This window comes from Rhodococcus koreensis, assembly GCF_017068375.1.
GTDB lineage: Bacteria > Actinomycetota > Actinomycetes > Mycobacteriales > Mycobacteriaceae > Rhodococcus_F > Rhodococcus_F koreensis.
Genome location: NZ_CP070612.1, coordinates 57,672 through 115,342, shown reverse-complemented (window position 1 = coordinate 115,342; position 57,671 = coordinate 57,672). Strand labels below are relative to the sequence as shown.

Annotated in this window: 48 protein-coding genes and 1 pseudogene (2 of these 49 cut by a window edge); 13 read left to right on the top strand and 36 right to left on the bottom strand. The window is 64.9% G+C overall.

Features of this window, described 5'->3' with window-relative positions; all coding sequences use genetic code 11:
* From mobF to JWS14_RS49505, 3 genes are all read left to right on the top strand, one after another.
* Positions 1–563, top strand: partial view of a MobF family relaxase gene (gene mobF, locus JWS14_RS49510; protein WP_206017425.1) — the end only. Its footprint begins 5,092 nt before the window's first position; only the last 563 of its 5,655 coding nucleotides appear in the window; its start codon lies beyond the left edge, outside the window; the stop codon is at positions 561–563.
* Between the two features lie 181 nt (positions 564–744).
* On the top strand, positions 745–1,377 hold the full coding sequence (locus JWS14_RS51655; protein WP_338051860.1) for a hypothetical protein: 633 nt from the start codon (positions 745–747) through the stop codon (positions 1,375–1,377).
* Positions 1,378–1,751: 374 nt separating this feature from the next.
* A complete protein-coding gene (locus JWS14_RS49505; protein WP_338051867.1) occupies positions 1,752–10,499 on the top strand; it encodes a DEAD/DEAH box helicase family protein in 8,748 nt (2,915 codons plus the stop codon).
* A 105-nt stretch (positions 10,500–10,604) separates the two neighbouring features.
* Here the strand turns inward: JWS14_RS49505 and JWS14_RS51090 are convergent, their stop codons facing one another.
* Positions 10,605–10,991, bottom strand: coding sequence for a hypothetical protein (locus tag JWS14_RS51090; protein ID WP_241031952.1), 387 nt, complete (start codon positions 10,989–10,991; stop codon positions 10,605–10,607).
* 245 nt (positions 10,992–11,236) lie between these two features.
* A pseudogene (gene nrdH / locus JWS14_RS49495) lies at positions 11,237–11,440 on the bottom strand (glutaredoxin-like protein NrdH); the annotation flags it as partial.
* A 503-nt stretch (positions 11,441–11,943) separates the two neighbouring features.
* Between nrdH and JWS14_RS49490 the strand changes: the two are divergent.
* Entirely contained in the window at positions 11,944–12,204 is a 261-nt protein-coding gene (locus tag JWS14_RS49490; protein WP_241031951.1) for a ribbon-helix-helix protein, CopG family, read from the top strand.
* A gap of 498 nt (positions 12,205–12,702) precedes the next feature.
* Here JWS14_RS49490 and JWS14_RS49485 read toward each other — a convergent pair whose 3' ends face one another.
* The 20 genes from JWS14_RS49485 to JWS14_RS49390 all read right to left on the bottom strand — a co-directional run bounded on the left by JWS14_RS49485 (position 12,703) and on the right by JWS14_RS49390 (position 33,013).
* A complete protein-coding gene (locus JWS14_RS49485) occupies positions 12,703–13,200 on the bottom strand; it encodes a hypothetical protein (protein ID WP_206017413.1) in 498 nt (165 codons plus the stop codon).
* A 103-nt stretch (positions 13,201–13,303) separates the two neighbouring features.
* On the bottom strand, positions 13,304–14,152 hold the full coding sequence (locus tag JWS14_RS49480; protein WP_206017411.1) for a DUF4913 domain-containing protein: 849 nt from the start codon (positions 14,150–14,152) through the stop codon (positions 13,304–13,306).
* A complete protein-coding gene (locus tag JWS14_RS49475; protein ID WP_206017409.1) occupies positions 14,149–16,095 on the bottom strand; it encodes a type IV secretory system conjugative DNA transfer family protein in 1,947 nt (648 codons plus the stop codon). Before JWS14_RS49475 ends, JWS14_RS49480 begins: the two co-directional genes overlap by 4 nt.
* A complete protein-coding gene (locus JWS14_RS49470) occupies positions 16,095–16,748 on the bottom strand; it encodes a hypothetical protein (protein ID WP_206017407.1) in 654 nt (217 codons plus the stop codon). Before JWS14_RS49470 ends, JWS14_RS49475 begins: the two co-directional genes overlap by 1 nt.
* Positions 16,749–16,846: 98 nt before the next feature.
* On the bottom strand, positions 16,847–17,401 hold the full coding sequence (locus JWS14_RS49465; protein ID WP_206017405.1) for a hypothetical protein: 555 nt from the start codon (positions 17,399–17,401) through the stop codon (positions 16,847–16,849).
* Complete coding sequence (locus JWS14_RS49460; protein ID WP_206017403.1) at positions 17,398–18,072, bottom strand: hypothetical protein; 675 nt, start codon at positions 18,070–18,072, stop codon at positions 17,398–17,400. The genes JWS14_RS49465 and JWS14_RS49460 overlap by 4 nt, the downstream gene beginning before the upstream one ends.
* A 32-nt stretch (positions 18,073–18,104) precedes the next feature.
* Entirely contained in the window at positions 18,105–19,715 is a 1,611-nt protein-coding gene (locus JWS14_RS49455; RefSeq protein WP_206017402.1) for a M23 family metallopeptidase, read from the bottom strand.
* Between the two features lie 2 nt (positions 19,716–19,717).
* A complete protein-coding gene (locus tag JWS14_RS49450) occupies positions 19,718–19,996 on the bottom strand; it encodes a hypothetical protein (protein WP_206017401.1) in 279 nt (92 codons plus the stop codon).
* A gap of 1 nt (position 19,997) precedes the next feature.
* Entirely contained in the window at positions 19,998–21,779 is a 1,782-nt protein-coding gene (locus JWS14_RS49445; RefSeq protein WP_206017399.1) for a helicase HerA domain-containing protein, read from the bottom strand.
* Between the two features lie 4 nt (positions 21,780–21,783).
* Entirely contained in the window at positions 21,784–23,319 is a 1,536-nt protein-coding gene (locus JWS14_RS49440) for an SCO6880 family protein (protein ID WP_206017397.1), read from the bottom strand.
* On the bottom strand, positions 23,316–25,109 hold the full coding sequence (locus JWS14_RS49435; RefSeq protein WP_206017395.1) for a TrbL/VirB6 family protein: 1,794 nt from the start codon (positions 25,107–25,109) through the stop codon (positions 23,316–23,318). The genes JWS14_RS49440 and JWS14_RS49435 overlap by 4 nt, the downstream gene beginning before the upstream one ends.
* A complete protein-coding gene (locus JWS14_RS49430; protein ID WP_206017393.1) occupies positions 25,103–26,008 on the bottom strand; it encodes a DUF8175 domain-containg protein in 906 nt (301 codons plus the stop codon). The genes JWS14_RS49435 and JWS14_RS49430 overlap by 7 nt, the downstream gene beginning before the upstream one ends.
* The gene (locus JWS14_RS49425) at positions 26,005–26,628 is read right to left on the bottom strand and encodes a DUF8175 domain-containg protein (protein ID WP_206017391.1); all 624 of its coding nucleotides are present in this window, start codon (positions 26,626–26,628) and stop codon (positions 26,005–26,007) included. Before JWS14_RS49425 ends, JWS14_RS49430 begins: the two co-directional genes overlap by 4 nt.
* A 49-nt stretch (positions 26,629–26,677) precedes the next feature.
* Positions 26,678–26,941, bottom strand: coding sequence for a hypothetical protein (locus JWS14_RS49420; protein WP_206017389.1), 264 nt, complete (start codon positions 26,939–26,941; stop codon positions 26,678–26,680).
* Positions 26,938–27,231 (bottom strand): hypothetical protein, encoded by a 294-nt coding sequence (locus tag JWS14_RS49415; RefSeq protein WP_206017388.1) that lies wholly within the window; start codon positions 27,229–27,231, stop codon positions 26,938–26,940. The genes JWS14_RS49420 and JWS14_RS49415 overlap by 4 nt, the downstream gene beginning before the upstream one ends.
* Positions 27,228–27,890, bottom strand: a complete 663-nt coding sequence (locus JWS14_RS49410; protein ID WP_206017386.1) for a hypothetical protein — start codon at positions 27,888–27,890, stop codon at positions 27,228–27,230. Before JWS14_RS49410 ends, JWS14_RS49415 begins: the two co-directional genes overlap by 4 nt.
* Positions 27,887–29,161 carry a MinD/ParA family ATP-binding protein gene (locus JWS14_RS49405; protein ID WP_206017385.1) on the bottom strand — a complete coding sequence of 425 codons (1,275 nt, stop codon included), beginning with the start codon at positions 29,159–29,161 and terminating at the stop codon, positions 27,887–27,889. The genes JWS14_RS49410 and JWS14_RS49405 overlap by 4 nt, the downstream gene beginning before the upstream one ends.
* A gap of 10 nt (positions 29,162–29,171) precedes the next feature.
* On the bottom strand, positions 29,172–30,794 hold the full coding sequence (locus JWS14_RS49400) for a cutinase family protein (protein ID WP_206017383.1): 1,623 nt from the start codon (positions 30,792–30,794) through the stop codon (positions 29,172–29,174).
* 200 nt (positions 30,795–30,994) lie between these two features.
* A complete protein-coding gene (locus tag JWS14_RS49395) occupies positions 30,995–31,693 on the bottom strand; it encodes a DUF8176 domain-containing protein (protein ID WP_206017381.1) in 699 nt (232 codons plus the stop codon).
* A gap of 207 nt (positions 31,694–31,900) precedes the next feature.
* Positions 31,901–33,013 carry a hypothetical protein gene (locus tag JWS14_RS49390; RefSeq protein ID WP_241031950.1) on the bottom strand — a complete coding sequence of 371 codons (1,113 nt, stop codon included), beginning with the start codon at positions 33,011–33,013 and terminating at the stop codon, positions 31,901–31,903.
* A 1,315-nt stretch (positions 33,014–34,328) separates the two neighbouring features.
* On the opposite strand from JWS14_RS49390, the gene JWS14_RS49385 reads away from it, so the two are divergent.
* Positions 34,329–34,781, top strand: a complete 453-nt coding sequence (locus JWS14_RS49385) for a helix-turn-helix transcriptional regulator (protein ID WP_206017377.1) — start codon at positions 34,329–34,331, stop codon at positions 34,779–34,781.
* 636 nt (positions 34,782–35,417) lie between these two features.
* Here the strand turns inward: JWS14_RS49385 and JWS14_RS49380 are convergent.
* The 5 genes from JWS14_RS49380 to JWS14_RS49360 all read right to left on the bottom strand — a co-directional run bounded on the left by JWS14_RS49380 (position 35,418) and on the right by JWS14_RS49360 (position 39,364).
* Positions 35,418–35,975, bottom strand: a complete 558-nt coding sequence (locus JWS14_RS49380; RefSeq protein ID WP_206017375.1) for a hypothetical protein — start codon at positions 35,973–35,975, stop codon at positions 35,418–35,420.
* A 474-nt stretch (positions 35,976–36,449) separates the two neighbouring features.
* Entirely contained in the window at positions 36,450–36,683 is a 234-nt protein-coding gene (locus tag JWS14_RS49375) for a hypothetical protein (protein WP_206017373.1), read from the bottom strand.
* Between the two features lie 81 nt (positions 36,684–36,764).
* Entirely contained in the window at positions 36,765–37,217 is a 453-nt protein-coding gene (locus JWS14_RS49370) for a hypothetical protein (RefSeq protein ID WP_206017371.1), read from the bottom strand.
* Between the two features lie 143 nt (positions 37,218–37,360).
* Positions 37,361–38,500 (bottom strand): GAF domain-containing protein, encoded by a 1,140-nt coding sequence (locus JWS14_RS49365; protein WP_241031949.1) that lies wholly within the window; start codon positions 38,498–38,500, stop codon positions 37,361–37,363.
* Positions 38,501–38,530: 30 nt separating this feature from the next.
* A complete protein-coding gene (locus JWS14_RS49360; RefSeq protein ID WP_206017369.1) occupies positions 38,531–39,364 on the bottom strand; it encodes an MBL fold metallo-hydrolase in 834 nt (277 codons plus the stop codon).
* A gap of 237 nt (positions 39,365–39,601) precedes the next feature.
* Between JWS14_RS49360 and JWS14_RS49355 the strand changes: the two genes are divergently transcribed.
* A complete protein-coding gene (locus JWS14_RS49355; protein ID WP_206017367.1) occupies positions 39,602–40,270 on the top strand; it encodes a ScbR family autoregulator-binding transcription factor in 669 nt (222 codons plus the stop codon).
* Between the two features lie 414 nt (positions 40,271–40,684).
* On the opposite strand, the gene JWS14_RS49350 is transcribed toward JWS14_RS49355, so the two are convergent.
* Positions 40,685–41,281 carry a hypothetical protein gene (locus tag JWS14_RS49350; RefSeq protein ID WP_206017553.1) on the bottom strand — a complete coding sequence of 199 codons (597 nt, stop codon included), beginning with the start codon at positions 41,279–41,281 and terminating at the stop codon, positions 40,685–40,687.
* On the opposite strand from JWS14_RS49350, the gene JWS14_RS49345 reads away from it, so the two are divergent.
* From JWS14_RS49345 to JWS14_RS49330, 4 genes are all read left to right on the top strand, one after another.
* A complete protein-coding gene (locus tag JWS14_RS49345) occupies positions 41,228–42,178 on the top strand; it encodes a ParA family protein (RefSeq protein WP_206017365.1) in 951 nt (316 codons plus the stop codon). The genes JWS14_RS49350 and JWS14_RS49345 overlap by 54 nt on opposite strands.
* Positions 42,175–42,567 carry a hypothetical protein gene (locus JWS14_RS49340; protein WP_241031948.1) on the top strand — a complete coding sequence of 131 codons (393 nt, stop codon included), beginning with the start codon at positions 42,175–42,177 and terminating at the stop codon, positions 42,565–42,567. Before JWS14_RS49345 ends, JWS14_RS49340 begins: the two co-directional genes overlap by 4 nt.
* Positions 42,568–42,644: 77 nt before the next feature.
* A complete protein-coding gene (locus JWS14_RS49335; RefSeq protein WP_206017364.1) occupies positions 42,645–43,811 on the top strand; it encodes a DUF2637 domain-containing protein in 1,167 nt (388 codons plus the stop codon).
* A gap of 442 nt (positions 43,812–44,253) precedes the next feature.
* Positions 44,254–44,697 (top strand): hypothetical protein, encoded by a 444-nt coding sequence (locus JWS14_RS49330; RefSeq protein WP_206017363.1) that lies wholly within the window; start codon positions 44,254–44,256, stop codon positions 44,695–44,697.
* A 66-nt stretch (positions 44,698–44,763) separates the two neighbouring features.
* Here the strand turns inward: JWS14_RS49330 and JWS14_RS49325 are convergent, their stop codons facing one another.
* The 3 genes from JWS14_RS49325 to JWS14_RS49315 all read right to left on the bottom strand — a co-directional run bounded on the left by JWS14_RS49325 (position 44,764) and on the right by JWS14_RS49315 (position 47,396).
* Positions 44,764–45,384 (bottom strand): recombinase family protein, encoded by a 621-nt coding sequence (locus JWS14_RS49325; protein ID WP_206017360.1) that lies wholly within the window; start codon positions 45,382–45,384, stop codon positions 44,764–44,766.
* Between the two features lie 432 nt (positions 45,385–45,816).
* A complete protein-coding gene (locus JWS14_RS49320) occupies positions 45,817–46,683 on the bottom strand; it encodes a ParB/RepB/Spo0J family partition protein (protein WP_206017358.1) in 867 nt (288 codons plus the stop codon).
* Complete coding sequence (locus JWS14_RS49315; protein ID WP_206017356.1) at positions 46,683–47,396, bottom strand: ParA family protein; 714 nt, start codon at positions 47,394–47,396, stop codon at positions 46,683–46,685. Before JWS14_RS49315 ends, JWS14_RS49320 begins: the two co-directional genes overlap by 1 nt.
* Before the next feature lie 984 nt (positions 47,397–48,380).
* Here JWS14_RS49315 and JWS14_RS49310 point away from each other — a divergent pair.
* From JWS14_RS49310 to JWS14_RS49300, 3 genes are all read left to right on the top strand, one after another.
* A complete protein-coding gene (locus JWS14_RS49310) occupies positions 48,381–48,599 on the top strand; it encodes a LuxR C-terminal-related transcriptional regulator (protein ID WP_206017354.1) in 219 nt (72 codons plus the stop codon).
* 869 nt (positions 48,600–49,468) lie between these two features.
* Positions 49,469–50,521: an acyltransferase family protein gene (locus JWS14_RS49305; RefSeq protein ID WP_206017351.1), complete on the top strand. Its 1,053-nt coding sequence runs from the start codon at positions 49,469–49,471 to the stop codon at positions 50,519–50,521.
* 402 nt (positions 50,522–50,923) lie between these two features.
* Positions 50,924–52,420 carry an O-antigen ligase family protein gene (locus tag JWS14_RS49300; RefSeq protein ID WP_206017537.1) on the top strand — a complete coding sequence of 499 codons (1,497 nt, stop codon included), beginning with the start codon at positions 50,924–50,926 and terminating at the stop codon, positions 52,418–52,420.
* A gap of 317 nt (positions 52,421–52,737) precedes the next feature.
* On the opposite strand, the gene JWS14_RS49295 is transcribed toward JWS14_RS49300, so the two are convergent.
* From JWS14_RS49295 to JWS14_RS49275, 5 genes are all read right to left on the bottom strand, one after another.
* Positions 52,738–54,063, bottom strand: a complete 1,326-nt coding sequence (locus tag JWS14_RS49295) for a UDP-glucose dehydrogenase family protein (RefSeq protein ID WP_206017536.1) — start codon at positions 54,061–54,063, stop codon at positions 52,738–52,740.
* Positions 54,060–55,079 (bottom strand): glycosyltransferase, encoded by a 1,020-nt coding sequence (locus JWS14_RS49290; protein WP_206017535.1) that lies wholly within the window; start codon positions 55,077–55,079, stop codon positions 54,060–54,062. The genes JWS14_RS49295 and JWS14_RS49290 overlap by 4 nt, the downstream gene beginning before the upstream one ends.
* Positions 55,076–56,314, bottom strand: coding sequence for a glycosyltransferase (locus tag JWS14_RS49285; RefSeq protein WP_206017534.1), 1,239 nt, complete (start codon positions 56,312–56,314; stop codon positions 55,076–55,078). The genes JWS14_RS49290 and JWS14_RS49285 overlap by 4 nt, the downstream gene beginning before the upstream one ends.
* 48 nt (positions 56,315–56,362) lie before the next feature.
* On the bottom strand, positions 56,363–57,511 hold the full coding sequence (locus JWS14_RS49280; RefSeq protein WP_206017533.1) for a glycosyltransferase family 4 protein: 1,149 nt from the start codon (positions 57,509–57,511) through the stop codon (positions 56,363–56,365).
* A 112-nt stretch (positions 57,512–57,623) separates the two neighbouring features.
* Positions 57,624–57,671 carry the end of a glycosyltransferase family 2 protein gene (locus JWS14_RS49275; protein WP_206017532.1) on the bottom strand. The gene runs 819 nt beyond the window's last position, so 48 of the gene's 867 nt are visible here — the last part of the coding sequence; its start codon lies off the right edge, out of view — the gene reads right to left on this strand; its stop codon occupies positions 57,624–57,626.

Sequence of the window (57,671 nt, the reverse complement as noted above, 5' to 3'; positions counted from 1 at the left end):
CCCATGCCGCACACCTGGCCGCCCACGACGCCGCGGCCGACACCGAGCTACCCGCACCCCCGCACCAGGACGGCCGCGCAGCAACGGCAACAGCAACCCTGCCGCGAGTCGACATCGACCAGGAAGGCCCGGCCCGCGGACGCCCTACCGGCGTGCCACAGGAGACGGCCGAGCTGTCCGAGCAGCTCGACACTTCCGGCGCCGACCAGGAGCAAGAAGAGTCCCTCGAGCAGGACGGGGCGCGTCCGCAACTTGACCGTGCGGCGGTCGAGGCGCGGGTCATACAGGGAAACAAGGTCGTTCAGATGCCCAGCGCGGAGCTGAAGTCGAAGCTCAAGCAGACAATGCTCACGCAGCGGATGAACCCGACCGACACCGGTCAGGCCACCGTCGACCGCTACCGCGGCGAGCTGACCCGCCGCGCCGAACTGCCCCGCGACGAGCGCGCAGTCGAAGACGCTGTGCGCCAGCGCCTGAGCGAGCAGAACCGACGCATCGACCGCGGCCGCGCAACTCCGGACACCGGCCCACGCCGTGACCGTGACCGCGGACTCGACCGATGAGGGGGATGAAGACCGATATGAAACGATGCCGAACAACTCACGCAGTCACGGTGACCGTGCCGATCGAGCGCGGTGGCGCACCAGGCGGAACGCGCTCACCAGCCACGAGCCAAGGGGAGGGACATGGCCTCGCGCCACGACGATCAGCCGTCACTGTTTTCGATGGGAGAGGAACCGCGTGATGACGCAGGAGAACGTGGATCTGGTGATTCGCGACGAGGTGCGCCGGATCTGGGGCGAGTGGGTGGGGATGGACCCGCAGCTGGATCAGACCGAACGGGACCAGCGGATCGAGCAGGAAGCGGCCCGTCTGACGCAGATGGTCGAGGAAGCGGTCGGGGACAGCGGACACGGATTCCTGCTCGATCGGTGGCGGGCCGAGAATCCGGGGGTGACACCGGATTACCAGACGGTGGCCTCCCTGATGGGCACCGCATGGGTGTCGGCACGCTCGAAAGTGCTGGCGGAGGAGCTGTATCCGCAGGTGACCGAGGAGGTGTACCAGCGCGTGACCGCGGCGGACGAGATGATCGAGCAGCAACGCCAGGAGACGATCGACCAGCAGCGCACCTCCCGGAACCCGGATCGCTGGAAGGACCTGTCAGTTCAGATCAGCCCGCTGGCCGAGACGATCGTCGACCGCGTGTGGATGGGGCAGACCGGCCGATTCACCCTGCTGGCGCAGGCATTGATCCAGCAGCGACTCGAGGACGATCAGCCGACACCGACGAACGCGATGGATCCGCTGGCGGACGAACTGGCCGCGCAGATCGCCGCCGTGATCGGCCCCAACCCGTCACAGACTCCGTTCTGACGCTGCGGGCGCAGTGGGCCACCGCTCGCACCGCCCGCACCGAAATCCTGCACCGCGGCGCCCGGGTCCGGCAGCACCTCGACGCCGCGAACACCGCGCTCGACCGGGCCCGCCAGCAGAACAACCAGGCCGGAATCGACACGCTGACCCAGCGGATTGCTGACCTGTCGGTCAAACGTCAACGCCTGCTCGGCGAGTTCGGTGAGGCCGACGCCACCGAGGGGCGCCTGCGTAACCAGCTGGCCGCGGCCGGGATCGACCCTGCCACCATCGACCGCGACCTTGCACAGCGCGTCGACCGGGCACAGCGTCGACCCTCCCCGGCCTGGGCCGACGACCCGGCCACGGACAAGCAGATCGCCACACTGCGCCGGATGCTCGACACCCGGGGACTGGCCACGGACCTGCTCGACGCCCGGATCACTAAGGGGCAGGCCGACACCGCCATCAAAGCCCTGCTCACCGGATCGACCCCCGACCGGAGCACAGCAGCGCCGCCTCGGGAACGCGAGGACACCGCACCGGACCTGGCCGTCGTCGAGACCCTCACTGCCACCGAGTACGACACCGCCGCCCTCGACCGTGTCCGCGACGCACTCCTCACCGACTCCGACCTGGTCGCGGCCGCATCGACCCCGTCCAACAGCTTCGCCCAGTTCAAGAGCTGGGCGGCCGACGAAGTCCGCGACCGCGCCACCGTCACCCTGGCCGACCTCGTCGACCCCGAGACCGGCGATTCCTCTCCCGAGCTCGCCCGCGCCGCGCAGGCCCTGCTCGCCGACCCGTCGCGCCTCGACACCCTCCGCTACGAATGGCTCGACGAGATCTGGCAGGACAACGCAGACTCCCGCGCCGAACTGGACGTGGAACCGCCGTCCGAGAAGATCGGCGACGCTGCCGAGACCACCGACCCCGCGCCCGAGAGCGAGGTCGCCCGCCAACAGCGCACCCAGCGGGAGCTGGCCGACGACGACGCGGTCACCGTCACCAACTGGCACGAACGCGGCCGCGCCGCATTCGATCCGGCCGACCCCCTCGCCCCCGCCGACCCGGCGACAGACCCGGTCGCCGCCGAGGTCCTCGCCAGCGTCCGCGCACACAGCAAGACCGCCCGGGAACTACGCGAGCAGTTCACCGCCGGCTACGACACGGGGCGGCGCACCTTCACCGAACCCACCCGCACCGCGATCCTGTCCCACGAGATCGGCACCGACCCGGACGTGATCGCGATCGTCCGCGGCCGCGGACCACGCCAACTCGCTCACGCCGACGACTTCGAAGACCTCGTCGCCCACAAAATCGCCGCACTCGACGACTACGGCGACCTCACTCGCGCCGCCGCGCTCGCCCACATGCACGACCACAACTACTTCACCGACCCCGAGATCGCCGCCCGCCCGGCGGTCGCCGGAGCTCTGGCCCAGGCAGGGCCGCTGCCCTGGACCAACCCGGAGCACGAAAGCACCTGGCGGGCCTTCACGCTCGAGCACTTCCGCGCCGACCCGCTCGCGCGGGCAGCCCTGCGGTACCTGATCAACGGAGAGCGGCTCCGGGTCCTCGACGAAATGGTCGAGGACGGGCTTTCCGCATTCGCACACACCCACCCCGACCTCGCGGCCGCGGTCACCACCGAGACCCGCCCCCGGGTCGAGGCAGCGATCCGGCAAGAGATCGCCGAAGCCTTCGCCGACGAGAACGAAGCCCGCGGCCACGGCGACAAGACCGGAGAGCCGTTGTACGACAACGACGGCTGGGCAGTGGCCGGTCGCCCCGGCTACCGCGTCGCCTACCGGTACTCGCGCACCGACACATTCTGGGAGGTCACCACCGACGGGTGGGGACAGACCCGGACCTGGGGCAAAGACCACCGCGTCGCGATGGCGGCGCTGTTCGACGCCGCCGGACGCGACAACCCGAACCCGGTCAGCGAACAGCTCTACCAGCAGGTCCGCGTCGCCCGCGACCAGCTCGCCGCCCACGCCCGGGACCTGCTCACCGACGACGAACACGTGCAGATCATCGCCGCCTCCGACGTCTTCCGCCACGACCCGTACGGGATCAGCAACGCCGTCCACTGCACACCCGTCCGGGATGCGATGGCCACGGCCATCGAGCGGCTGCGACAGGAACATTCCGAGGACGTGGCCATCCTCGACTCGACCGGTCTCCCTCTCGAGCACGTGCTCCTCGAAGACTCCATCCAGCCCGCGCTGCGTCAGCTCTACGCCGAGGTCGAGGGCGACGGCGGGCTGTTCACCCGCGACTTCCCCACCGACGTGGTCTTCATCCGCCGGGCCGGGACCGCCATCGTCGGTGACCCGGACGGCACCCACGTGACCCTGCAGGACCTGCACTCCACGCGCGGGTGGAGCCTGCGCGGCATCGATCACCCGGAACGGCTGCCGTTTGGGCAGGCACTCGCCCTGGCCCGGGAACACCTACGTACTCACTCCGGCACACCACAAGTCGAGCCCACCCCGGCCGCCGAGGTGGTCGCCGACGCCGCCGACCGGGTCGCAACCGCCGACCCGGCGCCGGAACCCGCACCCGCCCTGGCCGACGCCCGCACCACCGAGCACTACCGGCAGATCCTCGAGGCCGCAGCAGCCGAGAGCTTCTCCACCGACGGCGACTATCTCACCGCCCTGACCGACACCACCTCCGATGCCTTCGGGCAAGCCCTCTCCCCCGCGGCCGCAGCGCAGCGCCGGATGACGAGCCGCACGATCAGCAGCGACGAGATCACCGACGCCCTGCGTGCCACGGTCGACCGGCTCACCGCCCTCGATGCCGCCGTCACCGAAATCCGCGACGGCGACCCCGACACCGACCAGCACCACCCGCTGCGCACCCTGCACGAAAAGATCGCGCACGGGGTGCGGCGCTCCCGCCAGGCCCTCGACACCCGCCTGGCCGCCACCACCCCGGCCGCGCCGGAGTCCGGAAGCGTTAGGTCCGCCGATTCCGACATCGAACGTGACGACACCGCCGCCGCGCCGAGCATCGAAGAGCGGCAGGACGTTTCCACCGACGCAGAAGCGGCGACCGACGACGAGATCCTGGAGGTCCCTCAGGATGAACGCGGCGAACCGCTGACCAGCCCACACTGGCGTAACGGCACCCTGATCCCCGCCCGCCGGCCCGACGGATCCACCGTCTACCTCGCGCCCGCGGCCGCCGCCCGATACCGGACCGCAGACGTCCCGCAGTCAGACCCCGACCCGGGCACCGACACCGCACTGGATCCGCAGGCGCGGGACCAGTCGATGACCACCGGTACACCCGAACCCGGCGGTGACCCGTTCACCCCGGTCGCCGGGCACGCCACCGAGGCAACGACCGAACCCGGGGCCGCGGAAACCGACCCGACTGCCGCCGCAAACTTCGCCCTGGGCGCCGAGGTGCTTGCGCCCTCCGCCGCCAAACAGCGGGCACGGGCGAACCTCGACGCCCTCGCGGTCGTACAGACGCTTACCGACGAGAACCGGCCCGCCACACCAGACGAGCAACGCACCCTCGCGCAATGGTCCGGGTGGGGCGGCGTCCCGCAGATCTTCGACACCGCGAAGCCGGAGTTCGATTCCGAGCGGGAAGAGCTGCGGCTGCTGCTCTCCTCGCAGGAATACGATGCGGCCAGGCTGAGCACGGTCAACGCGCACTACACGGACCCGACCCTGGTGGCCGCCATGTGGCGGGCGGTCGAACGCGCCGGCCTGCCCGACGGCGCCCGGGTTCTCGAACCCGGCTGCGGCAGCGGCCACTTCCTCGGGCTGGCCCCGGCCACTGCCCGGATGGTCGGTGTCGAACTCGACCCGATCACCGCCCGGATCGCGCACCACCTCTATCCGAGCCAGCACGTGCGCAACCACGGATTCGAGGCACAGTTCGCCGAGAACGGCACGTTCACCGCCACCATCGGCAACGTCCCGTTCGGCAACTACCCGGTCTACGACGACGTCCACAACCCGAACAGCCGCACGATCCACAACCACTTCGTCATCAAGTCGCTGCACCTGACCGCCCCCGGCGGATACGTCGCCGTCATCACCAGCGCCTTCACCTCCGACGCCGCACGAGCGGACGCGCGCAAGGAGATCGCCGAACTCGGCGACCTCGTCGGCGGCGTCCGACTGCCCTCGACCGCACACCGGCGGCAGGCCGCCACCGACGTGCTCACCGACATCCTGATCTTCCGCCGGCGGGAGGAAGACCGGCCGACGAGCGCCGACACGGAGCAGTGGATCGACAGCGTGTCCGCCCCCATGCCCACCGGACACGCCGACGAACGGGTCGAGGTGCGGGTCAACCGCTACTTCCAGGCACGCCCGCACCAGGTGCTCGGCCGGTACGAGGTCGGCCACGGCATGTACTCCTCGGCCACCCTCAAGGTCATCGCCCACGACACCGAACCGCTGCCGTTGGCCGTCACCCGGGTCCTGGACCGGATCATCGACACCGCACTCGACTCGGGCCAACACCTGACCGCGACGGCCCCCGACCGCACCCTGCCCCTCGTCCTCGACGAACCCGGCCTGCACACCCGCCTCGACGCCGAGTCCGCGGTGCCCGGCACCCTGCGGTTCGACGAACGCACCGAACGGTGGGAGCAGTACCAGGTCGGCGCAGGTTGGGTGCTCACCCCGAACAAGAGCCGCACCGTCAACGACCAATGGCAGCGGTTGCTCGCCATGGGCGACTCCGTCCTCGCGATCGGTGACGCCGCCCGCGACCTGTCCTCGACCCCGGACGACCGGCAACGGCTGCGGGACCAGCTGGGCCGCCAATACGACGACTACGTCAGCAAATACGGTTACATCAACCGGTTCACCTGGACCAGCCACGCCACCGAGAACAGCCCGGAGAAGACGGCCGCGAACTTCACCAAACTCGAAGCGCAGTGGCGGATCCACGCCGCCCGCAACCTCGCCGTCGACAACGGTGCCGACCCCGGTGAGCTCGACGATCTCGACCTGGACCCATACGACGGGACGATGCCCGACGAGGTGCGCCAGGACCTGCACGAACAGGCCCGCACCCCGGCGCAGGGGCCGCGGAAGAACCGCCACCACCTGCAGGGCGCGATCAGCTTCGATCCCCGCATCGCAATGGTCCGCTCGCTGGAGTTGTTCAACGACGAGACCCAGGAGGCGACGAAGACCTCGATCTTCACCGAGGACGCCACACTGACCGCGCGGGTCGCCGAGTCCGCCGGCACCATCGACGAGGCGATCGCGATCAGCTTCGACGAACTCGGCCGCGTCGATCCCGACCGGATGGCGGTGCTGCTGGGCACCGATGCGACCACCGTCCTCGAACAGGCCCGCGGCAAGATCTACCCGTCCCTGTCCGACCCGAACAGCTACGTCCTCGCCGCGGAAGTCCTCTCCGGTGACGTGCGCAGCAAACTGGCCCGCGCCCGCATCGCCGAATCCGAGAACCCCGACGTCTACCAGGGCATCGTCGACGCCCTCGAAGAAGTCGTACCGCCCGAGCTCGACCCCGGACGCATCGGTGTGCGGCCCGGCGCCGATTGGGTCGGCACCGACCTCCACAAGCAGTTTCTCGCCGAGGAATTCGGCATCCCCGCCGACAAGATCCGCGTCTCCTACGCCCCGGTCAGCGCGAGCTGGAAGGTCGAGACCGACCTGCAGGCGAACTGGGAGAACGCCGAATCCGGATACAACGACACCTGGGGCATCCCGGGCCGCTACTCCGGCATCGATCTGTTCGAGACCATCGCCAACAACAAGCCGGTCGAGGTCAACAAGACCGATGACGAACTCGACATTCAGCCCAAACCACGGTTCCACCCCAAACACACCACCGACCTGCGCAACCGTGCGGTGCGGCTGGAAGAGAAGTTCGTGCAATGGCTGTGGTCGAACCCGCAGCGGTACGAGCACCTCAAGGCTGTCTACAACGAACGGTTCAACCGGTTCGTCACCCCTCACTACGACACCGCCCGCAAGCAATATCCCGGCCTGAACACCGAGAAGTACTGGCCCTACGAGTATCAGCGGCGTGCGGTCGAGCGGCTGCTGCATGGGGAGACGATCCTGCTCGACCACTGCGTCGGCTCCGGCAAAACCCTCACCATGACGATCGCGAGCATGGAAATGCGCCGTCTCGGGCAGGTCCGCCAGCCGTGGGTCGTCGCCCCCAACCACCTCGTCGACCAGTGGGCCAGCGAGGTCCGCGACGCCTACCCGGCCGCAAAGATCCTCGTCGGCGGCGACCTCGACGGCTTCCGGGACCGGCAACGATTCATCGGGCAGACCGCGGTCACCGACTGGGATCTCGTCATCGTCCCCGAGTCGGTGTTCAAGCTGATCGGCGTCACGAAGGAAACCGAACTCGACTACATCGACACCAAGCTGATGGAACTGCGGGAGGCGCTCGACTCCGCGAAGACCGCCGGAAACCCGCACACCGTCAAGGAAATCGAGAAGGCGATCCAACGGGAGAAGACCAAGCAGAACCGGCTCGTGCGGTCCAAGGCATCCGACGTCGGACTCACATTCGAGCAGTCCGGGTGTGACTTCATCTGGGTCGACGAGGCGCATTACTACAAGAACCTCGCCCGAGCCTCCAACAGCGCTGACCTGTCTAAGCCCGAAGGCTCCCAGCGCGCCAGCGATCTGGAGATGAAAGCCCGTCTCCTGCGGGACCGCGCCTACCTCCGCAACATCGAGGCCGGCCGCCCGGACGCCCCCGCGAAGGCAATCGCGTTCGCCACCGGCACCCCGGTCAGCAACTCGATGAGCGAACTGTGGGTGATGAACCGGTATCTGCGTCCCGACCTGCTCGAAAAGGCCGGAGTCAGCCACATCGACGCCTGGGCGCAGACCTTCGCTAAACAGCGCACCACGGTGGAAATGAACGTGACCAGCACCGCGCTGCGGCCGGTCTCGCGAATGGCCGAGTACCAGAACCTGCCGTCGCTGATGTCGATGGTCGACCAGTTCCGGGATGTGGTGACGGAGGACCAGATCCCGGTCGAGCTGCCCCGGATGCGGACCGGCAAGCCGATCGTCGTCGAGTTCGACCTCTCACCGCAGGTGAGGGACTTCATGTTCGACCTGGACGAGCGCATGGGCATGACTTCCGGAAAGGACATGGACGTCGACAACGCCCTCAAGATCTCCAACGACGGTCGCAACGCATCCCTGCACCCGACCCTCGCCGGTCTGCCCGAACCCGACCCCGAACACGACCGGATCGTCGTGGCCGCGGATCTGATCTGGGCCACCCACACCGAACACCAGGACCTGATCACCCCCGCCGACCGGTACGGACCCGAAGCGCACGGGGTGTTCCAGATGGTGTTCTGCGACCGCGGCACACCGAAACTCGGTGCCACCGGCGGGGACAACCTCTACAGCCGGTTGCGGGACGCGCTCGTCGACCGCGGCATGGCGCGGGACGAGATCGCGTTCATCCACGACTACCCGTCCCCGAAACAGAAACAGCAGCTCTTCGCCGACTGCCGCGCCGGCAAGGTGCGGGTCCTGATCGGGTCCACCCGCAAGCTCGGCACCGGCGTCAACGCCCAACGCCTGCTTAAGCAGCTCATCTCGCTCGACCCGGCGTGGACGGCCGCCGACATGCAGCAGCGGTTCGGCCGGATCATCCGGCAGGGCAACGTGCACGCCGAGGTCGATGTGGTCAACATCGTTGCCCGCCGCTCCTACGACGCCACGATGTGGCAGATCATCGAGCGCAAGGCCCACGCCGTGCAGCAGCTCCGCAGCAGCGACGTGCCCGACACGATGGAAGACGTCGGCGGCGACATCGCGCTGTCCGCAGCCCAGACCAAGGCCGCCGCCACCGGTGACCCCGTCTACGTCCAGGTCGTCGAGCAACAGGCATACGTCGACTCGCTCGAGTCCGAGCAGACGATGATCGCCAACGCCAACGCCGCCCGCCACGGGGTGATCGGGCGGCTCGATCGCACCGTTCAGCGACTCGACACCGAGATCCCCGCCCTCGACGCCCACGCCGAGAAAGCCGTGGCCTGGCTGGCGATCGAGGACCGCGACCACCGGCTTCTGACCGTCGGCGGCCGCACCATCGCCGACAACGACAGCGAAAACCTGGTCGCCGCCCTGCAACACGTGCTCCAGAGCAGCTACATCGACGCCCGCGCAATCAAGAGCGACCGGCCGATCGCGATGTTTGAGATCGGCGGTATCACCGTCACCGGCCGCTACCGACCGATGAGCGACGTACTGCAACTGGCCGTCACCCCGGGCGGGCACCGGTTGCTCGACCACAAGAAGGTCCTCGAGGCGGCCTCGAGCGCAACCGCAGCCCGCGGCCTCATCCAACAGGTCCGCAACCTGGTCAAAGAGATCCCTGCGCGTGCGGACTCGGCGCACCGGCAGCTCGAGCAGTCCATCACGCGGCGTGACGACCTGGCCGCCCAACCGGACGGCGAATTCACTCGAGGAGAGGAACTCTCCCGCGCCCGCTACGACCTCGCCGAACTCAAGGCCGATGTCAACGCCCGAGAAAACTCGCCCGACGCGCTGCGCGCCCGTGGCCACGACCTCGACCGGCGCCGGGCCGAGGGGCTTTATCCCCGGTGGTCGCTCGAATTGAACCCCACACCCGCATACGCGGAGCGCGAAGGCACCACCCCGGCGATGCTGGCTGCGTCGGTCCCCGTACGGATGGAGTCCTTCGGCCGCGCCTGGGAAGCCGGGGCCGGCGAGCGGGAAGAACGCCGCGCCGAAGATCCGTGGAAGCCCCGCTCCCCCGACGGATCCCGGTTCCAGTTCGGCGCCAATCAGGACAGCGGCGAGCCGGGGGCAGTCATCCAGTGGACCGACCGATCCTGGCACTGGACGGCCTGGGACGGGAACGGCGCAAAGTCCAGCGGACTCGAAGACCGCTGCGACTCCGCTCGCTACGCCTCAGAGACCGCGATGCGGCGGTTCGAGAAGGAAGCCGAAGGCCCCGACACCAGCCCAGCTGTCGACCGCGGTGTGGACGCCCGCGCCGACGGACACCCGCACAGCATCACCGACATGCTCCATCGGCAATCGAAAAACTCCATCCGGAACGCACCACTACCCGCTGAGGACACCGGGAAGGGGCGCGGGACCGATCGGGGCATCTGAACTGCAAGGTCGGGATCTGACGCTCCTCGGCAGAAGATCGATCAAGCGGGGACAAGATCGATCTCGATTCTCGGGCCCGCAGCTCATCCCCTGCCGGCAGTGTTGCTACTTGGCGTCACCATGTGCGCCGAAGTAGAAGCCCAATGCGGTGCCCGCGAGAGTGAAGACCGGTGTGATGAGGACCGGGAGTTCCTTCAGCTCTGGGATGGTAAGCCACCCGAAGGTAAATGAGACAAGGGTGGCCAGAATCATCAGCGCCAGCAGAATGAGCAATCCCCAGGCGATGTATCGGCGGGTCTCGTCGGTGTGTGTGGGTTGCTCCTTCAATCCCGGCTTTCCCGGCCGCGCCAGAAGTCCGCTGGGCGCCTCCGGTGCGGGTTTACCGGCGTCGCCTCGGTCTGCGCCGCCCGCTTCGATGCGAGAGATCTTGTTGAAGTAGTCGACGAGATTATCTCCCGGCTTGGGCTCAGGCTGGTCGCTTTGGTCAGGCATCGCTAGTCCTCCTCAGCCCACTGCACGAACATCCCTAGCCGACCGAACGGGTCGGGCTCTTCGTCCTCGTCGAACGAGTACGAGCTCACAGGCTCGGTGTGCCGGACCGCGGAGAGTGGAGATACAGGCCGCCCAGACGTCGGCGGAGGCTCCACCGTCTCGACGAATGAGTACAACTCGAGTGACTCGATGTCCTGAACACCGACGGGTTGACTCCGAAATTGTGCAGGCAGTACCGCCGTCGCGCTACGAATGCGGTCGGGGCGGAAGCCCGACCAATGCTCGTCACCGGCGACGACGACGGGCGCCTGTAGGTATCCCAGCGCCATGACGTAGTCCCGGGCTTCGGGGTCTTCGGTGATGTCGACGACGGAGTATTCGATGCCCGCCTTGTCGAGGGCCAGGTAGGTGGCATTGCACTGAACGCAAGCGGGCTTGGCGTACACCACGGTGTCGTTCACGGGTTGGCTCTTTTCGTCGCGTGCGGAAGGCGAACTCCGCGCCTTCTCGCCTAGATGCTGTTCATCATCAGGATTCTCGCTGGAGCAGCAGGTCATCGTCGGGGTCGTCCTTCCTGGCCCGCCGCTTCCCCGCCGAGGGCTCTGTACTTAGGAGTGTACCACGACCATGTACACCGAGTGCGTATGCAGCCAACACGATGGATGTACGCTTTGTTGATGAGGTACACATCAGATACACATCTGATACGAATTTTTATTGCACCCAGGGTGCATTTGGGTATAACCTAGAAACCTAGTTGGAGATTGACCGACACCAGCTGGAGCAACACCGACAAGAAGAGATTGACACCCCACCCCAACGGCCGAAAGGTCAGAAATAACCGGTTCCTACCCGGGAATGTCGAGTCCCGGAAGTAAGAACTGTGATGCGCAGAGCCAAGCGCAAAGACCTCGGGGTTCACCGGCTGAGTAGCCGGGAAAGTGAGCAGAACATGAGTGAGATGAACCAAGGAAAGGCCGCCACCCAACCTGAGTCGACGGCACAGAAGTCGATTCGATTGAGCGTGAACATGAACACCGAGACAGCTGAAGCCCTGCGCGAAATCGCCGAGGCTTACGGCATCTCGGTCACAGAAGCCGTCCGACGGGCCGTCTCGGTGGCTCACTTTGTGGAGGAACAGACAAGACAAGGGAAGACCGTGCAGATCGAGGATCCGAAGACTGGCAAGGTTCGGGAACTCGTAATGATGTGAAAGCCCCTGTCGTACTGTCTCTTTGAATCTTCACTCCTTCGTCCCACACTGAAGAGTGTGGGACGAAGGAGTATCTGTAGGTCTTCACGGTCGCCCGCGGTGGGTTCGCCGGCGAGCTGCACCGCATTGGTGTCTTCCCCGCGGTTCGTCCCCTGTACCTAATCTTGTTCTCCTTCGCCCTCGCGAGTAGCCATCCGCATGTCGAGGTGTCAGGCAGGGCCTGCTCAAAACTGCGTCGGCACGCCTCTCTGGGCGTGCTCGCTGAGTTGAATCCTGTAGTGGTCCTTCGGTGCTCAAAACACTACACCTAGTGGCCGACAGGAACACTTAACCCGAGATGTTGTGAGTCACATTGATGAACTTCCCAGGTCATCGAGCTGAGGAGCGGAAATTTCAGCGCCGTTCCGGCGTGTCGCACATCACAAATTTATGATGATGCACGTCACTCTATGGTGACGCCGAGGTGCGGGAGGCACTTGCGGTGTAGGTCCGTGCGAACTAGCCGGTTGCAGAATTCAGCCGGGATTGGCACTGGTGGCTGATGAACAGGTGGATCAACAGCTGCGACAACAGCACACCGGTCTGATCGGCAGCCGAGAGTTCAGTGACGCCGTAGTCGTCCTGAGGCGTTCGTTCAGGGTCGAGGTGATCCCGCATCAGCTCTCTCGATACGGGCAGCGGACCGAGATGCAGGCGCAATCCGGGACTGAGGTGCGCGAGTGGATCGAAGCTGTCGAGGAATCCCCACTGAACGCCGTCGAGGACCGCATCGAAGAAGCGGCGGGTCACCGCGGCGCTCTGTTTTGCCACGTACCGCGCCAGGTCGGGGCCGAACCCGTACTGGATGAACGCCGCTGCCCCAGTCTCGTCGCCGAACAGATCATCCAGCGAAACGCTGGTGCCAGCCGGATTGGCGGTTATTCGTTCGAGTGTCTTGTCGGCGTTCGTGTACGTCTGGCCGGGGTCGAGGAAGATCTTGCTCGGGTCGCTGGGCATTGTGGTTCCTTCCGTTGGTGGGTGGGGCACTGTGGCAACGAGGTTGGGGCACTGTGACAAATTTGGGCAGGCCGATACAACTGCGTGTCTGACCTGCGGCGACTCACGGAGTGAGGTGGTTCGGCCGGGTCCATCCCTCGGGTAGTTCGTCTACGGGCAGCGGGCCGTGGCCACGCCAGGTGCCGTCCTCGTCAGCTCCGCTCATCGGTCCGGTCTCTCCGTCGAGCAGCACTCTTAGGGTCGGGTCGCAGTGGCGCAGCCACCAGTTCGACATTGCGGCGGGGTCATCGGGTGAGGCGCGGGCATCCTCGAATGCCCACCACAGCGCGGTCAGGCGGGAGACGACTTCCTGGTGCCGCCACCAGCGTGGATCCCAGGACAGGCCGTGGCCGGGCTTTGGGTCGATCTTGCGGTTGACGACGTCGCAGAGATACCGCTCCACGAAATCCTGCACCCGCGTGAATGCTGGGGCTGGTAGGTCGTCGGCGTCCTCGCCCACCGGTGTCGGTTGCGGATTCGGCAGGTCGGCCAGATCGTCGCCGACCCACCCGTCCGGGACCGGCTCCCACGCAAGGGAACCGTGACCGCGCCAGGTGCCGTCCTCATCGGCCCCGCTCATAGGTCCGGTCTCCCCGTCGAGCAACACCCGAAGGTGCGGCTCGCAGTGATCGACCCACCACCCGGACATGGCGGCGCGGTCTTCGGTTCGCCGGCGAGCACCTTCCCACGCCCACCACAGCGCTGTCGTACGGGCGATGACTTCGTTGTGCAGCCACCACTGCCGATCCCATGACAGGCCGTGACCTGGCTTCGGGTCGATCTTGCGGTTGATCACGTGGACCAGGTATCCGTGCACCCACTCGTCGACGGATCCGAAGGCCGGCTCGATGGCCGGTTCGTCGTCGAGGTCGTCGAGCTCGAGGGCTTCGTCGAAGAAGAGGTCGTCGCTCACAGTCGCACCTTCGCCTCTTCGATCGATTCGGCCTCGACATAGCCGTTGCCGTCGTCAAAGTCGTCATCGTCGGTGCCGTGCAGCAGCTTGTGCACCAGCTCCGGGCTTCCGGCGTAGCGGGCGATCGACTGACGGATCGTGTCCGCGTCGTCGGTCTCCCACCAAAACACCTTCTCGACCAGGACCGGAGGATTCGCCGGAAACGACACGATGGCACGCGACTTCGGCAGAGCGGCGAGGTCACTGACCGCCATGATCGGCCGCTCCTGCCAGCTCTGCGACGAGCCCCCGCCCCCGCGGCCAGCGCTGCGGGTCGTGGCCTGCACCTCATGGGCGCCGATCTGGTTGGAAAGAGCCGACAGATACTGCTCATCCTTGATGTTGCCGCCGTAGAAGTGCACCGCACCGGCGATCATCGAATCGAGCTCCTCCCGCCCCCAAACCCGGGCCCCCTGCTGCGGTGACTGCAAGATCGCGATCGGAATGACGGCACGGCCTCCGAAGTGCGAGAACTGGTCTGGAAGCTCCTTGAGGAGCACCGTGTTCGCGGCCTCGTCCAAGACAGCCACCAGCGGAACCTCCAGGCGACCACCGGAGGTCTTCACGGTTGGCTGCGGCAACCACCCCGGCCACCACGACGGCATGCGCTTCGGGTACTCCTTGGCCTTGGTCTGCGACGCCAGCGCCATTGCCGCCTCGAAGATCTGCCCGACCAACGCGGTGGTGAGAGGTGCGGCCGAATCGGCGCCTTCCATCGACAACGCGTAGAGCGTGTCGGAACTGGCCGCGAACGCAGCCGGATCGAACTCCTCCAGATCATGCGTTGCGACGTCGTGGCTCACGGTTACGGTGGGCTTGCTCTTCTTGTCCGTGGCGTCGACCTCGATCTTCGCCCGCGACGGCGGGGTGACGGCGGCCGCGTACTCGTCGTCGGAGAGCACATCGAGGAACCTGCGAGCCATGTCGAACACGCCGTCTCGCTGGCGTTCGGTCAACCCCTGGATCTCCCGGACGCGTCCCGCGGCACGGACTTTGCCGTGCGCGGTCAGGATCTGGCATGGGGTGTCGTCCTGGTCGCGGCCCAACCAGGTCGCCACATGCAGCAGGTCACCGCCTGCACACCCGGCGGCCAGGCAGTACAGCGCGAGCAGTTCCTTCGCGCTGCCGTCGAAGTAGGAGTCGACCCGCGCTCCCTTTGCCGTGGACGCGGAGACGAAGAACGAGGCAAGTTTGCGGGCTTCGGCCATCTTCGACAGCCCCTTGAGGGGGTTCCACCAGAAGTTCATCAGTGGCTGGCCGGTCACGCCCTGTAGGTCGAACACCCACACGCGGCCGCTCTTTTCCCGCCCCAGCCTGGTCAATGCGTAGAGGTCGGGTTTGTTGCTGGTGATGATGGTGGGGCCCGGTGCGGCCAGAGCCGCCCGGACGGCTACCGCCACCGTCTTACCCATGCGAGTGCCTGCCAGGGCGACCATGACCATCTCCCACGACAGGTACACCGGCCGGTGCCCACGCACGGTGTACCCCAGCAGGATCCCCCACGACCGCGGATCCTTCTTCTCGAATTGCGGCACCAATCGCTGGGACTCGCTGCGGCCGACGCCACGCAGTTTGCCCGGCTCGACCATCGTCTTCGCCGCCCCATCGACTGAGGTACGGCCGCGCATTGTCTTCACCGCCACCAGTACGAACACCGCGAGCAGGGTGAGGCCCACCGTGATGGCGATGGCGGTGGACTGCCACGGCCACGGCCGCTTACCGGTCACTGCCTCCACCAACCCGTTCACCGGGTTCCCGCTGGTGTCGAGTCCGGCGAGCGATGACCCGCCCCACCATGCGCCGAGCGCGGTGGCCACCAGGGCCAACGCGATGCCGACCAGGGTGAGCTGAACGGCCTCGGCCGACGACGACTGACCTGACCCTGTCCTGCGTGCGCGCGCCATTACGCCCCCACCCCGGGAGCCGCGAGGAGGTACACACCGACCAGCAGGCCGATCGTCAGCACCGAGAACAGCCCTCCGAAGATGAACGCGGCCATGCAGAAGGTACGAGCCTTCTGCCGAATCGGGTGGGTCCGGAAGCGGTTAGTGCCGACCGCGAGGGCGAGCAGCACGATGGCAGGTGCGTAGAGCACCGCTGAAGCAACTCCACCGAAGTGTGCAAGCCACAGCCCCGAGGCGGCCGCTTTACGCTGAGCCTCGGCGGGCACCCAGTCGGCGAAGTTCTCGCGGGCGACGATGTGCGCATAATCGGCGGTGGCCCACCAGAAGTACGCGATGATTCCGCCCATGAGAATCACCGTGGCGGCCGTGACGATCAGGTCAAATCTGCGGACGGGGATACGGTCCCCGAGTGCCCGCCGAACTCCAGCGCGGGCGTAGTTTTCGAGTGCACGACGGGGAGCTGGCCGCTCGGTCCTTTCGGTGAGGTCGGTCAAGCTCACCACGGCATGCGCCCGCGCAAGGAGGATTTCATCCTCCCGCAGCTGCGCACCCGCTTCGGTGCTGTAATCGCGCTGCACCTCGTCGATCGCGTGCTCCCATTCCTCTCGGTCGACCGTCTCGACCGGAACTGTCTGCTTCGGCTGTGTCTTCATGAGAATCACTGCTTTTCCTCAACTCTCGGTAGGTCGGTCACTTGTGCCCAGCACGTGCGGTTCGCGAGCGGCGTGGGCCGCGGTCACGTCGGGTGGAGCTAGCTGGGGGCGAGGTTGTATTCGGTCAATCGCCATCCGGTGTCGGTGCGATCGACAACCGCCCTGACCTGGTGAGTGGCATATGGTGTGGTGCTGCCGTCGCCGTGCAGCACCGTCTGGGTCAGCGTCACCGGCAGCACCTGGCGGTCGGCGGTGGTCAGGATCGGTGCGGATGCTTCGGCTGTGGCCGAGACGATGTCGCCGGATTCCTTCCACGGCTGCCACTGCGGAAGGGGGCGGATACCGGTGGCCGGCGGTTGCTGAGCTTCGGCGGCGAGGTCGCCGCCGAGCCAGGGAAGCGCCCGGGTCACCGCAGCGCCAGGTGAGGGGTCGGTGACCGGCTGCCAGGAGAACATCGCCGCCAGAGCTCGTTCGGCGACGATGGCCGGTTCGGCGTTCGCCGGATCCTCGGTCTCGACGTGGGTGTGATCGTCGTGGCCGGAACCGGCGTCAGTCTCGGAGCCCTCGTTGGTCGCCACGATCAGCACCACGGCAACGGCCGCGACGACGAGCACTGCGATCGCGACGAGGACCGCGATCGGTCCGCGTCTCATGAGGCCACCGCCTCATCGGCGACGAGAGTGCGCAGGTCCGTCTCCCGCCAGGACTTGTAGCCGGGTTCCCGGCACCATTCGGCGGCCGGATTGTCCTGGTCGATCTCGATCGTCACGTTCACGTGTGCGCCGAGTGCCGATCGCGTCAGGCCGGGATCGTCCGCGGCGACTTCGTGGTTGAGTACGTGCAGGGTCAACCGGGCCGCCTCGACGTCGAGTTCCTCGCGCACCTTGCCGGCGATGAACACCGCGAATTCGGCCACCGAGCGGTCCGCCGAGTCCTGGTCCCCGCTCCGGTAGGTCTTGTCGTCGTCGTGGAAGGTGTTGTAGGTGACCACGGCGCCGCCGGGACCGCAGATCGCGAAGCTGTTCACCTCGTCATCGGCAGCAGTCCACAGTTCGACCAGCGGTCCGTCCGCGGCCGCCGCCGCGATCTGCTCGCGCCGCTGCGCATAGGCCTGCTCGCGGAGATCGTTGTAGTCGATACCGAGTTGCTTGAGCAGCTCGGTCTTGAACTTGGGGAACAAGGCGGTCGTGGCCAGCTTGTGCTCTTTCGCCCATGCGTACAGGGCGCCGTGCGAGTCCAGAGCGCGCAGGTCCTCGCTGTGCTCTTTGACGGTGCTTTTCGCCTTCTCCCAGGCCGCTGCGGTGTTGTTGCTCTTCTTCGCCATTTCGGGTCTACCTTCCGTGTCGTTGTGAGCGGTTATGCGACTGCTGCGTACTCGGTGGCGTACTGCTGGATCTGATCGGCGTAGGGGCGGGTCTGGTTGACGTAATCCGGGGACCCGGTCGGGAATCCTCCCGAGGACTGCACGGCACCGAACCCGGCGTTGTAGGCGGCCAGATACAGCTCGACTGCGCCGTTTGGTGCCTTGATCGACTTGTTGGCGACACCGGCATCGACTTGTCCGGCGATCTCGCACATGTACCGTCCCTGCGCCATGACTGCGTCGCCGACATCGAACGGGGACACCTGCCCGTTCCCGTCGTCGTCCTTGCCGTATCCCGGCCAGGTACCGGGCATGAACTGTGCCGGACCCTGCGCCCCGCTGGGACTGATCGCGTTCTTGTCGAAGCCCGATTCCTGCCGGATCTGCGCGGCGATCAGCGGCGGACGGATCTGCGGGCAGATGTTCCCGGCCTTGATCACCCACGGCTCGAACTCCGCGTCGAGCCTGCCCGGCGCCAGGTCTGCTTCCCCGCCGGTCACGGCCGAGTTCGGTCCGCACGGCACCGGCACCGCGCCTGGGCTGCCCGGCGCCCCCGGGGCGGCACCGTAGCTGGTCATCGTGTCGGGTATCCCACCGCCGACGGTGGTGGCATGCACGTGGTCGAAGTGATTCTGAGTGTCCGAGCCGCGGTCCTCCGTCAGGTTCGACGGACCGTCGGCGGGGATGTACTGCTGTCGCCAGATCAGGTACTCGATGTGAAACGCGGCCTTGTTCGCCATCAAGTACTCGACGATGTGGTCACCGAGTTCCTTACCGCCGCCGGTGTTGTAGTCGGGAATCATGATGTCCGCCGCTCGACCACTGGGATGGTCGTCGTAAGCGTCGACGGGTCGCCACCCGCCGATGGTCTTGACCTCGGGGAACTTCTGCGCCACGGCTCGGGCCACCCGGATGGTGTCGACCTGCCAGTGCGCTTCCGATCCCACCGATTCCGGTAGGGGTGGCAGGTCCCCGTCTGCCTGCTGTTGCGGTGCGGACGGTGCCGGTACGGCTCCGACCGGGGCGTCCGGTTCGGCCGCGTCGGCGAGCCACCCGGTCGGGTCGACCGCTTCGCCCCCGTTGTGCCCGCCCTGCCAGATTTCGAAGTGCAGATGGGCTCCACCGGGGCCAGGCGGGGAGACTTCCCCGTTGTACCCGACTTTGGCGATCTGTTGTCCGGCCCGAACCTGGTCACCGGCCTTGACCATCAGGTCTTCCTCGAACATGTGACCGTAAACGCTCGAGAACATCTGCCCGTCGACGTTGTGGTCGATGACGATCCACTGCCCGAAACCCGACGCCGGACCGGACGCAGAGACCACACCGTCCGCAGTCGCGTAGATGGGTTCACCTGCGGCCGAGCCGAAGTCCTGCCCCTTGTGCATCGAGCCCCAACGGGGACCGAACCCCGAGGTGAGCTGATAGGTGCCGTCCTTCATCGGCTTGACCTTGGTCCCGGCCGGAAACGTTGCGGCCGGGGCTCCGCCCGGGGGGCACACCTCGGATTCCTCGTCGCTGGGGAAAATCAGCAAGATCAACGCCAGAATCACGACCACGAACGTGGCGATGAGCGCGACGCCGAGCTTTCCGGCAGGGTTCTTCACGGTCAGTCGCTCCCGTGTCCGAGAACGCCGGCAGCCCTCTGCAACAGGAGTACCTGCTGTTGGAGCGATCGGATCGCCAAGACGGCGTCCGCGGGCAACTGGTCGGTCCGGGCCGCCCCGCGCTCGGCGCGCACCCAGTTACGCAGGGTGGTCACCGGGATACGCAGTGATGCTGCGACCGTCACGATCGCGTCCTCACGGGATGAGGCGACCTTCATCTGTTCATCGACGAGGGACAGGCACTTACTGCGGAAGTCCTCGGTGTATCTGCGACGCGCCATCTCACGCCGCCTCGTCGTAGTACTCGTCGGAATCGCCAGCGAAGGTGTACCGGTAATTGGTGTCGTGGACGCCGGATTCGATCTCCGAGGGCATGAGTACGGTCTGCATCGGGATACCTGGTGCTCCTTGTTCACCGATCTTGATGATGAATTTGCCCTGCCCTGGTGGTGCGCTCATCGACCCGGACTCACCTGTGAGAGCTGACGGCGACGACCAGGAGGTGATGTCGGCGACCTCGGTATCGGTGAACGGTTTGATCTCCGAAAGCCTGCGCATCTCGGCCCGAGGCAATGCCCCGACCACCAGAGCGGCGGCACGCTCGACCAACCCCTGGGCGGTCTGTACATCAGCCTTTCGTGCGAGCGATCGCAGGTCACCGATCGTGTGCGTGCACATCAGCAGCACCGTTCCCCAGGCCCGGTTGAGGCGAGTCAGCTCGTCGACGCGGTCCACCATCCCGACTCCAGCGCGGAGCACCTGCCACATTTCGTCGAGAATCACCATGAAATTTCGCTTGGGTCCGCACTCGGCGTCGGCGAGGTAGTGCGCGGCCTCGGTTGCGGCGAAACCGTGCTCCCAGCAGGCAAGTAGGACCGCGCCTTTGAGTTTGCGGTCGCTGGTGGCCACGCCCGAGACATCCACGCACACCATCGCGGCGTCGACGTTGATCGGGTCGGTGGTCTGCCCGTTGAACACGTCCCCGAACTCGCCCTCGATCAGCGCGTGCAGGGTGCGGCGCAGCTTCTTCGAGTCCTTCCGGTATTCCTGGGCGGTGTCGGACTTGAACGCGTCCCGCAACCGCTCCGAGCCCCGTTCGAGGATTGCCTCAAGGTCCTCGAGCACCGGTTGCGTCCCGTCGGTGAACTGGTCGTCGAGTTCGCGCATCGCGGCTCGCAGTGCGGAGATCTCGAAGTCCTTGATCTCCTTCTTCCCGCGCGTGAGCTGGAGCAACGTAGTCACGCGCCGCAGCCGATCGTTGCGGATCCGCGACTGCACGAGTGCGGCGGTCTTGGCGGCGATCTCGGTGCCCGCCGACTCGAGAGTCGGCAGGATCTGCGCGAGCGGCCCCATGTCGAGCGGGTTGATCTTCCCGCCGCGGCCGAGTTCGACGACCTGCGCACGTTCCGGGCCGACGTCCTCGCGAATCAGTTCGGTCAGCTTGCGGTAGTCCGGGCGCATGTCCCCGAGCACCAGGCAGGACACCCCGGCGTAGATCATCCCGAGGATCAACTTGCGGGCCAGGGTGGACTTGCCGAATCCGGGAAGCCCGAGCAGCATCATCGACGGCTGTTGCAGGAACCGTGCCCGGGTCATCCACGACAGCGGGTCGAAGCACACCGGGGCCTGGGTGTAGAGGTGCTGGCCGAGCGGGACGCCGACGATCGGCGCCCCTGCCCCCACTGGGAACGGCCAGAATCCGGCCGCTTTCGGAGTGGTGGCGCGGAACTCGGTCAGCGGCAGGATCGGGCCGGCCTTGCCGCCGCCCGCCCCGGACAGGCCCCGGTGGTCACCGCGCAGTGTCTCGGCGTGCTGATTGCCGGCGACGGTCTGCGAGCGCGCCTGCGCGTCGCGTCGGAGGTGCATCTCGGCCCGCATCCGGGCCACGACGTTGCCGGACTGGGCTTCTCGTTGCAGCTCCGCGCGTTCGGTGTCATCGAGGAGCGGCGCAGAGGATTCGATGTCCTCACAGCGCTGCCGCTGCGCCGCACTGCGGGCAGTGTGCGTCGCAGCTGAGGGATCGGTGTTGTCGGCGGCGTTTCGCCACGGCGTGGTCAGTTTCATTGCGTCATGCCCCCAGCTTCGACGAGACCTTCGCCGCGTGCGACGGCATCAGCACCCCTACCCCGAGCGTCGCGGCGAACGCGGTGTCCTGGGAGAACCACATCCGTTGCAGCCGCAGTCGTGAACGCACCCCGAGGTCTTTGGTCACCGCGTCCGCCTTCGGCACGTCCGCATCCTCTGGAACGGTGACGGTGACCATCAGGCCCACCATCGTCAGGCCGTGGCCGCGACCCTGGTCGTCGCGTTGTTCCTCGACGTCGTCGAGGCGTTCTTGTGCTTCGAAGCTCGGGCCTGCCTTGCGGAAACGGTTCATGCCGCTCTTGGCGTGCTTGAGGTCGCGTTCGATGATCCGCGCCGATTCCACAGGTGCATGGGGGCGGTAGCAGATCGCGACGCGCTTGCGCATCAGATCCGGGTTCGGGTCCAGCAGGGGCCGCAGCACGGTTTCGACGAAGGCCGACTTCGGTCGTTCGGCCATCTCCCACGTCGTGGAGTAGCAACCGTCGTGGTACAGGGTCGACATCTTGGCCTTCTGCGCCATAGGACCGGCGTCGTCCCAGGTCAACCCGTGTCCCTCGTCGGTCATTTCGGCGAGTTCGAGGTCGTTGACTGCAGCCGGGGTGTAGGCCCGCTTGGTCAGGGTGACGATCTCCTCGGGTGCGAGCAGGCGGGGGTTGAGCTGAGCTTCGTTCAGGACGGTGAGCACGCCACCGAGTCGGCGAGCCATTTCCTTGATCTGCTCGCCCGGATCGTTGCGGCGCGAGTTGGTCGTAGCACGGTAGGTGATCGCGACCCGCGCCCACAGTCGCGGCGATCCGTCGGCGAGATACTCGGCCGACTCGAGCATCATGCGTGCGGGCAGCTCCCCGCCGTAGAGCCCGTCGCCGCCGAATCGGCCGGTCGGGTCGCGGTGGGCGAGGGCACGGACCTCGCGGCGCAGCCGGTTTCCGGTTTCGATGCCGTTCTCGATGATCACGGTCACGCCGTCGACGTCGCCGCCCATCGAGATGAAGTTGACCGCCGACCCCCAGTTGAACACGCTCAAATCGACTGAGTCCTGGTCGATTGCTTCGTTGCCCTGCGGGTAGCACTCGATGACCACGGTGAACTGGTTGGTCTTTGGCATCTGGATCACGCCGAACTTCTGGCGTGCCCGGTGCTGGACCCAACCTTCGTGCAGCACGCTCTCGTACAGCACACCGGGAAGTTTGTTCGTCCCACCGGGGACACGGGAGAATCGCCCTGACAGGTACACGTTCTCACCTCTCGAGATCAGTAGGGACCAGCGGATGAGTAGAGACATCCACTGGTAGAGGGTTTTGCGCTGGAACCGTGCGACGAGCGGAGCGCCGAAGAACACCATCACCGCGGCCATCAGCAGGGCGGACGTCAGCGGGAGACGGGCGAATGCGAAGACAGCGATACCGATGCAGGCAAGCAGGTAGACGCTGGCGACGATGTTGAGGCCGAAGAAGAACGACTCCTTCGGCACCGGGCCGAGGCGAAAGACCTGGCGTTCCCGGGTAAGTGGGCTGGTCACTTGTGTACCTCGTTTCCACCGGTGAACGGCCGGCCAGGGATGTCACCGGCGATGTCGTTGGCGATCGTGTCGAGGGCCTGTCCGCTACGTGCCGCACCAGCCCGGGCCGTTGCCGCGCCGCTGGACAGTGACCGGACACCGCCGCCGGGCCGCGACCCTCCGCCCGGACCGCGTTGGCCACCCCCATACGAGGAGGGACTTCCACTCATCGAGCGTTGACGGGCACCGCCGCCGGTACCACCACCGCCACCGCCACCACCACCGGCGCCACCGCTGCTGTTTCCGGTGGCCCCGCCATGGCTGCGCATTGCGCCACCACTGATGGCTCGGGCTCCGCGGCCCGCGGCCATCACAGCCGCGGATGTTCCGCCGGAGGCGAGCATTCCGGCCATGGCACCGGCCCCGGCCGCGGGGCCAACAACCGCCATCGGACTTCCGGAATTGGACGTCGACACGTTGAGCACCCGCAACAGGGCTGGGAGTGCGACTGCGGCGACGGTCAGCAGGATCAAGCCCTGGAGCTTGGTGACATCGGATTGTGGGTCGGCCGCCCAGAACGCTACGGCCATCACGGCGGCCGCGGCAGGTTTGAACAGCACGAACGCGATCGCCCAGTTCCGCATCTTCTCGTAGGACTGCGAACCCATTTCGGTGCCGGACGCAGCTGCGGCAACCGGCAGCAAACCGACGATCACCATCAAGAACGCCTGCCGAACGACCAGCAGCACCGTCTGCATGAATGCGCCGAACATGCCGAACAGGGCGATGAAAAACACCCATCCCGGTCCCCAGGTCGAGTTGTCATCGATGAGCATTCCCTCGACCTTCGCGCCGAGGTCGGTGCCACCGGATTCGGTGAGCAGCCAGATCGCAATACCGTCGGAGATCTGGATCCCGAGCCCGAGTGCGACACCGAAGACCGTCATCGACATGATCGTGCGAACGAAAGTCCGTACCAGATCCATCGCGGGGATTGCTTCAGAGCCGTTCTGCGCAAGCGCAATTCGGATGCAGGCGACGATGATCGACATCACCAGCACGAATCCCTGAATGGGCAGCATGTACGACTGGAGTACGTCGAGGTACTGCGCATCCGAGAGCACAGGGCTCGGGGTGGTGAACCACCAGTTCAACATCGTGCCCCAGCCGTCTGCGACGCCCGCGACCAGCGACTTGACGTTCTTACCGAACTGGCTGTCCCACATCTTCTGCAATGCGTCACCCGGGTGGGAGACGACGTTGGCGACCTTGCAGACCTGCTCACTGGGGTTTGCGATGAGCTTGCGCACGATCTGCGACGGTTGCAGCCACGATCCGGTGTCCTTGGTCATCGATTCGCAGTACTGGTCGAACCCGAACGTGCCCTCTCCTGGCGCCCCGGTGCCCACCGGAGGCAGCTCGGGGGTCGTCGGCTGCGCCTCTGCCGGGCCGCTCTCGGGAACCGCGTAGGTCGTGGTCGCGCACACCTGAGTCGTGGCGCCACCACCGAGCGGGATCGTGGTGCACGACCCCTGGCCCTGTCGCTCGACAGTGGTGTATCCGGCCGGAGCAGATTTCGCCTGCCCCGCTGCGCCGAGCAGGATCGCCCCCTCCGGCAGGTTGTTCGCTTGCCGGGTCGGCTCGTCGACCAGCGAATATCCCTCGGGTGCGGCAGGAATCCGGGCTGGATCCTGAGCGGCGGCGGTCGCGGCGAACGCCGTGGCGACCGAGGCGGCGACGACCGCCACCAGGCACAACGCCAGTGCCGCATGCACCACTCGACCGACACGTCCCGCCACTGCGGTCACCATGTCGTCCACCCGCTCAGTGAGGTCGATGTGCCGGTGGGGTCGCCGAGCTGTTCGGGGAAGGTCAGCTTCCAGTCACCGTCGACCCAGGAGGCGATCAGCCGGGAGGTCAACCACTGGTCGGTGCCGTCATCGGCCTTCTGCGCGACGCTCGCGTACTCGATCACCGCCATGTCGTCGGCGTATTCGCGGACGCGGAAGGCATCTGCCTTGCTCTGGTGGGACAGCACCGCATCGGACGCCCCGCGATGGTAGGGGCCTTCGGAGTCGAGCTGGGAGTACAGCTCCCGGCGCTGCGAGTCGGACATCACGACCTGACGGTCGTAGATCTTGCGGGCGACCTCGTTGTTCGACGCCCCCAAACGCATCGCGATCTGCCAGGCCGCCAACGCCGCACCCTGCGGGCTATGGGCGAATCCGACTGCGGTCAGCCCGTCCACCGCGATCGGCCCATCCGACGTCGAGAACGGCACGATCGCACCGTCGTTGACCTTCTGCCAGGACACACCGGCCGGGGCTGTGACCGGCGCGGCCGGGCTGTACGGGCCGTGCTCGATCTGGTTCTGCGGAAGCGCCCATCCGCCTGCCCATTTCGGGAGATCGACCCGGCGGCCGAGCCGGTCGACGGTTGGCGCACCGAGCCCTTGCGTCGCATCGTCGGCGCTGTCCGGCGCAGCGGGTGCGGCCGACGGATGCGACGGGACGATCTCGACCGGCCCCCTGCTTTCAGCGGCGTCATCGCCGCCGAACAAGCGCACCGCGACCGCGACGAGTGCGCACGCAACCACCACAACGACGACACCGATCGCCAGGTACGTACCCGTGGTGATCGAGCGGCGCTGCTCTTCGGGATCGGGGGAACCCTGAGAGCCCAGGGAGCCCAGGGAGCCCAGGCGGCTCATCGTGCGGCCTCGAACTCGGTGAACCCGTCCAGGTTCGCGAGAGAGGCCGCGGCGGGTGCCTCACTGTCTGGTCCGGGCAGGACGAGTTTCCAGTCGTCACCGGCCCACACGAGCGTGTGGGTGGTGGCAACGACGGTGGTGTCCGCGCGCTTGCGGGCCAGCTCGACCACGGCCTGTTCAGGCGTGTAGTCGACGACACGGAACCCGGTGATCGATGCTTCGGTGCCGGTCGGAGCCGGTCCGGTGATCGTGATCATCGCCCGGTTGACGGCGTACGTGTCCCGGCCCTCCCCCGGTGCGGCGACCGTATTGGCGACCTGCGGCCACGAGTTGTCCGGGGCCAGTCGCAGACGAGTGATGCCCTGCACGGCAGCGAGGACCGCGCCCTGCGGGGAGGCCGAGTAGCCACGAGCGACATCTCCGTCGATCGTGGACGGTCCGTCGCTGGCGGAGACCGGCAGCGGTACACCCTGCCAGTTCTCCCACTGCACCTGCTGCGGGGCGGTGGTCGTGTCGATCACCTGTTGTTCGGTTCCGGTAGCGGCGTCGTCAGAACCGCACCCGGTGATCGTGAGAAGGATGGTCGCGGCGGTAGCCGCGGCGAAGATGTGCCGTTTCATCGAAATACACTCCGTCCAGACTGAAAAGGGGGCTTGGATCGGTTGAGGGCTAGGACAGGACGAATCCGGCGATCTGGCCGGCCGAGCCGACGGCGATCGCCGAGCCAATGACCCACGCGATCTTGCGGACAACCGCCGTCGTGGGATTGCCGAGCCAGAACACCCACCACAGCAAGCCGGCCCCGGCGAGGATGGCGACCACGAAAATGGCCCCGGCGAAATACACGCCAAACCCGAGGAGCTGCATCATCGGATCGGTCACTTCCTTGGGCAACGGCCTCGTCGGCGGTGCCGGTTGGGTGTGCAGGATCACGACATTGCCCAGGTCACCAGGGCTGCGGCGATCGACATCACGCCAGCACCCCCGACGGCGCCAAGGACGATCTTGATGCCCTTCCCGCTCGTCGCGCCGCGGTCGGTCACGTGGTCGACCCACATCCAGCCGCCGCCGACCATGACGCCCAAGACGGCACCGGCGGTGAGCACCCACAGCGTCACCCCGATGAACTGCCAGAGTTTGCCCCCACCAGGCGGCTGGACCGGATCGGGCTGCGGGATTGCGAGGTAGACCGTGTGGGCGGTGTCGAACAAGGTGTGAATCATCGCTGTCGCTCCTCTGTAGGGGTTTGCAAAAATTGCAGGATGGTGGCGCGGATGGATTCGCCGGCCGCGGCCACCTCACGGGGCACCGTGGTCTCCGGCGGTTCACGTTTGCGGCCGGTGCCGATCGGATCACCAGGGCTCCAGGAGGGAAGCTCGCTCGGGGTCAAGGAGATCCACTGTTCGATCCACGGGATATGCCAATGCCGGTCATCGACCAGACCCGCGACGACCTCGAGGCGTTGGCGCAGCGGCGCTGCGAGCTTTCCGGGCTTGGCTGCCACGGTGACCAGCCCGAGCAGCGTCGTCGGCCCGCCATACCCGGACAGGTGTTGTGTGAGCAGGTCGTGGGCCTGCCCGATTCCGGCCGCGTGCTCGCGGGCCACGACGAGGACAAACGGCGACTCCTCCTCGAACCCGCCAGGAAAGGCGCGCTGGGTATCCCCCGCGATCGACCAGGACGCGGTCAACATCGACACCCCCGCCCCACCGCAGGCACCGACGAGCCACCAGGACGGGGTACGTCGGTCGTCGGGTACGTACACCGGCTCGGGCCAGATATCGGCCTGGCATTCCGGTGGCGGCGGCTCGACCAAGGGATGAGGGGGCAACGCAGGTGCTGCGCCCGATGCGCCGTGCTCGGCGTGCCACGCGGCACTCATTTCGACCACTCCACCAGGGCAGGTTCCGGACGTACCGTGTGCCCGAAGTCCTCGGCCACCAACTGCGCCAGGCCCCGGTACGCATGGCGGGTGGCCGGTTGAAGCCGCTCCCAATAGATTTCCGCGCCCTCATCCAGGTGCCGGTCGAACGGAATCGTCACTACCGCCCGCACACGGCCGTCGAAGTAGTCCCGGACCTGCTGCTCGGACAGCGGAGTCTTCGACTGACCGGAGATCCGGGAGATGACCACCACTGACCGCTGCACAAGCTGCTGGTAGTGATGGGCATCCAACCAATCGAGCATTGCGTTCGTACGGGTCACCGCCGACACGTCGAGCTTGGTCGGTGCGATCAGCGAGTCCGTCAGATCGAGAACGCCGCACATCACCGGGTGGGTGATGCCGGTGCCGCAATCCGACACCAGCACCTGGTAGTGGTCCTGCAAGATCGTCATCGCCTGCCGGTAGTCGCTCTCGCTCAGCGCTTCCGACCGGGCCGGGTCGTCGTGTGAGGCGAGTACCTGCAACCCGGTCTCGGCCTCGAGCGTGTGTGCACGGACGTCCGAGTAGCGATCGTGTCGGGTGTCTGCGATCAGGTCGTAGATCGTCGGTGCGTACCCGGCGCGGGGGCCGACCTGCGCGATCCGCTCGGCCAACACCCCCGCGTCCGGATTGGCGTCGACCGCGAGCACCCGGTCGCTGCGCACCGACGCGAATGCGTGCCCGAGTGCAATCGACACCGTGCTCTTGGCGACCCCGCCCTTGAGGCCGGCGACCGTGATCTTGTGGTCACTGCGAATCGGTGCGGCGATGCGCATGTCGATCTCATGCTCGCGCACGTCCGCGGGATTCTCCCCCGCGTTGATCGTCTTGAGTGACGCCATGAACAGCGCACGCCGCCAGCCTGACCTCGGCACCGGCTTGACCTGCTCGACGACCAGGTCGTTGCGCTGGCCCAGGCGCGGAAGCTTCGCAGCGTCGGTGGGCACCCGCACCGGTGGGCTTACCGGCAAGGGTGAGCCCACCGAGACCGAGGACACGCCGACCGCAGCGGCGTCGGGTGCGGTGTCGTCAGCCGCGAGCGGCTTCGGAGCGGCTGTAATGTCTTCCCGCTGCGAGTCGTTGTGCTCAGGCGACACGTTCATCGCCGCTCGATCGTCACGGAGCGGGAAGACCCGCCCGGTCTCGGAGTCTTCGTCGAGATCGTCGTTCCACTGCGCCGGGAGCTGCGGCTCGTCGTCGCGTAACCCGTCCATCCAGTTCTGGCTCATCTGTGCTCCCTCAATTGCCTGGTGTCAGCCAGCCCGACGAGTCCTCGTCGGTGGTAGAGACCATCAGCCACGGATCCTGTGGCGTCGAGGACGTCGGTACCGCCGTCTCGGACGAGGCCGGTTCCGGTCGGGCATAGGCCGGTGCGACGGAAACCGGTGCGGTGAAGTCGTATGCCGCCGCTGGCTGTTGCGTTTCCGGCTGCGACCACTGCAAACCCGGAAGGCCCTGGTACGAGCCCTGGCCAGTGACCGGGACAGTCCGCGAGAACGCCCCGGACGCTGCTGCGGGCAGAGAAGACCCGGCCTCCAGGTCACGAATGACGGCCTTGATCCACTCGGTGGCGAACGTCAACCACGTCCCGCCGCCGGAGGTGACCGCGTCGCGCTGATACGACTCGTGATTCGCGCGCACCGCCCAGTACTTGACGTCCGTTGCCATCTCGACCAGGCCGGCGTTGTCGGTGAGTTCGTTCTGAATGACGGTCTGCACTGCCTTCGCGGTCTTGTTGGTGATGTTCGCCGGAAGCAGCTGCAAAGCAGCCTCCCCCGCCCTCGCCGCCAACAGTGCGAGACCAGCCGCGGGATTCGCCAGCCCCACGGCGGCGACCTGAGCGATGTTCTCCATCGTCACAACGTTTTTCACGAACGCGACCGCGGTGTTGATCCCGATCCCGAGGACCTTGTCGATCGCGGCGAACGCGTCGACCTGGTGCTCCGGGTTCGAGGCGTCGGCTGCGCGGTTCGACAGTGAATCCTTCGGCCGGTAGTCCAGACCGCGGGTCGTGCCATCCGCGGAGACGATGTCGTTCTCGATCACATCGGCAGTCATCTTCAGCGCGGTTGTGCCCAACACTTCCGACGCAGACATCAAGATGCCCACCGGGTCGCGAGTATCGAGATCCATCCGGCCCGACACGTTCGTCACCAACCTCGCCAGCGGAGCGTCCGCAGGTGTGTCGCAGGCAAGGTCCCCCGCAGCGCACGCCGACGCCACCCGGCCGGTCAGCGCACCGAATGTCTTCGGAGTCTCCGCGGTCAATGGCGCGATGCCCCCACCCGTGGTCTGCCCGGTGGCGGCCGGAGCGTCGATCCGGGCAACCTCGCTGCCGCGGGTACCGGGCGCCGGATCGGGATGCTGTTGGGAGACAGGACGTCCAGGGAAGATCCCGTCACCCTGGTCGCGGGTCGGGTCCGAGAACAGCATTCCCATCGCGACTCGCGACGGTGCGATCGGACCCTGACCAGCCCCAATGAGACGCAACGCTGTCGACGCGACGTTCGCGCCTTGTGAATAGCCGAGGAACCCGAACTTCGTGCTGGGGCACTTCGCGGCTTCGTCTGCGACGACTTTCAGCGTGTTGTCGACGCCACGCTGGTACGAATTCTCGTAGGAGGTCCCGGCGAGTCCGTAGTCGGCAGGATAGGGAACATAGGTGCGGGCGAACTGGTCCGAGTCACTGATTCCGCCGAACTCGCTGAGAACGGGCAGGATCGCCGCCGACAAGGTGCCGGTGTCCTGCTTGGGGTCCGTGCCCTCACTCGACTCGGTGGTGCCCTGCGTGACGATCACGTGCAGCATCGGGCACCCATCGCTCTGCGCGTTCGCCGCACCCGGTGAGGTTGTGGTGGTCACCTTCGACCACGGATCGTTCCCTGACGTCGGGCCGGAGCTGGTCGGCGTAAGTGACCCTGTATCCCACGGGTCGGTGGTGGTCGTTGTGGGCCACTCGCTTGGCGTGACCGGCTGCGCGCCCGCAGTAGTGGCGGCCGCGGCCGTCACCGCCACACATAGCGCAGCGGTCGTGGCAGACCGCGCTAATAGGTTGAGCTGCATCATTTCTCCGTTCCAGTGGTATCGGTGATGGAGGCGAGGAGGGTGCGTCCGCCCTCAGTTCGGGTGCGCACCAGCTGTGTCCACACCACCGGATCCGCTCCGGGAACCATGTGCGTCAGCTCGACGCTGTATTCGTCCGGTGCGCGGGTGGTGATCCGCAGGCAGTGGCGGGTATCGGCGGGGATGGTGTCGATACCTTCCTTCTGCAGTTGTTCGGAAGTACCGACCGCGGCGTCCGGTGTGGTGAACTCCCGGGCTCTCGCACCGCTGCGATCGACGTAGTAGGCGTAGTCGAAGCCGAGAATCGCTTCCGGTCCGGAGGCGAATCCGCCTGGGCCGGCCCCGGTGACGACTCCGCCCTCGCTGAACTCCGCACACGCCGGCGCCGGCGCCCCAACGACGGAGGAAGACACCGCTTCCGGGACCGCCGGATTCGCCGGGGAGGTCATCATCGACGACATTCCGTCGACAAATTCGTCGCTGCCCGTGGAGTCTTCCGGCATCAACGCCCAAACTCCGGCACCGACCAACCCCACCGCTGCCAACCCCACCGCCGACACCGCGGCCCACGCCATCGGCCGACGGCGACCGCTTGGCTGCCGCATCGGCCTCGGGGCGGGCTTCTTCGGGGTGGGCTTCGGGTTGGGGCGTTCCGCAGGTCGCGGGGGTGCGGGCTTCGTTGCCTGCGCTTCGCTCACCGACCGCGCATCAAAATGCCGGGGCGGTGCCTGTGCTGCCGGTCGCCTCGGTGCACGAGGTGTGCCCGGAGCATTCGTACGTTGTCCGCGTTCCCACGGTCGGCTTCCCGGCCGGGTGACGGGACCACGATCAGACGACGGCGACATGGTCAGATCCCTCCTCGATTTCCGCTGGCAACGACTGCACCGAGCACACCCCGCACTCCCCTACGCGTTCAGGCCCGCTGTGAACGCATTCCATGCAGCTCCGGCCTGCTCAATCACCGGCCCAGCGGCAGCCGCGGCATCCGCCCCGGCCTGCTCTACCGACGCGACGAGCTGGTCGCCGCCGGGTTGCGCGAGGGCAGCCTCACGTACCGCGGAGGTGCTTTCGGAGAACGTCTGCTGCGTCTGAGCTGCGTATTCCGGTGTCGCCTCGGTGTACTCACGCACCTGCTCGACAACCTCAGTGCCGCCGGGAACCGCCTCGACCTGCTCAATCGCCTGCTGCGTCTGCCCGGTCACTGCCTGGGCGTCGACCACCGGCGGGATCCACAACGGGGCCGGGGCGGGTGCCTCCGGCGCCGGGGTAGGTGCAGGCTCTTCGATCACTACGTCCTCACCGCCGAATGCGGTCGCTCCGACGATCCCGCCCGCGACCGCGCCGACAATGAAACCGGCCATTGCCGCGGGGATCCCGAGTGCGGCTGCACCCGCAGCCCCGCCGATCCACAGGCCGTTCACGCCCCCGATGACGGGGCCGACGACAATGCCAACACCCGGGATGAACACCGACGCCAACGTCGAGCCGACCGCGACACCCACGACGGTGCCGACCATCGCGCCAGCCGCCCCACCGAGCACCGCCATCGGGGCACCCACTGCGAGCGCCGTACCGACCCCGCCGAGCGCCGCCCCGGTCACCGCGCCCGCCACAAGCCGATCAGCCTGCTTCGTCGGCACACCGAGCGAGGTGACGAAGTTCCCGCCATCCGCCTGGATCGCAGACATCGTGTTGCTGAGCTGCTGGCCCTCCCGCTCCGGGACGAACCAAGGCCGATCAAAGAGTGCGGCACCGAACAGGAGCTTGTTCGGCGGCGCCTGAATCGGGGCAATCCCAGGCCGCTGCACCATCGGCGGAGGAGGTGGGGTCACGACCTCAGGCTGCGGCTCGACAAAGCTGGGAGCGCTGTCCTCATAGTCGTAGTAGGCCGGTCCGACGTAGGACGGTTCGTCGTACGACGGTTCGACGTACGACGGCTGGGTATAACCCTGCTGGTAATCCTCGTACGACCGCCACTCGGCGTTCTCAACTTGCTCCGACGGCTGGTACCCAGGCAAGAATTCACGCTCTGCCTGCGGAGCGGTCGGAGCCGTCACACCAGGTTGCTGGCTCGGCGGCACCGCTACCCCAGGCTGCCCCGGAGCTGCCTGCGCAACACCGGCACACACAAGGCACAACGCAATCGGCACCGCGCACACCGTCGCGGTCCGATTCGAGCCGCGCCTGTGCCGGCCACCGGTCCTGTTCGTCGATCTGGCGACCTTGAACATCACTTACTCCTCCATCAGAATCATGAAAACGGTTGTTACGCAACGCATATACGTCAGGACGGACACCGGAAGTTCGGTTGGTTGTCATCCGATTCCGCCCCGAATGAGCGCAGCCTGGAGTTAGACGGCTGGCTGGATGCCAATCCACGGCGCCGAGTACGGCACCAGCGAGTGGCCCGCCGGACAGGTCGAAAACCCGGGAAGGTCGATGCTGTAGCACCTGTGACCAGGAGCTCGACCAGCGCAATGAGCGACGACGCTGAGCGGTCGCACCCCCTCACTCATTGAGATCGGAACGTGCGGAACGGACTCGCTGGAATCTGCCTGTAACGAAAACGGGGCAGCAGTACGATTAGTGGTCGGGTGGATCTGGGCACCCAAAGACATCGGAGCCTCCAACTGGGTACAGAAATGGCCCGCGAGGATCCGAGATCCTGCGGCGTGGACGTTTACGCGTTGAAACGCTGCGGGGAGTAGAACCCCAGGTGCGGGCGAGGACGCCAATCATCACCGCACCTGGGGCTTGCTCATCTATGGGGCCAGCGCGCGAGTCCGGAAGCTGGGAAGCGCGACGTCGCGCATGGTCAGAGTCCCGGTCGAATGGGCGTTGACCGGGGACGAATCCGACGGATGTACGAGCCGCCGTAATGGGCGAGGCGAAACGTAGCCCGGGGTTCGCGTTCTCGATGACGCCGAAACAGGCTGAGCGCATGCGGAAGTCACGGGAAGACCCCGTGACAGATACCGCAAACCAGTTCGAGCGCAACGATTCAACCCATCTTGGATATGACTGGGAAACGGTGTGTGCGTGTATGCACAACACCGCGCTACGTCTCGAACCTAAGTGGCCGGAGCCGGGCTCAAGGAAGACCCCGTGAGGGGTGGCCGGGAAAGTATAGGCACGCGCACATTGTTTGCGCAACGAATGCGGGAGTGACATGCCGGCGACCTCCTCCCCGAAGCTGCCTACTCGATTCCTTCACCGACAATGCTAGTCGACGCTATTAATGTACGCAATTGATGTGCGGAGATTTGTGCAGCGATCGACCAGAAGGGCGCAACAATGAGTGGGGAAAGTTCAGATCTGCAGCAGGGAGACTCGATGCCGCGCATCGGCGTACGCGGCTTCAGTGGTGCCGCGCTCGACCGTGCGCTCGCACGTAAGAAGATCACCGCCGAAGACCTCGCCGACAAGATCGGGATGAGCCACCAGGCCGTATCTACTTGGCGGCGTGGGAAAGCCGCGCCGACTCCGGCGGCGCTCAGGAAGATGGCGGAAGCCCTTGGGATCTCCCCGGCCGACCTCACTCCGATACCGTCCGGCAAACTCCGACTGGCCGACCTGCGGTTTCACGCCGGGTTCAACGGCCGGGCCGCGGCGAAGGAGCTCTCTATTTCGCCAACGTCTCTGTCCGAGATCGAGCGTGGCCGCAAATCTTACGATCCCGCACTGGCATCCGCCTTCGCGGAGCTCTACGCGGTCAAGCTGGAGGACGTCGCAGCCGCTTGGGAGCGCACTGTCGCGGACCGCACGACACGCGTGGACAATCTGTAGGCTTGTCCGCAATTAATGTTCGCGTTTGTTGATCGCGACGTCGAGGTTGTTGGGTATTGGCGCACGCCAACGTTGGAGCCCGGCTCCCAAACTGCCGCAGCTTCGGCGTGTCGGCGGTCCGGAGGCCTGAATCTGCGGCAGAATCAGCCGCGGTGGTCAACCGGCAAAGAGCGCCGGTCGAAGAGAGAGGGGCGCATCAAATGGCTCAGCCGTACAAAGGCCCACGTATTGGGGTCTCCGGGCGCGTGCCTGTAGCGGTGAAGCATCTCCTCGATCAGAAGAGGGCGGAACTCGGTCTTACGGAGAGCCAGCTCATCGCTGATGTTCTCAGTCTCTACGTCGGCCGCCCCGATCTCGTTCGCGAACTTGGCCAGGAGGTGCTTCCGCTGACGGCCTGAACGACAAATTCAGCAACGGTTGGGGTTGGGCGACTCCTACTGATTGCCGCCATATTCGTTTAGCAGTTACGCAGCCAGACCCGAGATACGAAAAACCCCCGCTCCGTGGGCGCGGAACAGGGGTCCTCGAGGTTGGCGAGAGTGAGCGAGCAACTCTCTCTCAGCGGTACTGCTATTCCCCGAAGGGACTGTCTTGCGTGACAGAGCCCAGGGTAACACTGCGTACCCTGATGCAGGTTCAACGATCCATGCGCGTGTCTCGACTCACGAGTACGCGACAACCCGATACCGCGGTAGCACTCCTGCGCGGCCCCGATACGGCACGGCGCGGACACCGCGCGCCATACCAGGGCACGTCTGCGGGCATCAGTGCCAATCGCTGACCCCAGCGTTCATCAGCGCGATCGGCGGACGCGAAGAAGCCTGCCGGCGATTCTGCAGGGTGGCCCTCGACCTCGGCGACGGCGCGTACGGCGGCATCGCCGTATGGAGCGGCGAGCAAACCTGGGTTGAGATCGAGGTCCGTGAGGCATACATGCGCCTCTACCTCATCATTCGCCCCGCTCTTTGCCGGATTCGCGGAGGCGGTGGCATCTCGCTTAAGGCACTGCTCAAGGTCGCCTCTGAGATGGCGGCCGCCGCCAACCACGACACCGGACAGAATTCCCGACTCAAGAACGACACCCTGATGGAACGGACCGGGTACTGCAAAAGCACCGTGCAACGCGCCAAGCTCGCCCTCAAGATGCTCGGTGTCGCCACCGAAGTCCTTCGTGGCCGACTCCGCCGCCGCCACGAACGCTTCGGTTCCTACAGAGTCGGAGACCAGGCCCGTGGATGGGCATCGGTGTGGGCGCTGCACCCGCGCAAGCCTGTGGATAAAACCCGCATCTCAGCGGGCGGATCCATACAAATGGCACCCCACCCCCGTAGGGGTCACTCTTTAGATCATTCCTCTCGTAGAGAGGTTTCTAATACTAAGCGATCTGTGAAAAAACGAGCCGCTTCGCGGCGCCCTGAGACGAGGGTTCAACGCGAGAAGGCCGCAGCCAACCGGAAGGGCGTATTGCTCGCCGCCAGATGGCTCAGCAGTCCACGAACGGGGGCATGGGCACGGGAACATACCTCGCGGGGTTGGGGACCGGCTCTGGCCGAATCAGCGGCCCATGGTTGGACGGCGGCCGACCTCAACGACACGATCGACACCTGGGCGGCCGCCCGTCGGGTGACCCCGACCCCGAAGTCTCCGATTGCATTCGTCCGCTGGCTCCTAGGGCAACAAGATCTCGCCTTCCCTCCGCATGTCCTCGCACAGATTGCGTTCGACCAGGAGAAAGCCGAACGGGAACGGCAGGCGGCCGAGTTTGCGGCCGAGCGCGCTCGCTACGCGGATGCTGCTGGCCCCGACTCCCCCGGCCGTCGAGCCGCTCGCGCCGCGATCGCCGAACACACCGCGCTCGTCGACCAGCGCAAAAGGGATCGGCGGCAGCGTGAAGCTCAGCAAGAGTGGGTCGCCCGCGCCGAGTTGATCGCTCGCCGCCGAAAGGACCGGCGGGGATGACCGCGACGATCCGGACCGGACCGGTCAGGGGCGGTTGTTGTCCCGCGCAGCCCATCGACGGTGGAACTTCTCGATCGTGGCGGCGTCGACATCGATCGGCCGATGCGCAAGCCACCGAAGGTAGAGCCGGTCGTCGAGATTGCGAGGATGCGCACCCGGTCGATCCGCTGGCTGGTCCAGGTGCTCCGCCAACATGTACTCGAGGAACTTCGGAAGCTCGCGTCCCGGGCCGGCGTTGCGTTCGACGGTGTCGATAATGTGCGGCAACACGACACTGGAGGTAGCGGCACCCACCCGCAGCAACGCGGCCTCGAGCGCGGCGCTAGGTCGTGGCCCAGCAGCTTCGTTCAACTCGGTGGTGGCCTCGAGCAGTTCGGTGAGCGCCAGTACAGGGATCTCGACGGTGCCGGGTCCGACATTCATTACCCGGTCCGGATCGTCTCGAAGTGTTTCGCTCTCAGTTGAATTCGTACTCATCCGGTCTCCTCCGCGTTCGTCAGGCTATCGCCGAATGGCAATTGCTGAAGAACCATAGTGGGTGCGAACCCGCCACCTGTCGCGTTGAACGTGCATTGCACGTATCTACGACGCGCCAGCCGGCTCGCACCCCATACCGGTGCCTACCAGCAGAGAGGACCTGTACCCGGTCGTGCCTGAACGATGCCCTGACGGGCCTCCACTCCCCTCGCCGGATCTGCTTCTTCCGCAGCGATGATGGTCAGGTCGGCAGGAGTCCACCCCTCGTCGCCGGCGAACCGGAGGAAGAGCGCCAGGTCGACGCGGGTCATTTCCCCCTTACGCAGGTCATTTCTGGCCTGCTCAAGTACCGGGATGCTCTTCTCGTGGATCTCGGGAACCTCAGTCGCCCACCGGGACAGCGATCCGGGCGGATTGTGATACCACTCCAGAAAGATCCCTGTCGCCAGGGTGAGCTGGCAGACCCCGACAGGATCGGGTGAAGATTCCGCAATCAGTCGCGCAGCCGTCCGCAACGCGTCAAGGCTGAAATCCTGCTGGGGGCGATTCTCGGCCGAGGTGATGTCGTGGACGACCCCGCTGATCTTCTTCCCCTCCGCAGTTTCCCGTGTGCGTGTTGCCATATAGGTCAAACGCGGCTGCGACCCTCTGATCGTCACCTTCGACGCAAACGGTGCACCAGCTGGCTTCGCTCCGATAGCGAAATCTTTTACGTAGTCTTCGTATTCGTTCAGCCGCTCGAAACCACCAAAGAACTTCCAGACATCCTGCACACCGCGCTCGACGGCCGCGTCGGCACCGAGGATGCTTTCTTCACAGCCTGGCCCATGCTCGGTGACCTGGGTCTGATAATCCCATTCGAACGCCCCCACAGAGCGTCGAGCAGGAACAGGTTGGCGTGCGTCGCCGACCCACAGCTCCACACCGAAGACCTCGCCGCGGGCGGACAAGATTGGGTGGCCGGAAAACCGAGCCCGTATGTCTCCCTGCGTTTTGCTGGCGATTGTGAGCAGCTCCACCTGCTCCTCGCCGGTGACCGCTACCGCCTCGACGAGCAGTTTCGCCAACTTGCTGATCTGTGCGCCCTCGCTGGGGCTTCGGGCGATGCTCCACTTTCGATTGCGGAGACTGGTGAACTCCTTCGGTGCCCCACCCTCCGCGATCAGTGTTGGATCCTCACTGGACCACCGCCCGAGCGTTTCGACAACCAGCCAATTCGCCAGCTTGGCGCTCTGTGCTCTCGTCGGCCGCTGCGCTACACGCGGTTCCACCGTGTCAGTCAAATGCTCTACCCCCTTGCATGGGGTAGAACCCTAACAACGCCGGCGCATTGACGCTGCGGCAGACCTCATCTCCTCGAACATCGCGGCATCATGCGAACAGAAAACCGACACACGGTCTGTTTCGTTGGCCAGTTGCCTTAAGCGCGAATGATTTCCGCGCACTGCGGTGACGTCGTCCGCGAGGATCGTTTCGACTGCTCGTACGGCTCCGCGTCGCAAGCTCCAGGGCGCCGACTGGTGGACGGTGGTGCGGTGAAAGAACGCATCGCCGGCATGGAACAACCATCCACGCCCGTCGACCTGCAAGGCAACACCGGAATGCCCTTCCGAATGGCCAGGTAGAGGCACCAGCCACATGTTCTCGACGCCATAGATCGGATAGGCGAGCTCGAAACCCAGCACTTGCTCGGTCATCTCGTCATACGTCTGCACATTCGTAAGAGCCGTGAGATGCGGTTGCCGGTACCTGAACCGCTCGGACAACGTGCGCTGAGCACGCGCCGTTTGTAGCTCTGTGCACGTGGTATGTACGACGGCGTCGGGAAAGTCCGTTGCACCGCCGATATGGTCGTAGTCCAGGTGGGTCACGACGATATGTCGGACGTCGGATCGGCTATAGCCCAATCCCTCAACCTGATTGACGGCGGTTTCCTCTGCACGCAGCGCGGGTCCCAGCATCAGCGCGGGCACGCCGAGCCGTCGGCGAGGTGACTCGATGTCACGAAGGCCGAGCCCGCTGTCGACGAGGACCAGGCCGTCGGACGTCTCGCAGAGCAGGACATGTGAGACCAGAGGGCCCAGAAGTGGTGTGAGGAACGTTCCGCAATTCAGATGACGGACTTTGCTAATGGACAAACTCGACACCGCCCGGAAGTAGGAGTGACCGCAGAGATTGCACCCTGCAGCTGCTACGACCGGAACAAAGTTGTGGGTCCCGGGAAGAATCCCCCATTCGGGAGAAGTGGAGCCATATTACATTGGACCGTCAGTGCACAGTTAACGGGCGGCCATTAGGGTTTGAGAATCCGGAACATGTTCCTGCAAACCGCGCTGGTACCGTTCCGCAGGTTGGTTTTGTCGTGAGGTGCGCGGGAGGTGCAAGTGGGTCGGCAGGCTAGGGGCTTAGCGACAAAAGCCCAGATCATCTCGGGAGCGGCCGAGGCGTTCGACCGGAACGGCTACGTCGGGACCAGCCTGGAGGCGATCGTCGAGAGCATTGGGCTTTCCAAGGGTGCGTTGTACTTTCACTTCGGCTCCAAGGAAGAGCTTGCGCGGGCCATCATCGCCGAGCAACACGCGATCTCCATAGCTGCGGTCGAGGCAATCAGAGGAGAGCATGCGCCGGCGGTAGAGCAGATCGTGATGCTGTGCCACGAAATGGCGAGGCAGATCGTTCACGAGCCAATCGTGAGAGCCGGGATCCGCATCACCGTCGAGCTCAGTGACAAAGGCTATGGGCCCGCTGACCCCTACATCGACTGGATCAACACCTGTGAATACCTCGCACGGCGCGCCATCGACCAGGGCGACATCAGCCATGAGACAGATCCGGCGACCTTCGCGCGATTCGTGATCGGCGCGTTCACCGGTGTCCAAACCCTGTCACTGATCCACACCGGAGGGGCCGACCTCGAAGAACGCGTCGACGACATGTGGATGTTGCTGCTACCTGGCATCATGCCCCGCTACCGACACAAGGACCTACGCAGAACCCGGAATGCACGCAGTGTTGGCCCTCCCGGGCAGTTCGGGCCCGTTTTCTCGCTGTAGGCCATGGTCGGCGAGGTGCCGGCGCAGGCACCATTCCAACGGCCTCTACTGAGCTCGCGAGTCCGTGGTGGGGCGCGACGAGAACGGAGCGACCTTGAAATCGCGCTGTGGCCGTACGCAGTCACCAGTCCCCGACTCTGACGAGGTTTCCCGAGGTGTCTCGACGTCGAACGAGGACGGCAGCGTGGTGTTTGGCATCTCAACCCTTCGATGTAGCCCGATTGCGCAGTGCGGAAGTCGGACGCCGCGACTGCGATGCGACTCGAACCGAAGTCAACAAGCTCGAGGCGCCCCTCCTCTGAGGGGCGCCTCCAAGGGTAACTCGCCCCAAATGGTTGGTTGCCGCGCCCGTTGGCAGGCGTCGGGGTTTCGCCGCAGGAATAGCTTCGGCTTCGGCGGCGGCCTGTTCGGCGGTCAGGCGCTCTCCGGCGCAATCACGGCAGGCAACGCAACATCGGGCCGCTGCGCAACAGGATGACGGTTACTGCAACGCGGCAACGCAACGGCCGGACGTTGCGCGAGCGTTCCTTGCAATAGCCGGATTCCAAGCTTTGCCGTTAATGCTGTCAAAGCTTGCCGATGCAACAGTCTGAACACCTCGGAAGCTGATGCCTCACTCGTTGCGCACGAAGCGCCAGCATTGCATGCAAAACAAGTATTGCTTTTAGCGTGCATGAGGGATCTGTGCAGGTAATGAAAGCAATGCCAGCATATGCGCTCTGACCTGCATAAAAGTATTCCCAGCATTACTGGCAGCGGCGACACGCCGGGAATGCCAGTAATGCTTGCAATGACCGCGTTGCAGGTAACATCGGCAATGCCAGCAACGCTGGTAACACCTGCAACACCTGCAACACCTGCAATGCAGGTAATCCCGGCGTTGCAGCAATAGCCATCGTTGATGGCAATGCCAGCATTAACAGTGAAACCCGCTCCGGGATAACGAGGGAGACACCGATGCCACCACCTCGCACGCACGTAGTCCCGCAACGCGATGCGGTCGCGTTGCATCGAGTCACCGCAGTAATCAACGGGAAGGGGGGAGTGTTCAAGACGACCCTGGCCGCGAACATCTCTGGTTTGCTGGCCGAGTCTGGTTACAAGGTCCTTCTCGTCGATCTCGACCCGCAGGGCAATATTGCGGAGGATCTCGGCTACACGTACGGCGAGATCGACGACGAGGGGAAAAATCTCGCGCAGGCTCTATCGTTCGGTGATCCAATCACCCCGGTCCGCGATATTCGTCCCAACCTCGACATCATCCCGGGCGGAACGCATCTGTCGATGGCTACCGCCGCGCTGGCCTCGAAAGCGACGAAAGACCCGCTAGGTGCAAAGTTGGCCCTCGCGACTGCACTGGCACCGCTGGCAGGCGAGTACGACATGGTGCTCATCGACTGCCCTCCCGGCGACGAGACACTGCAAACTGCTGCCGCTGCGGCCGCAAAGTGGCTGCTCGTCCCGACGAAGACAGACGGGTCGAGCCGCAAAGGCATGGCAGCCGTCGCGGCCCGCCTCACCTCGGTCATGGACGTCAACGAGGAGCTGGACCTCCTCGGCGTTGTCCTCGTCGGTGTTGGCGCGAACTCCACGTCCGTACAGAGAACGGCTCGTGAAGGAATCGCCACGGCGTTCGGTGGGGACGCCGACGACGTCGTGTTCGAGAAGATGGTGAGGCATTCAGAAGCCACAGCGCTCGCAATCCGGGAGCGGGGAGTGCTGGTCCATGAGCTCGACGACGTCGTCCAGAGCGGACCGAAGTGGTACGAAGTCGTTCGCGGTAGCGCCAAGGCCCAGGAACACGCACCAAAAAGCGCGAAAGAGGTCGCTGCAGACTTGCTGGCCGTATGCCAAGAGATGGTGCAACGCATCACTGAGGCTGAGGCCGCGGAGGTGGCGGCATCGTGAGCGCAACGGATCGAGCTATCACGGGGCTGCCGCCGCGACCTGGGGCGTCCGCGCGAGCTGCGACCCCCGATGTGTCAGCACTGAGGAGGCAACGCAACAAGGCTGCAACGGATCTGACATCGACGACTGCGGCCGCGCAACAGCCGGCCGAACCAGAGAAGAAGCCGAGCAACAAACCGACAACCGTCTACATCGCCCCAGACGTCCTGAAAGAAGCGCGCCTGGCATTCAAAGCAACGCAGTCCGCCGAGGCCGACCGCAACTGGTCGCACTTCGTGGAGAAGGCGCTCGCCGACGCAACACAGCGCCGCGCCGCGCAACACAACGACGGCAACGCGTTTGAGGGGGAGGACAAGCCCCTCCCACCTGGCCGTCCGCTCGCTGACTAGCAGATAGATGAGGCCCCTGCCGTTTGGGTCGGCAGGGGCCTCGTTCCGACCGGTACCCCGTGGAAGGAAGACCAGTCATGAATGACCTTAGTATTCGAGCAGCACGAATCCAGGTCCGCGCGCTGATTGCGGCTCTGATCGTTGCGATTTCCATTGCAATTGGCATCACCACAGGGGCCTTTGTGTTGTCCTTTGCCGTGCAACGCGACCTCGCGTTGCAAGCCGGGATCCCGCACTACCTCACCTGGATCTTCCCGGCCATCGTCGACGGCGCAATCCTCGGCGCAACGATCGCGGTTGTTGCGCTGAGCAAGATCAGTGGCCGCGCGACAGGAAAGCGGTTCTTCCTCTGGCTCGCCGTCGTAGTGGTCTTCATCAGTGTCTTCGGCAACGCCTACCATGCCCGCCGAGCCGGGGAAGAAGCTGCCCGCAACGTCGCGGCCGGCATGGACCTGGGCTTCACACCGCTGACGCCGACAGGCGCATCGCTCATTGCGATCATTCCGCCGTTGCTGGTGTTGGCGTTCACCCATGGTGTCGGCATCCTCATCAAGGCAATCGGTACAGCACACACCGAGTACAACGCCCTATGCAACGACATCGCCAGCAGGGCGGTTGAGGAGCGAGAGAGCTCAGGCGCAGTCAGCACCCGGCTAAACCCGCAGGTCCCAGACCCCAAGGTCCATGACAGTTTCAGCAGCATTAACAGTATTGCTGGCAATACCAGCAATACTGGCGTCGATATCGCTGTCGATGCCGCAGAGACCCAGGTTGCGGGAGTGCGGACGTCACGCGATGCAACGAGCGACGACATTGCGGAGGCGTGGCCTACCGGCGTTGACCGTTGCGATGGCGAAGATGACGTCGTTGCCGAGGTCGTTGCCGACGACCTGGACCTTGCGTGCAACGGGATCGCAACGGCGGTGCCCGACACCCTGGTGTTGCCCGACGAGCTGCAAACCACGGAATACCTGCTAGCTTTCATCGAGTCGAGCAAGCTCGATCCGATGGTCAAGGAGACCGCTCGACTGAAGATCGAGCATCCAGACGCAACGTTCGCAGCACTTGCGGAGGCGACCGGGGAGAAGTGGGCGAGCACTGCGTTGCGCCGATACAACAAGGCCAAGGATCTCGCAGTTGACGCCGGATTCCGTACCCCGCCACTCCCGCTTACCGACGAGCCAACAGACAACGGCAGCGACGAATCCGAATCGACACCGTACGAGCTGGTAGGTGCCCGCTAGAAACTCCGGGCAAAGGTGAGGTCTTCATAGCCCCTGGCGAGTTTGCACCTCGCGGTCTGGACCAAAGGGCAGTAGCGTGACGTCCAGGTTCGGTCCGGTCTTCCTTCTCCGACCAGCGGAGCGACTAGCGCGCTTGGCAGCCGGGTGAAAACGGGCTGCGATGCAGGCGCGTCTGCGTCGTGGTGCGGCCCCCACCACCGTTGCGGTGGTGGGGGCCGTTCGCGTTGTACCTCGCCAGTCTCGGTGCCGGTGTCAATAGGTAGAACCTCGGTCGTCCGCGCTGTTCCGGCCGGGGGCGGGGCTGCGGACGCCTCGCCCCATTCGGGACCACAACCTCAGATAGGTGCAAGGTGCGTGTCCGATAGGGTTGATCCCGTAGTTCACGGCCGGATCGAGGCATTGTCGATTCGGAACACGTTCGGGTGGGGTAGGGGAGAGACCAATGACATTTCGGCAGAACGCTGTCCGCACGGTTGCAGGCAGCGCCGCCGCGGCCGCGATCGCGCTCGTCACCAACGCGGTTGCAGCAGCGGACGTTCCACCTCACACCCCCGGAATTATGGGTGACGACATCGTGCAGCTCGACAACAGCGGACCGTGCAACGGTCCGGTCCACGTGGATTTCGAGACCAGCGCTGCCCGGCCAGGAAACCTCTCCGTACTGCTCACTCCGCGCGGGACTTTCGGAGCAAGCCCGGCGTGTGCGACGACCATTCAGGTCGATTGGATCAACGGGATCGCCCCGTTCACACACACCCTGCGCCTGCCGGTAGACAACGGGCCCACCAGGATCGACGTTCCCACGGGTGCCGGCGTGAGCCTCGTCAATGTCTCAAACTTTCCGCTCCGGGCACTGGCGATCAGCAGCTACGTGCTGGTCCCGTAGTCGAGGCTCCTCATCTCGACTGATTGATTCGGAGGGGCTGCGCGTCTCAATCGGCCCCTCCGGCTTTCAGGCCGACAGTTCATCCTCCGCCAACTCGGGCTGCGGTGCCGCGCCTGCGCGTTCATTGCGTGCGAGCTTGAGGTTCTCGTACAGGGCCGTCTTCTTGAGGTCGTAGCCCGCGCACAGGTCATCGACGGTGAATCGGCCGGTCTCGTGGTCCCGTAGCAGGAGGTTGCGGCGGAGCGGTGACAGTTTGTGCTGTTTTCCGCGCATCTTGCCCTTGGCCTTCGCGACCTCGACGCCGGCCTTCGTGCGCTGACGATTGAGGTCTGACTCGAATTCGGCCATGATCGCCAGAAATCCGATGAACATCTTGCCCATCGGATCGGTTGGGTCATACACCGTGCCGTCGATGTTGAGGGCTACGTTGCACGCGACGAGTTCGTCGACGATCTGGTTGAGGTCGCGGGCCGAGCGTCCGAGGCGGTCGAGCTTGGTCACCACGAGCTGGTCGCCGCTGCGGCAGACTTCGAGCGCGCGGGCGAGGGCCGGGCGCTTCCGGTTGCGTCCGGTGTAGCCGTGATCGGTGTAGACCTGAGTGTCGTCGACGCCGAGCTTGCTGAGCCATGCAACTTGGCCGGCGACGTCTTGTCGGGCGGTCGAACACCGTGCGTAGCCGATTTTCATGCTCGTCAGTATCGCCGAACGGGCCGACATCTCACATCGTTCGTTTTCAAGCGCGTCTTACCGGAATTTTCAACCGGACATCTATAACGAACGGGTCGGAGTCGATTCACCAGCCGTAGGTTCGCCGTGGAGCGCCGTTCTCCGGTGTACCGGTATGTCCTTGGCCAAAACGGACTCTGGTGACCGCAGAAAGGCGCTCAGCCCGTTTCGCCTCCGCGGCCGGCCTCGGTAACAGCTGACGAAGTGATGAGCGCAACCGTCAACTACTGCTCACCCTAGAAATGGGTAGACGCAGGCATAGTCGACGAAACGACGCGTCGTCGGAAGCGTTAGGTCGTCCACACGTTGTGCTCGGCAGGCAGTTGCATCACAGGGACTCTCGGTGCTGGGGCTGTTTCACGCATGGTGAACAGCCCCAGCCAGGTTCCTAGATCAGTGTCGATCGGTGAGTGCCTGGATGAGTGTTCGCAGTCCGTCGGCGTCGAGATAGTCGACCAGGGCGTCGGCGAGCGTGACCGGGTCGGCCTCCATGCGGCGGAAGGTGCGCGTGACCTTCGCTGCGGTGACGGGAGTTCTTGTCGGCTCACGGTTTTCAGGTTCAGGTGCGGGATCCGGCTCGGGCTTCTTGTGTCCCCGCTCTCGTTCGGCTGCCCAGACCTGGACCTGGGCCTCGGGTGGAACCTGAGCGAGTGAGCGGGCAGTGCGGACGGCGAGTTCGCCGTTGCGGAGCGCGGCCTGCAGTTCCGGCGCCAGGTTGAGCAGGGCCCGCCGTTGAGAGATCCATCCCTTGGACTTCGCAAGCTTCATGGCGGCCATCTCGACGGTCCCGCACTCGCCGATCAGAAGTTCGACGGCCTTGGCCTCTTCGATGACGTCGAAGTCGCGGCGGCCGACGTTCTCGATGACCGCCGCCGCAAGCAGGGTTACCCGGTCCTTGGCGACCTCGTCCTTGACGACGATGTCGAGGTTGGGGCGCCCGAAGTTTTCGGCGGCGGCCAGGCGCCGACATCCGTTGATCACCACCCACCGGGCGAGCCCGATCTTGGTTTCATCCTCCGGATACAGCCGCAGGTAGGCGTCCCGGGTGACGACCAGGGCGGGTTGGAGTTGGGTGCCGGTGATCGAGACCAGGTCGCTGAGGTCGCCGAGGTCGTCACGGGGATTGCGTGGGTTCGGTGCCAGTTCGCTCAGTGGCACGTTGGTCGGTGTTGCGCTGCTGCCAACGGGGCGGTCGACGGGGGAGTTGTCGCCGACGACGCCGGCGAGGGTCGCGAGGTTGGTGCGGGTGCCGCGTGCCATCACCGACCTCCGTCGATTCGCAGTTCCAGTGCCAGCCGGTAGAAGTCCTCCCGGGCTTGCAGAGCGACGCGGTTGGCGGGGTATTCGGTGACGACCAGGCCGTCGGCGCTTGCCCGGGCGTGCAGTTTGTAGTGCCGGATGACGGTCTTGGCGAGTGGCCACTTGTTCGCGCGGACGAAGTCCTTGGTCTCCTCGAGGTCGGACTTGCCGTCGCGGGGATCCCAGTTGTTGATCACAACCGTGTACGGAATGCCGCGGGGCTCGAGGATCTTTCGGATGGTGCGTGCGGTCGGGTCGAAGGACAGTGGCTCGGTTTCCATCGGCACGATGACGTGATCGGCAACATCGAGGACTGTTCGCAGCGCGTCGGCGGCCGGTCCGCGACCGAGTGGGTCGGAAGTGTCGTCGGCGGCGTTGAGGTCGATCCAGCCGGGGGTGTCGACGTACACGTGGCGAATGCCGGGCAGCTGACCCAACTGGCGGAGCCCGGTGAGGTCGTCGTGGGCCTGGACGACGTGAAAGGGCAGATTGTCGAGGCGGTCGGCCCACCAGATCGCCGAACCCTGCGGGTCGACGGAAACCGCGGCGACCGGGGAGGTGGCATCGGGGTCGTCGTCCTGATTGAGAACGTCCGCGGTGACGGCCGCGAGATTGACGGCGACGGTGCTCTTGCCGACGCCGCCCTTCTGATTGAGAAGGACATGAATGGTCATGGGACCCTTTCCGTTTGCTTCACCCACCTGTGTGGGCTACTTCGGACGGGATGCACGGTACGGCACCGGGGTGGGCGGGTCGGGTCCGACACGCGGTGTCCTGCGCCAGCGAATCGTCCTTGAAGCCGCGCCTGGACCTGGAGTGAGGAATTTTGAGTGGCGAACCGGTCTTGGTCAAGGCTGCTGATGGACGGGGATCTGGACGATTTCGCCATTGGATCTTGCTTGATTCCCCGTGAGTGGCTGAGGTTGAGGATCTGCGCAGCGCGGATGACAGCGTCGGGATAGATCGCGGCATGCGTGTAGATGCCGTGGTCGGAAGCCAGCTCAATAGCCATGCAAGGGCCGCCGCCCACTCGGCATCAGCTTCGCCCACGTGCCCCCGTCCAGCACAAGCCGATCAGAATACGAGCAAACCGTAGTGGCAGAACGTGCAACAAGAGCAAGATTCATTGACAAAGAGGAAGATCAACTGTCACAGGACGCGCGGCCGCGCGACGGAATGACGCGCCGATCATCAGGCCTGTCCTGGCTCAGTGGATCTGGCGAGATCGCAGCGGCCGCACCTGCTGTTCGCCAGGTCTATTGAGTCGCCGCGGCGACTTCGGACTCAAAGAACGTGGCGAGCATGGAATTCGGTGCCTCGATTCATTCCCGATCGCGGGTGACCACCTCGGATTCGCCAGGTTCGCTGAGCCGTCCGCCAGATAAGACCGCCGCACTCGCCAGATTCACTGAGCCGTCGCCACCTTCACCGAGTCAGGACAAGGCCCACTCCAACCCAGTATGTCCGTTTTGTCCGTTGTTTACCGCGGTAAACAACGGACAAAACGGACATTTGTCGCGGGTGCGCGCGTGGACCCATCCGGGTGGCGTGCCGCCTCCGAATCCCTACGGCAACTTATCGCGCCCGGGAAGGTGAGATCGTGTGACTTCTATTCCTGACTGACACCGGACTCTGTCGTGCAGCCGCACGGACGGCCCATGTTGACGCCGCGCGAGCTGGAGATCCTTCGCCTGTGGCTGCGTTGTGAATCGAAGGCTGTTGCCTCATCCGAGCTGGGTATCAGCCTGGGCACGATCAACACCCATCTGATCCGGATCCGAGCGAAGTACGCTGCCGCCGGGCGCCCCGTTGCCGACAAGGCAGGATTGCTGATCCGTGCGCTGCAGGACGACCTGGTGTCCCTCGCTGAGCTCTGACACCACACCTGCATGCCCCGACAAGGAGTGCTGCAGAGGGCCGACTTGTCGATCTCCTTTGGCGGGTAGTGGGGCCTGGCCGGGAACTCTCAGCAGGACCACTGACGCACGGGCATTCTCGTGGGCGACAACCGTTTCCTGCCAGTCATGATCGGTCCCGACGGCGCTGTCGCGGATGCCGGGAGTGGAACGCCGAGCTGCGCCCATGGCATGCCCGCCACAAAGAGCCTCGGTCTCTGCCTGGTGAGGAGATCGTCGGGTTTGGTCACTGAACACTATCGAGCAGTTCGACGCACGTCTCGCCGCATTCTTCGGACGCCCCTGACATGAGGGTTTACGCGGAACGAAATATATCGGCCTGATCGACATTGTCATTGACGGGGCGAGTGGTCGCCCGCCCCGCCGCATGCGTCATCTAGATCCCACTACCCACGAGATGACCGTGCTCGACGACTCGGTTCATTTCCTCGCTGTCGCAGATGCGGTCATCGAAGTTGCTGACAAAAGCGACGCCTGGATTGAGAGGAGTCGTTGTCAACCGTAGCTAGTGGTGCTTGTCATTCAGTCGATCTACCTGAGCGGACCGGAAAGCCGCGGGGGAGAATGCTTCGCATGTCGGACGATGCCAAGCGATGTGCCGAGGTGGCGTGTTGTGGAACGCCGGTTCCGGTGGCGGCGCCGTCTCCTCTCAAAACTCAGAGCGTGCCACGGGATCTCCGCTCATACCCGTGCGATGAGATGTACTACGTCGACGACGATCAGGTTGCACCGTGCAGTGCAGTGCAGTGCCGCGCCTTGTGTCATATCCAGTAGAAAGCCCCAGGGGTCGACAAGTGTCAGGAATAAGCAGGACCACGTACGACGAGTTCATGGACGATCGCCACTTCGCCCGCATCGACGGCCTCCGTGCGGTCAGCGTTCTGCTGGTGCTCACTATCCATAGCAAGGTGACGCTGCTCCACCGATACCTGCATGGGTGGATCGGCGTGACGATCTTCTTCGTGATCAGCGGATTCCTTATCACAACGCTGTTGTTGCGTGAGGAATCGCGAACAGGGCGGATCAACCTGAGCGGCTTCTATATCAGGCGCGTGTTTCGGATCCTGCCGCTTTACTACCTCGCGCTGGCGCTGACGTGCATCGCTGTGGCGCTTAGGCTCGCGGACGACCCGAGTCCATTCTGGCCCCGCCTGGTGTACTTCCTCACCTACACCAACGAGTTCGCACCGGACGGAACCTTCGGGCACACATGGTCACTCGGCATCGAAGAGAAGTTCTACCTCATATGGCCGGCAGTTGCGTTCCTGATTCCGGTCGCGGTGAAGCGTCGAGGATGGATTGGCGCAACCGTACTCGCCACGACCAGTGTCCTCGGACTGGTGGCGCCCTCGACCTACGTGGGCCTGTACGCGCCCATCCTTGCGGGCTGCGTCCTGGCGCTGGTACTGAACAATCCGAGAGGATTCGAGATCGCATCTCAGGCAGCGAAGCCCACCCTCGGGATTGCCTTCCTCGCGTTGTTCGTTCTTGCCGTCGTGGTCAACCCGGAAAACACCCACATGCAGGTACTCGTTGGGCTGACTGCGACCTTGGCGTTCCCGTTCTTACTATTCGGCCCGCCGCGGATCATGGGCTGGCTAGCGCACCCATGGCTCATGCACGTCGGGACGCTGTCGTATGCGATTTACCTTTTCCATCCATTGATCGGGAGCGCAGTCTCCGCCGTGATCCCGACCGAGCGAGGCGTCGCGTACTCGCTTCTGCACCTGCTCGGCATGACGGTGGCAACGATCGCTTTCGCGGAGATCATGCGCCGCTTGGTCGAAGCGCCGCTCATTGCCCGCGGGCGAGCGATCGCGAATCGCAAAGGATCTTCGCTGCCGCTTGCCCAGGAACAGGCTCCTAGTACGTTGCCTCTGTAAGCAGGTCCTTCGTGCTGGAGTTCGCTTCACGCCGGTGCTCAACCAGGCCACGGCGTCATGGATAGCGCCGGAGTTAAGAATTCTGGGCAGTCGGCCTACATGAGTAGCCACCGAATGCGATGAGTGAGAATGCGCGCAAGGCCATTGGTCGTGATGGCCATTGGGCGCATTGCGCAGCTCGGACGCGGGCGGATCTGGACGACGCGCGTGGCGGCAAGTGTTCGTCCGCACTTCCGTTGCCCGGGAGTGCGCGATCCAGCATGGTGAGCGGTGGATGAATCATTCACGTGATCTACACCGATCGTGTGGTCATGCGACCTGGCATGATGCACCCATGATCTGTCATGAGTGCCGGCACCCGGCCAGGCCCTACCGCAAGTGCACACATCTGTGCCACAGCCAGTGATCACCGCTGCAAGGCCCGCCGCGTTGTGGTGCGTTGGCATCGGCCTCGCCGCGGCACTCGGCTACGCAGTCGCGGTCAACCCGTTCTACGTTTCGGTCGGTTTGGCTGGTCTCGCTTCGGCGGTACTGACATTTCGCTTCCCCATCCCCGCCGCACTACTCATCGCCGCTCTCGCTCAGGAGATCAACCCGAATTCACTGACGCAGAAGGACACCTTGGTCGGTATCGGCCACGAGGTCTACTTCACTTCAATCGGCGGAGTCTCGGCACTGGTCATCCTCGCCGCGGTCGCGGCCGTCTCCATCGCCATCCGATGCGAAGCAGAAGGCATCGACTGGAAACGTTGCTTCCGCCCGCTGTCCGTGAAGGCCCTGCTTGGAGTGGGCGTTGCGGCAACACTCATCAACACATGGCACACAGGTAACGTCGTCGGGACGCTCCTCCGAGACGCCCGGTTCGGCATCCTCGCAGCACTCGGAATCATGGTCGGCCTGTATGCGGTGTCCAGCACGCAACGCCACAACACGGTGCGACTTTTCCGTGCGGCTGTCGCCATCCTCGGCGTTGGCGGAGTCCTGATCATCGCCAGCGGCACATACCTTCGGACCAACACAGGCCAACAGATGGCTTACTACGACGGCGCCACGGCAGCATTGGCCGGGGCTTACCTCGTCGGGTCATTCTTCAATCCGCATCGCACGCGGCGCGACATCCTCTTCGAGGTCCTGGCGACGATCACACTCGCCCTGTCATTCAGGCGGAACGTTTGGCTTGCCGCCCTGGTCGCCGCCATCGTTCTGCTGTTCCTTCAACGCCGACGAATCATCCGCGGCTTCCGACTGATGGTCAGTGCGGGTGGTTCATTCCTCGCGGTGTACTTCCTGTTTCCTGAGTTCTATGTGCAGATCACTACACACATGCAGTCGGGCATCGACACCCTGCTCGGCCGTTCCAGCGAGGTCAGCACAACGGGCCACGTGGACGACGTGTTCTACGGATACGACGCCGCGCTTCGAGCGCCACTGCTCGGCTATGGCCCTATCCAGCAGGTTCCCGGACTCTTCAACCAGAGCGGCTCGCTGTACGTGCACAACGAACCCCTCCAGTTGTGGCTGAAGTACGGCCTGATCCCAGTCGGCCTGCTGATCATCTTCGTGGCCACGTCGATCTGGACCGGATTGTGGCTGCTCGGTAAGAACCAGATCGAACCCTTCCCGGGGTCCGGCCTGCTGACGGGCTGGTCAACAGCGCTCCTGTTGATGTTGCCCGTCAGCCTCATGACCGCGCCCTACATATCGACCACTCAGCGGTGGCCGCTCCTCGTAGGCATCGCGGTCGGAATTCTGATGGCCGACCGGACTGGGATCTCCGCCCTGTCAACTCATGCTGCTGTTGAGGTTCTCGCCGTTGAACGAGATGTTGTCGAACCACGCAGCACCCGAAAGGCTGGCGTTGCCCTGTACCGCGATGAACAGCAGAGCCTCACGGTCTGACGCTCGACAGCTACTGGCTGCGGCGAGCGATACCTCAATCGACTATCCGATTCACTGGCTGATCCACAGAACGACGATGAACCCTTGCGCTCAATCTACGGCGCACCTATGTCCGCCAATTCGGCGGTTGGGTCGCAGAGTTGGCGTCATCGGCGGCGGGAACACCGAGGGTAGTCGAGCGGGGCGCGCATGGACCGAGGGCAACAGCCTAGGCGAATGGGGGGTTTTCCGCGCAACGCTCGGTACATCCAGTCGAGTTGGAGAGCCCGAGAGGAGCCCTGTCACTTACTGTATTTAGCGCAGCTTGAGCGGCACCATCACGGCCGCCCGAGCCCTCGGTACCTCCATCCAGCGTCGCGCCACTGTTGCGGATCGAGGCAGTTGCGGCCGTCGATAAGGACCTTGGTACGCACGACTGCATCCAGATCAGCCGGCTGCAACTTCTGGAATTCCGACCACTCTGTGAGTACGAGTACGACGTCGGCACCTTCGCATGCTTCGAGCGCGGTCTCGGAGTATCCGAGGGTCGGGAATAGTGCCCGCGAGTTCTCCATGGCCTTGGGGTCGTAGACGCTGACCGATGCACCTTGGAGCTGAATCTGCCCGGCTACGTTGAGGGCAGGTGAGTCGCGGACGTCGTCGGATTCGGGTTTGAAGGCTGCGCCGAGGATGGCGACGCGGGCACCGAGCAGGGAACCGCAGGCTTCGCGGGCGAGTTCGACCATACGTGTGCGTCGCCGCATGTTGATGTTGTCGACTTCGCGGAGGAATGTCAGCGCCTGATCGGCCCCGAGTTCACCGGCGCGGGCCATGAATGCTCGAATGTCTTTCGGCAGGCACCCACCGCCAAACCCGAGTCCGGCGTTAAGGAACCGTCGTCCGATGCGCGCGTCGTGTCCGATCGCATCGGCCAGGACGGTGACATCGGCTCCCGCCGCTTCGCACACTTCGGAGATCGCGTTGATGAACGAGATCTTCGTGGCAAGGAAGGCGTTCGCAGACGTTTTCACTAGTTCGGCGGTTGCCAGATCGGTGACGAGGAATGGGATGTTTTCCTCAAGGAGCTGTGCGTAGACCTCGCGCGCCACCTCTTCGGCCCGACCCGGTCGATTGTGGTCGACGCCGAGCACCAGTCGGTCTGGGTGCAGGGTGTCTTGGACTGCGAATCCTTCGCGCAGGAATTCCGGGTTCCAGGCGATCTCCAGGTCTTCCCCGGCGGGTGACAATTCGCGGGCGAGCGCGCCGAGCCGTTCGGCGGTCCCGACGGGCACGGTGGACTTCCCGAAGATTACGGCGGGACTCGTGATCAGCGGTGCGAGTGTCTCGACGACGGAGTCGACGAACCTGAGGTCGGCGGCAAACTCCCCCTTCTTCTGCGGCGTACCGACACCGAGGAAGTGCACGTCCGCGAATGCCGCGGCCTCCTCGTACGAGGAGGTGAACCGCAATCGGCCTGCGGCGATATTGCGCTGCAGCACGTCCTCGAGGCCAGGCTCGTAGAACGGCACGTGGCCGGCTTCGAGCTTCGCCAGCTTTGCCGGGTCGACATCGACACCGAGCACCTCATGACCGAGTTCAGCCATGCATGCTGCATGGGTGGCACCGAGGTAGCCGGTGCCGAAGACTGCCATCCGCGTAGTCATGCGTTCCGCCTCTCGCCGGATCGGACGGCAAATGTGGCAATTGCTTTGGCAAGTTCCTGTTCGGGTTCAGACGATATCTCGAACACCATTTCGGCTTGTTCTCCCAGTCCACCGACGTCGCTTGCGATGACGGGTTTGTCGAGCTCCCTCGCGAGTGCTGCTACTCCACTTTGACTGGAGACCGAGTATGGGCACACGATTACGTCCACTAGTCGCACCAGGGCCACCAGTTTTGGCAGGCTTAGATATTCCTCGATAACAACCATGTCTTGATTCGAGCCGAGTTCCACATTCGAGAGATCCTCAACCGCACCCTTGTCCTCGCCGGCGTATACCAAGGTTGCGGCAACACCGCTCATCCGAACCGCCGCGGCAAGTAGCGCGGGGTTCTTGTCCTTTCTGAGCTGTCCGACAAATCCGATGACCAAACGGTCCTTCTTGCGGATCTTCTCTTCCCAGAAGAGCGTGTCACTCACCGAGCATTCGGGAATGTACATGGACAGTTCGTCTCGCACGATCCTGTTTGCCGGGATGAACGGGAAGTCGCGGGAATTGTAGAGTCGCAGGGTATCCGCAGTTTCGATAGCCATATTGAGTGCACCATGCGACAGACGGCTGCCGTCACGTGCGAATGAGTTGTGTGGCGCGAAGGTGACGGGTGTTCGAGTTGCCTTTGCCCCGAGGATGATGAGTGCGAACAGGCCGCCGCCGAACTGTCCCTGAACCTCGATCCGCGATCGTCGTGACGCAAGGATCAGGTGAGGAAGCAGATATGCGAGCGACCACGCCAGGGTCAGCAGAGTACGCCATGTCCTGGGGCCCGACCTTTGCCACCGCATGCATGAGCAGTATTCCGCCCGTGGCAGGTCCGGTGTTATTTCCGCATCCCGTGCCGTGTGGATTACGACGCGTGAGAACTCTCCGTACTTTTCTTTCTGCACGGATCCCAGCACGTGCTGATATACCCCGCCGCGCCCGCCGGGTTCGACGATATGGATGCAGTCCGATGGACTCATCGTGCAGACCTCTCTACCTCACGCGGTTCAGCACCTGGCCCCCGGGATGAGGCGATCTGGGCCACATCGTGCATCAGCGTCCTCGTTGCGTGTCCCCAGTCCAATGTCGGAGCGTGGATGTCGATTTCAGTTTCGATTGTGTGTCGTCGATCGGCATCAGACAGTAGGCCCACGATGCTGCGCGCGTACTGGACTGCATCGTCTGTTCGTTCGACGCCATCCGCGAATATCTCTGGAACCGATCGATACGAGTACTCGGTGGTGACGACGCATCTCCGGTGTGCGAGGAACTCCAGTATTTTGAGTTGGCTTCCGCCGCCGGCGGTCACCGGCGCAACCGCCACGGCCGAGTCCTGCAGCCAGGGCGTCAGGCTGTCGACGGTGCCCGCTACGCTCACGCCGGTTTGATGCCGTGCACGCGAAAACGCCTTGTCGGTGTTTCGTCCGACGATGACTAGTCGCGCGTGCGGCAGTTCGGTGATGACGTGTGGCCAGACGCTGTTGATCAGCCAGTCGCCCGCATCCTTGTTGGGCGGATAGTCACCGTTGCATGCGTAGATGACGTAGCCGTCGTCGGGCGAGCGGACATAGTTCGCAGGGACATCTGTTGCGTTCGGAATTAGCAACGTGGGTGCGTTCCATTGTGCAATTCGGTCGGCGTCAGCGGCGCTGACCGCGATATTCGCGTGCGCACGGCGCGCTACTCGAGGTTCCCAAATGCGTGCTTTCCAGCTCTCGATCCGCGGAAGGATCGCCGAGACTGATCGGCGCTTCGCCGCTATCGATTTTTGCCTGTCGATTTCGACGTTGGGGAAGTCGACAATCGAGGGCGTGCTCGCGGGTGCCGGAATGACTGCGGCCAAGTAGGAATGGGTATAGATGACGAGATCGAACGAACCCTCCGCCAGAAGTCCAGGGATGCGTCGTCTCTCGCTCCGCTTGAACGCCGAACGCCCGAGGCGCGGACCCAGTGACAAGTAGTTTCTTGCCGACCGATCGAATGGCACCTGGACTTCGATGTGGTCGATGTCCGGAGGGGTGTCTGCCTTCGGTCCGAATATAACGAGGTCACAGTTGCTTTTGAGCGCTGTGAGGATACCCGCGACGCGGGCGTGACCACCGGTACGGATAGGCCAGGTGCTCTCCGCGGTCACGACAGCTACGCGTAGCCGTCTGTCGGGGCCGCCCCGCTCCGGCGGACGAGAGTTGCCGGCCGCATTGGATGTGTTGTTCACGATCGCTCCACTAGAGAAGAAGGGCAAGAAGTCTTCACACACCTCGGATCACACGAGCGCCTGCACCTCACACAGGTACGCTGCCCCGTTCACTCGCGCGGAATATTGGGACGGCAGATCCGAGATGCGCTGCGAGGCGTTTCGGGTTGCCGGCCACGTGTGGGCGATGTCGGTTGGTGAACCGGAGGTCAATGTCACCCTGTCACGGAGGTCGTCGGGGACATTGCACTGCGCGGTCGTCAGGACCGGGAGTCCCATGGCGAGGGCCTCGAGCAAGGAGAGGGGCAGGCCTTCGTGACGTCTGGTCGGGAAGATCAGGGCATCTGCGCCGCACAGTAGGTCGATGATTTCTTCCCCCTCGACGTGGCCGAGGAAGCGGACGCGATCGGCGACGCCCAGGGTCTCCGCTAGTTGTGCGAGACGGGTGCGCTCCGGGCCCCCACCTGCAACGAGGAGCAGCCGACCCGCGGCGCCTGGCACCGCCAGCGATCTAATCGCGACGTCGACTCCCTTCTGCTTGTGCAAGCGGGAAAGACTCACACCAACCGAGGTGTCGTGCGCGATACCCCACTCGGCGCGGATCGATTCTCTCCGGTCGGCATCGAAGGTGAACTTGAGTGAATCGATCCCATTGGGAATCAGGCCGATGCGTGACTTCGGTGTTGTGTACGGCCGGGCCGTCAGCTGGTCGCGGACCTCCTTCGACACCGCCCATACCCGGTCGAAGCGCCGATAGGCGTAGGCCTCGCGGGGGATGCGCGCACAGTTGATAAGAACCTTCATCCACTCACGGATTCCGCCCGTCGTTACCGAGGACTGGACTTCCGCCCACGCTGTTCCGTGACACTGCGCGACCACCGGGAAGGGTCGGCGGCGTCCCGGTAGCAGCGAGGCTCCCGCGGAACTGATACTGATGACGAGATCGGGTTGCCACTGCAGCGCTTGCTGGTGCTTGAACGTGCGGATCCACCAGGCGAGCGAGTATCTCCCCGGCCGTCGGGTCGGGACCTGCCATATCTGCTCGAACACCCGGGTTGACGGATGCCCGACGAGGCCGGGGCATTGCGTGGTGAGCATGGACACGCGGCAGCCCCGTGCCACGAGGTCCTCCGCCAGAGCATGGAGTGCCACTTCCATTCCGCCCTTGACGCCGTGCGCGAGGGTGATGCGAGACACCATGAGTATGCGGGGTGTCATGACTGTCCTCCGGGAGAGAGCGCGTGGGGGCGGAGGGATGCCCCGGCCGCGGTTACACATGTCGGCACGCCCACCGTTGCTGGGTCTCGATCAACTGCTGGCATCACGATCCTCACGTAGCCAGTCCCAGTCGGGAACGAAGGCGATGCTGCAGTCCGTG

Bases quoted from the DNA above. Each gene is read 5' to 3' on its own strand.
- JWS14_RS51655 (WP_338051860.1), top strand. From the start codon at position 745: ATGACGCAGGAGAACGTGGATCTGGTGATTCGCGACGAGGTGCGCCGG.
- JWS14_RS49505 (WP_338051867.1), top strand. From the start codon at position 1,752: ATGCTCGACACCCGGGGACTGGCCACGGACCTGCTCGACGCCCGGATC.
- JWS14_RS51090 (WP_241031952.1), bottom strand. From the start codon at position 10,991: ATGCCTGACCAAAGCGACCAGCCTGAGCCCAAGCCGGGAGATAATCTC.
- JWS14_RS49490 (WP_241031951.1), top strand. From the start codon at position 11,944: ATGAGTGAGATGAACCAAGGAAAGGCCGCCACCCAACCTGAGTCGACG.
- JWS14_RS49485 (WP_206017413.1), bottom strand. From the start codon at position 13,200: ATGCCCAGCGACCCGAGCAAGATCTTCCTCGACCCCGGCCAGACGTAC.
- JWS14_RS49475 (WP_206017409.1), bottom strand. From the start codon at position 16,095: ATGGCGCGCGCACGCAGGACAGGGTCAGGTCAGTCGTCGTCGGCCGAG.
- JWS14_RS49470 (WP_206017407.1), bottom strand. From the start codon at position 16,748: ATGAAGACACAGCCGAAGCAGACAGTTCCGGTCGAGACGGTCGACCGA.
- JWS14_RS49465 (WP_206017405.1), bottom strand. From the start codon at position 17,401: ATGAGACGCGGACCGATCGCGGTCCTCGTCGCGATCGCAGTGCTCGTC.
- JWS14_RS49460 (WP_206017403.1), bottom strand. From the start codon at position 18,072: ATGGCGAAGAAGAGCAACAACACCGCAGCGGCCTGGGAGAAGGCGAAA.
- JWS14_RS49450 (WP_206017401.1), bottom strand. From the start codon at position 19,996: ATGGCGCGTCGCAGATACACCGAGGACTTCCGCAGTAAGTGCCTGTCC.
- JWS14_RS49445 (WP_206017399.1), bottom strand. From the start codon at position 21,779: ATGAAACTGACCACGCCGTGGCGAAACGCCGCCGACAACACCGATCCC.
- JWS14_RS49435 (WP_206017395.1), bottom strand. From the start codon at position 25,109: ATGGTGACCGCAGTGGCGGGACGTGTCGGTCGAGTGGTGCATGCGGCA.
- JWS14_RS49430 (WP_206017393.1), bottom strand. From the start codon at position 26,008: ATGAGCCGCCTGGGCTCCCTGGGCTCCCTGGGCTCTCAGGGTTCCCCC.
- JWS14_RS49425 (WP_206017391.1), bottom strand. From the start codon at position 26,628: ATGAAACGGCACATCTTCGCCGCGGCTACCGCCGCGACCATCCTTCTC.
- JWS14_RS49415 (WP_206017388.1), bottom strand. From the start codon at position 27,231: ATGATTCACACCTTGTTCGACACCGCCCACACGGTCTACCTCGCAATC.
- JWS14_RS49410 (WP_206017386.1), bottom strand. From the start codon at position 27,890: ATGAGTGCCGCGTGGCACGCCGAGCACGGCGCATCGGGCGCAGCACCT.
- JWS14_RS49405 (WP_206017385.1), bottom strand. From the start codon at position 29,161: ATGAGCCAGAACTGGATGGACGGGTTACGCGACGACGAGCCGCAGCTC.
- JWS14_RS49385 (WP_206017377.1), top strand. From the start codon at position 34,329: ATGCCGCGCATCGGCGTACGCGGCTTCAGTGGTGCCGCGCTCGACCGT.
- JWS14_RS49370 (WP_206017371.1), bottom strand. From the start codon at position 37,217: ATGAGTACGAATTCAACTGAGAGCGAAACACTTCGAGACGATCCGGAC.
- JWS14_RS49345 (WP_206017365.1), top strand. From the start codon at position 41,228: ATGCCACCACCTCGCACGCACGTAGTCCCGCAACGCGATGCGGTCGCG.
- JWS14_RS49350 (WP_206017553.1), bottom strand. From the start codon at position 41,281: ATGCAACGCGACCGCATCGCGTTGCGGGACTACGTGCGTGCGAGGTGG.
- JWS14_RS49335 (WP_206017364.1), top strand. From the start codon at position 42,645: ATGAATGACCTTAGTATTCGAGCAGCACGAATCCAGGTCCGCGCGCTG.
- JWS14_RS49330 (WP_206017363.1), top strand. From the start codon at position 44,254: ATGACATTTCGGCAGAACGCTGTCCGCACGGTTGCAGGCAGCGCCGCC.
- JWS14_RS49325 (WP_206017360.1), bottom strand. From the start codon at position 45,384: ATGAAAATCGGCTACGCACGGTGTTCGACCGCCCGACAAGACGTCGCC.
- JWS14_RS49320 (WP_206017358.1), bottom strand. From the start codon at position 46,683: ATGGCACGCGGCACCCGCACCAACCTCGCGACCCTCGCCGGCGTCGTC.
- JWS14_RS49315 (WP_206017356.1), bottom strand. From the start codon at position 47,396: ATGACCATTCATGTCCTTCTCAATCAGAAGGGCGGCGTCGGCAAGAGC.
- JWS14_RS49310 (WP_206017354.1), top strand. From the start codon at position 48,381: ATGTTGACGCCGCGCGAGCTGGAGATCCTTCGCCTGTGGCTGCGTTGT.
- JWS14_RS49305 (WP_206017351.1), top strand. From the start codon at position 49,469: ATGGACGATCGCCACTTCGCCCGCATCGACGGCCTCCGTGCGGTCAGC.
- JWS14_RS49295 (WP_206017536.1), bottom strand. From the start codon at position 54,063: ATGACTACGCGGATGGCAGTCTTCGGCACCGGCTACCTCGGTGCCACC.
- JWS14_RS49290 (WP_206017535.1), bottom strand. From the start codon at position 55,079: ATGAGTCCATCGGACTGCATCCATATCGTCGAACCCGGCGGGCGCGGC.
- JWS14_RS49280 (WP_206017533.1), bottom strand. From the start codon at position 57,511: ATGACACCCCGCATACTCATGGTGTCTCGCATCACCCTCGCGCACGGC.